46 protein-coding genes and 1 tRNA gene are annotated in these 53839 nt (G+C 57.6%); 31 read left to right on the plus strand and 16 right to left on the minus strand.

Annotation, left to right across the window (positions count from 1 at the left end):
- Nucleotides 1-151 precede the first annotated feature (151 nt).
- A complete protein-coding gene (locus AC2FNU_RS07020) occupies nt 152-580 on the minus strand; it encodes an excinuclease ABC subunit B (RefSeq protein WP_496786510.1) in 429 nt (142 codons plus the stop codon).
- A gap of 221 nt (nt 581-801) precedes the next feature.
- Here AC2FNU_RS07020 and AC2FNU_RS07025 point away from each other — a divergent pair, with 221 nt between their 5' ends.
- Entirely contained in the window at nt 802-1092 is a 291-nt protein-coding gene (locus tag AC2FNU_RS07025) for an antibiotic biosynthesis monooxygenase family protein (RefSeq protein WP_171620929.1), read from the plus strand.
- A 505-nt stretch (nt 1093-1597) separates the two neighbouring features.
- Here the strand turns inward: AC2FNU_RS07025 and AC2FNU_RS07030 are convergent.
- Both AC2FNU_RS07030 and uvrB read right to left on the minus strand, forming a co-directional pair.
- Nucleotides 1598-2128, minus strand: coding sequence for a hypothetical protein (locus AC2FNU_RS07030; protein WP_496786512.1), 531 nt, complete (start codon nt 2126-2128; stop codon nt 1598-1600).
- Complete coding sequence (gene uvrB, locus AC2FNU_RS07035) at nt 2125-4311, minus strand: excinuclease ABC subunit UvrB (protein ID WP_496786514.1); 2187 nt, start codon at nt 4309-4311, stop codon at nt 2125-2127. The genes AC2FNU_RS07030 and uvrB overlap by 4 nt, the downstream gene beginning before the upstream one ends.
- Before the next feature lie 269 nt (nt 4312-4580).
- Here uvrB and AC2FNU_RS07040 point away from each other — a divergent pair, with 269 nt between their 5' ends.
- From AC2FNU_RS07040 to AC2FNU_RS07100, 13 genes are all read left to right on the plus strand, one after another.
- Nucleotides 4581-4892, plus strand: coding sequence for an ETC complex I subunit (locus AC2FNU_RS07040; RefSeq protein WP_496786515.1), 312 nt, complete (start codon nt 4581-4583; stop codon nt 4890-4892).
- 1 nt (nt 4893) lies between these two features.
- Entirely contained in the window at nt 4894-5370 is a 477-nt protein-coding gene (locus AC2FNU_RS07045; protein ID WP_496786517.1) for a GNAT family N-acetyltransferase, read from the plus strand.
- A 21-nt stretch (nt 5371-5391) separates the two neighbouring features.
- A tRNA-Arg gene (locus AC2FNU_RS07050) sits at nt 5392-5468 on the plus strand.
- A gap of 442 nt (nt 5469-5910) precedes the next feature.
- Nucleotides 5911-6924 carry an inositol 2-dehydrogenase gene (gene iolG, locus AC2FNU_RS07055; protein ID WP_496786520.1) on the plus strand — a complete coding sequence of 338 codons (1014 nt, stop codon included), beginning with the start codon at nt 5911-5913 and terminating at the stop codon, nt 6922-6924.
- Between the two features lie 124 nt (nt 6925-7048).
- A complete protein-coding gene (locus AC2FNU_RS07060) occupies nt 7049-7969 on the plus strand; it encodes a sugar ABC transporter substrate-binding protein (RefSeq protein ID WP_496786522.1) in 921 nt (306 codons plus the stop codon).
- A 67-nt stretch (nt 7970-8036) separates the two neighbouring features.
- Entirely contained in the window at nt 8037-9143 is a 1107-nt protein-coding gene (locus tag AC2FNU_RS07065) for an ABC transporter permease (RefSeq protein ID WP_496786524.1), read from the plus strand.
- A 1-nt stretch (nt 9144) separates the two neighbouring features.
- Nucleotides 9145-9966 (plus strand): ATP-binding cassette domain-containing protein, encoded by an 822-nt coding sequence (locus AC2FNU_RS07070; protein WP_496786527.1) that lies wholly within the window; start codon nt 9145-9147, stop codon nt 9964-9966.
- A gap of 153 nt (nt 9967-10119) precedes the next feature.
- Nucleotides 10120-11952, plus strand: a complete 1833-nt coding sequence (iolD, locus tag AC2FNU_RS07075) for a 3D-(3,5/4)-trihydroxycyclohexane-1,2-dione acylhydrolase (decyclizing) (protein WP_496786529.1) — start codon at nt 10120-10122, stop codon at nt 11950-11952.
- A complete protein-coding gene (gene iolE / locus AC2FNU_RS07080) occupies nt 11949-12848 on the plus strand; it encodes a myo-inosose-2 dehydratase (protein ID WP_496786531.1) in 900 nt (299 codons plus the stop codon). The genes iolD and iolE overlap by 4 nt, the downstream gene beginning before the upstream one ends.
- Before the next feature lie 48 nt (nt 12849-12896).
- Nucleotides 12897-14078, plus strand: a complete 1182-nt coding sequence (locus tag AC2FNU_RS07085) for a phytanoyl-CoA dioxygenase family protein (protein ID WP_496786534.1) — start codon at nt 12897-12899, stop codon at nt 14076-14078.
- Nucleotides 14079-14125: 47 nt separating this feature from the next.
- A complete protein-coding gene (iolB, locus tag AC2FNU_RS07090; protein ID WP_496786537.1) occupies nt 14126-14932 on the plus strand; it encodes a 5-deoxy-glucuronate isomerase in 807 nt (268 codons plus the stop codon).
- Nucleotides 14929-15687, plus strand: a complete 759-nt coding sequence (locus tag AC2FNU_RS07095; protein WP_496786540.1) for an SDR family NAD(P)-dependent oxidoreductase — start codon at nt 14929-14931, stop codon at nt 15685-15687. Before iolB ends, AC2FNU_RS07095 begins: the two co-directional genes overlap by 4 nt.
- Before the next feature lie 27 nt (nt 15688-15714).
- Nucleotides 15715-16494, plus strand: a complete 780-nt coding sequence (locus tag AC2FNU_RS07100) for a TIM barrel protein (protein ID WP_496786545.1) — start codon at nt 15715-15717, stop codon at nt 16492-16494.
- A gap of 3 nt (nt 16495-16497) precedes the next feature.
- On the opposite strand, the gene AC2FNU_RS07105 is transcribed toward AC2FNU_RS07100, so the two are convergent.
- The 3 genes from AC2FNU_RS07105 to iolC are packed head-to-tail and all read right to left on the minus strand — an operon-like array spanning nt 16498 to nt 19148.
- Nucleotides 16498-17337, minus strand: a complete 840-nt coding sequence (locus AC2FNU_RS07105) for a class II fructose-bisphosphate aldolase (RefSeq protein WP_496786550.1) — start codon at nt 17335-17337, stop codon at nt 16498-16500.
- Entirely contained in the window at nt 17334-18170 is an 837-nt protein-coding gene (locus tag AC2FNU_RS07110) for a 5-deoxy-glucuronate isomerase (protein WP_496786553.1), read from the minus strand. The genes AC2FNU_RS07105 and AC2FNU_RS07110 overlap by 4 nt, the downstream gene beginning before the upstream one ends.
- Nucleotides 18171-18179: 9 nt before the next feature.
- Nucleotides 18180-19148 carry a 5-dehydro-2-deoxygluconokinase gene (gene iolC / locus AC2FNU_RS07115; RefSeq protein ID WP_496786621.1) on the minus strand — a complete coding sequence of 323 codons (969 nt, stop codon included), beginning with the start codon at nt 19146-19148 and terminating at the stop codon, nt 18180-18182.
- 124 nt (nt 19149-19272) lie between these two features.
- On the opposite strand from iolC, the gene AC2FNU_RS07120 reads away from it, so the two are divergent.
- Together AC2FNU_RS07120 and AC2FNU_RS07125 are read left to right on the plus strand one after the other, a co-directional pair.
- Nucleotides 19273-20376, plus strand: a complete 1104-nt coding sequence (locus tag AC2FNU_RS07120) for a Gfo/Idh/MocA family protein (protein WP_496786558.1) — start codon at nt 19273-19275, stop codon at nt 20374-20376.
- A 38-nt stretch (nt 20377-20414) separates the two neighbouring features.
- Nucleotides 20415-21548 (plus strand): Gfo/Idh/MocA family protein, encoded by a 1134-nt coding sequence (locus AC2FNU_RS07125; protein ID WP_496786562.1) that lies wholly within the window; start codon nt 20415-20417, stop codon nt 21546-21548.
- Here AC2FNU_RS07125 and AC2FNU_RS07130 read toward each other — a convergent pair whose 3' ends face one another.
- Nucleotides 21549-22547 carry a LacI family DNA-binding transcriptional regulator gene (locus tag AC2FNU_RS07130; RefSeq protein ID WP_496786566.1) on the minus strand — a complete coding sequence of 333 codons (999 nt, stop codon included), beginning with the start codon at nt 22545-22547 and terminating at the stop codon, nt 21549-21551.
- A gap of 125 nt (nt 22548-22672) precedes the next feature.
- Here AC2FNU_RS07130 and AC2FNU_RS07135 point away from each other — a divergent pair, with 125 nt between their 5' ends.
- Nucleotides 22673-23023 (plus strand): ABC transporter permease, encoded by a 351-nt coding sequence (locus tag AC2FNU_RS07135; RefSeq protein WP_496786569.1) that lies wholly within the window; start codon nt 22673-22675, stop codon nt 23021-23023.
- A gap of 120 nt (nt 23024-23143) precedes the next feature.
- On the plus strand, nt 23144-24121 hold the full coding sequence (locus tag AC2FNU_RS07140) for an HAD-IIA family hydrolase (protein WP_496786571.1): 978 nt from the start codon (nt 23144-23146) through the stop codon (nt 24119-24121).
- 130 nt (nt 24122-24251) lie between these two features.
- Here the strand turns inward: AC2FNU_RS07140 and AC2FNU_RS07145 are convergent, their stop codons facing one another.
- From AC2FNU_RS07145 to xdhA, 7 genes are all read right to left on the minus strand, one after another.
- Nucleotides 24252-25325, minus strand: coding sequence for a BMP family ABC transporter substrate-binding protein (locus tag AC2FNU_RS07145; protein WP_496786575.1), 1074 nt, complete (start codon nt 25323-25325; stop codon nt 24252-24254).
- 31 nt (nt 25326-25356) lie between these two features.
- The gene (locus AC2FNU_RS07150) at nt 25357-26277 is read right to left on the minus strand and encodes an ABC transporter permease (RefSeq protein WP_171093445.1); all 921 of its coding nucleotides are present in this window, start codon (nt 26275-26277) and stop codon (nt 25357-25359) included.
- Nucleotides 26277-27359: an ABC transporter permease gene (locus AC2FNU_RS07155; RefSeq protein ID WP_496786581.1), complete on the minus strand. Its 1083-nt coding sequence runs from the start codon at nt 27357-27359 to the stop codon at nt 26277-26279. The genes AC2FNU_RS07150 and AC2FNU_RS07155 overlap by 1 nt, the downstream gene beginning before the upstream one ends.
- A 63-nt stretch (nt 27360-27422) precedes the next feature.
- On the minus strand, nt 27423-28940 hold the full coding sequence (locus tag AC2FNU_RS07160; RefSeq protein ID WP_496786585.1) for an ABC transporter ATP-binding protein: 1518 nt from the start codon (nt 28938-28940) through the stop codon (nt 27423-27425).
- Nucleotides 28937-29872: a xanthine dehydrogenase accessory protein XdhC gene (gene xdhC / locus AC2FNU_RS07165; RefSeq protein WP_496786587.1), complete on the minus strand. Its 936-nt coding sequence runs from the start codon at nt 29870-29872 to the stop codon at nt 28937-28939. The genes AC2FNU_RS07160 and xdhC overlap by 4 nt, the downstream gene beginning before the upstream one ends.
- Nucleotides 29872-32274, minus strand: a complete 2403-nt coding sequence (gene xdhB / locus AC2FNU_RS07170) for a xanthine dehydrogenase molybdopterin binding subunit (RefSeq protein ID WP_496786589.1) — start codon at nt 32272-32274, stop codon at nt 29872-29874. The genes xdhC and xdhB overlap by 1 nt, the downstream gene beginning before the upstream one ends.
- Nucleotides 32271-33668: a xanthine dehydrogenase small subunit gene (gene xdhA, locus AC2FNU_RS07175; protein WP_496786591.1), complete on the minus strand. Its 1398-nt coding sequence runs from the start codon at nt 33666-33668 to the stop codon at nt 32271-32273. The genes xdhB and xdhA overlap by 4 nt, the downstream gene beginning before the upstream one ends.
- A 343-nt stretch (nt 33669-34011) precedes the next feature.
- Here xdhA and dnaE point away from each other — a divergent pair, with 343 nt between their 5' ends.
- The 3 genes from dnaE (at nt 34012) to AC2FNU_RS07190 (ending at nt 38226) form a co-directional block, all read left to right on the plus strand.
- Nucleotides 34012-37539 carry a DNA polymerase III subunit alpha gene (gene dnaE, locus AC2FNU_RS07180; RefSeq protein ID WP_496786594.1) on the plus strand — a complete coding sequence of 1176 codons (3528 nt, stop codon included), beginning with the start codon at nt 34012-34014 and terminating at the stop codon, nt 37537-37539.
- 85 nt (nt 37540-37624) lie between these two features.
- Entirely contained in the window at nt 37625-37852 is a 228-nt protein-coding gene (locus AC2FNU_RS07185; RefSeq protein WP_496786596.1) for a YMGG-like glycine zipper-containing protein, read from the plus strand.
- Between the two features lie 5 nt (nt 37853-37857).
- Nucleotides 37858-38226 carry a hypothetical protein gene (locus tag AC2FNU_RS07190; RefSeq protein WP_496786600.1) on the plus strand — a complete coding sequence of 123 codons (369 nt, stop codon included), beginning with the start codon at nt 37858-37860 and terminating at the stop codon, nt 38224-38226.
- 4 nt (nt 38227-38230) lie between these two features.
- Here the strand turns inward: AC2FNU_RS07190 and AC2FNU_RS07195 are convergent, their stop codons facing one another.
- Nucleotides 38231-38425: a SlyX family protein gene (locus AC2FNU_RS07195; RefSeq protein WP_170573549.1), complete on the minus strand. Its 195-nt coding sequence runs from the start codon at nt 38423-38425 to the stop codon at nt 38231-38233.
- Between the two features lie 126 nt (nt 38426-38551).
- Here AC2FNU_RS07195 and hisS point away from each other — a divergent pair, with 126 nt between their 5' ends.
- Genes hisS through hisG form a run of 3 tightly spaced genes read left to right on the plus strand, consistent with a single transcriptional unit; the run spans nt 38552 to nt 41817 of the window.
- Nucleotides 38552-40039, plus strand: coding sequence for a histidine--tRNA ligase (gene hisS, locus AC2FNU_RS07200; RefSeq protein WP_496786603.1), 1488 nt, complete (start codon nt 38552-38554; stop codon nt 40037-40039).
- A gap of 3 nt (nt 40040-40042) precedes the next feature.
- Nucleotides 40043-41131: an ATP phosphoribosyltransferase regulatory subunit gene (locus AC2FNU_RS07205; protein WP_496786604.1), complete on the plus strand. Its 1089-nt coding sequence runs from the start codon at nt 40043-40045 to the stop codon at nt 41129-41131.
- The gene (gene hisG, locus AC2FNU_RS07210; protein WP_480800922.1) at nt 41128-41817 is read left to right on the plus strand and encodes an ATP phosphoribosyltransferase; all 690 of its coding nucleotides are present in this window, start codon (nt 41128-41130) and stop codon (nt 41815-41817) included. Before AC2FNU_RS07205 ends, hisG begins: the two co-directional genes overlap by 4 nt.
- Here the strand turns inward: hisG and AC2FNU_RS07215 are convergent.
- Nucleotides 41814-42245 carry a DUF1489 family protein gene (locus AC2FNU_RS07215; protein ID WP_496786606.1) on the minus strand — a complete coding sequence of 144 codons (432 nt, stop codon included), beginning with the start codon at nt 42243-42245 and terminating at the stop codon, nt 41814-41816. The genes hisG and AC2FNU_RS07215 overlap by 4 nt on opposite strands.
- A gap of 129 nt (nt 42246-42374) precedes the next feature.
- Here AC2FNU_RS07215 and AC2FNU_RS07220 point away from each other — a divergent pair, with 129 nt between their 5' ends.
- The 7 genes from AC2FNU_RS07220 to AC2FNU_RS07250 all read left to right on the plus strand — a co-directional run.
- Nucleotides 42375-44657 (plus strand): adenosylcobalamin-dependent ribonucleoside-diphosphate reductase, encoded by a 2283-nt coding sequence (locus tag AC2FNU_RS07220; RefSeq protein WP_496786609.1) that lies wholly within the window; start codon nt 42375-42377, stop codon nt 44655-44657.
- A 239-nt stretch (nt 44658-44896) separates the two neighbouring features.
- Entirely contained in the window at nt 44897-45325 is a 429-nt protein-coding gene (locus AC2FNU_RS07225) for a helix-turn-helix transcriptional regulator (RefSeq protein WP_496786610.1), read from the plus strand.
- A gap of 251 nt (nt 45326-45576) precedes the next feature.
- Nucleotides 45577-50049: a beta strand repeat-containing protein gene (locus tag AC2FNU_RS07230; RefSeq protein WP_496786612.1), complete on the plus strand. Its 4473-nt coding sequence runs from the start codon at nt 45577-45579 to the stop codon at nt 50047-50049.
- A 339-nt stretch (nt 50050-50388) separates the two neighbouring features.
- Nucleotides 50389-50652, plus strand: coding sequence for a potassium channel family protein (locus AC2FNU_RS07235; protein ID WP_496786613.1), 264 nt, complete (start codon nt 50389-50391; stop codon nt 50650-50652).
- A 181-nt stretch (nt 50653-50833) separates the two neighbouring features.
- Nucleotides 50834-51913, plus strand: a complete 1080-nt coding sequence (locus tag AC2FNU_RS07240) for an AI-2E family transporter (RefSeq protein WP_496786615.1) — start codon at nt 50834-50836, stop codon at nt 51911-51913.
- Nucleotides 51910-52974: an HlyD family secretion protein gene (locus AC2FNU_RS07245; protein ID WP_496786617.1), complete on the plus strand. Its 1065-nt coding sequence runs from the start codon at nt 51910-51912 to the stop codon at nt 52972-52974. Before AC2FNU_RS07240 ends, AC2FNU_RS07245 begins: the two co-directional genes overlap by 4 nt.
- Nucleotides 52964-53839 (plus strand): DUF2955 domain-containing protein (locus tag AC2FNU_RS07250; RefSeq protein ID WP_496786619.1); only part of this gene is annotated, 876 nt, incomplete at its 3' end. The genes AC2FNU_RS07245 and AC2FNU_RS07250, both read left to right, overlap by 11 nt.

A 53839-nucleotide genomic window follows, 5' to 3' on the forward strand; every position in this document is an offset into this window, starting at 1 on the left:
GCGCAATGACCCGGACGGGGACGGCGTTGCCTGTGGGTTTACCGAAGCGCCTGTACCTCAGGCCGCGCAATCAGAAAGCCGCCCAGAGCCGCAACAACGTGCGGTCGGCAATGCCAAATTTGTGCGGCCATAGCAGGTAAAGAGAACGCATTCAGGACAATTGCGCGCCTGCGCAGGTGCGAAAGATACGTACCTGAGGTGCTGCATCGTTCAGAGGAAATTCTGCAATCCCGTCTTGCGTGAACGCATAAGCGACCTGGTTGTACTCCAACCCATCCAGCACGTTCCCAAAGCCGGTATCCGTTACCGTCAACGCGGTCCCTCCGTCGGACAAGACATGGCGTGGGGTGGCGATTTCAATGGGGTTTCGTCCTTCGAACCGCATGGCAAACCACGGGGACTGAGCCCAGACCTGATCTTTCCGAGTAACCGTCAGCGTATAGAGCGGCGCAGACGGGTCATAGGTCAGGAAGATCGTCGCGGCACCTGTGTCATGCGAAAGCGTGCAGATATCGCCCACCGTCGCCTCCCACGCGAAGGCCGGGGTGGCGAGGATCAAAGAGGTCAGGATTGCACGCATGAGAGGGGATGTAGCCGCCGAGCGGGGCAAGACAAGGCCCCGGGGGCGCTAGGTTGCAACCCTGAAGTGTCAGAGGCTTGCGCGCAGTGAGGCGCGTGGTTGAAAATGGCCGAAAATCCTACGTATCAATCTGAGATTCCACGCCCTTGTGCTAGGATGCGTGCGGCGCGGTCGTTCTGATTGCGCCACATGACAGTTCTGTCACGTTAGGGAGGAAAGTAATGTTTGCACGTATTACCCAATTCAAAATGAAGCCCGGAACGCGCGAGGCCGCCACGGCAAAAATGAACGAATTGAAATCCGAGATCATGGGCATGCCCGGCATGCATTGCTTTACCAACGTGATGAACGAGGACGGATCGGGCTATGTGATCTCGGTGGTGGAAAGCGAAGCGACCTCGAACGCAAACGCGCCCAAAGTGGCCGAGCTGTGGGGCCATTTCGCCGAATTCATGGAAGGCCCACCCTCACCGGTTGGATATGATGTGATAGCCCATTGGGATAAGGGGTAACGGTTCGGGCGGGGAGGTACCCGCCCTTTCTTTTGGATGGGGAGAACAGGGCTTTTGACCTCGTGTGCGGAAGGCAGGGTGTTAGGTTTTGTCATGGCCGCCGTTCGTTCATGTAGTTTGGGGCTACAAACGTGGAGCAGGCTTAGGTTTGGATCGTGAGAGTGTCGAATGGGTACAAGCGCCCATCCTACGCCTGCTGACATGCAAGTTAGTAAAGAACTAAGCAGCCTTTGCCCAAAGTTGACTTGTTCAGTCCAAGAATAAGACGGTGTGAAAAAAAAGAACAACGAAAACCTGATCAGTTTTCTGATTGTTTGTGCGTTAGTAGTCGTGGGCGCATTCGTTAGAATACGATCTCAAGTAGTATACGTCTTTTTGGAACTTTTTGGCGCGGGCGCTACCATTTTAATCGCCTATTTCTACCACTTTAAGCTTAAAGGCGAAATTAAAGACTGATTTTCCGAAAATGTGATGAGGATGGGCTAAGGTGATAAGAGTTACCGAGTTATCTTCCGCAATCAGACGCGAAGAAAAAACTAGTTTCGTCCCGAACAACTGCCGGTCCATCGAAGTTAAGGATGATATCCCTGAGAAAAGGTGCGTGGCATGAGAGGTCTCTTGCGTAGAACTGTCGACGATCAATGACATAAACAAGAAACTCTCTTTCAAACTCACGGACTTTTAGATTGGCGTTCATCAGGAAAGGTTTTTCACTACTTTTTGGAGTAAAAGCTGCACTAATCCCAAGCTCTTGGATAATTTCCATTGATGCCGCTTCTTCAAACTCATCGACAAAAACTAATAACATATCGAAATCCGAGAGTTTGTCTGATGGGTAATCGAAATCAACCTCGTCACGTTCACCCACGCTGGCAGTTTGGTTTAACAGCTGGTCGGGCAATCCAGTTGCCAAAACTCTCATTGGCCTACCCAGTTCAGTCGATCGGTTTCCTGTCTCGGAACTTGCAGGTCCGCTTGTCGAAACCGCAACGATGCTCAGGAAAGTGAACGAAATGAAACTTTTAAGCATAGTCACCTCTTCCTTCTCCTCACATTCCCACCCCGCTGCCCCGGCCTCCCAGCCGTTGACCGCCCGCGTGACTTCACTGCGTCTTCCGAGGCTTTCTCGACCGCCCATTGGCGCGCCATGGGATCGTCGGCGACGGCCAGGTCGACCGCTTCCAGACGTTTGATCTCATCTCGGATATTGGCGGCCTCTTCGAATTCCAGGTTCTCGGCGGCTTTGCGCATCTTCTCGCGCAGCCCGTCCAGATGCGCTTCCAAATTCGCGCCGTGCATTGGTTTGTCGATGGTGGCGGTGACGCGGTTCATGTCGACGTCGCCTTCGTAGAGACCGGCCAGAACGTCCTCGACATTCTTCTTCACCGTCTCAGGCGTGATGCCGTGTTCTTCGTTGTAGGCAAGCTGTTTGGCGCGGCGGCGGTTGGTTTCGTTCAGCGCGCGCTCCATCGATCCAGTGATCTTGTCGGCATACATGATCACCCGGCCCTCGGCGTTTCGTGCGGCGCGGCCGATGGTCTGGATCAGCGAGGTTTCAGAACGCAGGAACCCCTCTTTATCCGCGTCCAGAATGGCAACCAGTCCGCATTCGGGGATGTCGAGCCCTTCGCGCAAAAGGTTGATGCCGACCAGCACGTCAAACGCCCCCAACCGCAGGTCGCGCAGGATTTCGATGCGTTCCAGCGTGTCGATATCCGAGTGCATGTAGCGCACCTTGATGCCCTGTTCGTGCAGGTATTCGGTCAGATCCTCGGCCATCCGCTTGGTCAGCGTGGTAACCAGCGTGCGGAAGCCATTGGCGGCGACCTTGCGCACCTCGTCCAGCAGGTCGTCGACCTGCATGGAGACCGGGCGGATCTCGACCTCGGGGTCCAGCAGGCCGGTTGGGCGGATGACCTGTTCGGTGAAAACACCGCCGGTTTGCTCGATCTCCCACTTGGCCGGCGTGGCCGAGACGAAGACGGATTGCGGGCGCATGGCGTCCCATTCCTCGAACTTCAAAGGCCGGTTGTCCATGCACGAGGGCAGGCGGAACCCGTGTTCGGCCAGCGTGAATTTGCGCCGATAGTCTCCCCGGTACATGCCACCGATCTGCGGCACGCTGACGTGGGATTCGTCGGCGAAGACGATGGCATTGTCGGGGATGAATTCGAACAGGGTCGGGGGCGGCTCACCCGGTGCGCGGCCTGTCAGATAGCGCGAATAGTTCTCGATCCCGTTGCAGACACCGGTGGCCTCTAGCATTTCCAGATCGAAGTTGGTGCGTTGTTCAAGGCGTTGCGCTTCCAGCAGTTTGCCCTCACCGACGAGTTGATCCAGCCTGATGCGGAGTTCCTTTTTGATGCCGATGATCGCCTGCTGCATCGTCGGTTTCGGCGTCACGTAGTGCGAGTTCGCATAGACGCGTACCTGCTCCATCGTCGCGGCGCGTTCGCCGGTCAACGGGTCGAATTCGGTGATCTGTTCCAATTCTTCGCCGAAGAACGACAGCTTCCATGCGCGGTCCTCAAGGTGGGCGGGCCAGATTTCCAGTGAATCGCCCCGCACCCGGAAAGACCCACGCTGAAACGCCTGATCATTGCGGCGGTATTGCTGGGCGACCAGATCGGCCATCACCTGCCGCTGGTCGTATTCACTGCCGACCTTCAGATCCTGCGTCATAGCCCCGTAGGTCTCGACCGAGCCGATACCGTAGATGCAAGACACTGACGCCACGATGATCACGTCATCGCGTTCCAGCAGCGCCCGCGTGGCCGAGTGGCGCATCCGGTCGATCTGTTCGTTGATTTGGGATTCTTTCTCAATGTACGTGTCCGAGCGCGGCACATAGGCTTCGGGCTGGTAGTAGTCGTAGTAAGAGACGAAGTATTCCACTGAGTTTTCGGGGAAGAAGCCTTTGAACTCTCCGTAAAGCTGCGCGGCCAGTGTTTTGTTCGGTGCAAGGATGATGGCTGGGCGCTGGGTTTCCTCGATCACCTTGGCCATGGTGAAAGTTTTACCCGTCCCCGTCGCACCCAGCAGAACCTGATCGCGCTCGCCGTCCAATACGCCGCCTGCAAGCTCCTTAATGGCCGTTGGTTGGTCGCCTGCCGGGTTGAATTCGGTGTGCATCACAAACTGTTTGCCGCCTTCCAGTTTCAGTCGTGCACGCACGTCATCGGCGGTCAGTTGGGTCTTGTCGGAATGGGCGTAAGGCATCGGCAGGCTCCGCAATCAGGCCCCTACATTTGTTCTTATTTTGTCCGTCTGCAAGTGCTGATCCGGATTCATTGCGCTCTATGCAGTCTGCGGCCATGCGGTTGGTGAATCATTGTGATGGCCCAGCGTTTGATGTGCCTCTGATTTACCTCGGGCCAATGACAGTTTCTGACATCAGTTTGCCGGCAATAGCCGCGACAATTGCAATCTTGCCCCCGGACGTTCTCTGACGCATAAACAGCTCAGCCAAGTGAGTACGGAGAGGCGACATGCGCGCACGGATTTACCAGCCTTCGCGAAACGCGATGACTTCGGGGATGGCCAAAACCCGCAAATGGGTTCTGGAATACGCCCCGTCTTCGGCGCGTGAAGTTGATCCGCTGATGGGCTGGACGTCGTCCAATGATACGCAGACACAGGTGCGCCTGAAATTCGACACCAAGGAAGAGGCTTTGGACTACGCCAAAGACAACGGTATCGACGTGCAGGTTAGCGAGCCGCACAAGCGAAAGCCAAATCTGCGCGCGCGCGGCTATGGTGAAAATTTCGCTACCGACCGGCGCGGCCCCTGGACTCACTAAAGTGATCGAGATTCGCGCGGCTGACCCTGGGTCAGATGACCTGCGCCCAATCGTTCAGGCCCATCTGGCCCACAGTTGGGAGGCGACGCCGCAAACCTCGAACCATACGCTTGACGTGGAAGCGCTGCGTGAGCCTGGGATTCGCTTCTGGGCACTCTACGAAGGTGATGTGGCATTGGGGTGTGGCGCGCTGAAGACCTTGCCGGATGGAACGGCTGAAGTGAAATCAGTTCACGTTGTAGCCTCGGCCCGTGGCCGTGGTCTGGCGCGTATAATCATGTCTCATTTAGCCAGTTTGGCGCGCAGCGAAGGTATCTCGGCGCTGGTTCTTGAGACCGGCGCGGCCCATCTTTCCGAATATGAAGCCGCGCGCAAACTCTATGAGGCATTGGGGTATTCCTATTGCGGCCCGATCTTTGGCTATCAGGAAGATCCAAACAGCGCCTTCATGCGCTTGGCCCTTGAACCCGGACAATAAAAACCGCAAGAAGGGCGCAGCGGTCCCTTAGCTCAACTGGATAGAGCAGCTGACTTCTAATCAGCAGGTTGAGGGTTCGAGTCCTTCAGGGATCGCCATTTTCACACGAACCACTTGAAGCCTCGGACGCACGACGGCTTATTTTGCGCTGAACGCCAGAACGACTCGTTGCTTTGCTAACTTCGGACGTGTTGCAGACGCCACCGTGCGGCTGGTTGGTCAATACAGGTTTTGGGAAGGTTAAGGGGCTGGACGAGGGGGTCATGCCAGCCCCTTTTAAGGGGTCACAGAGTGGTAGTGTGTGTTCCTTAACTCAAACCTACCCTGATTCATGGCGTTCGGAAATTGGGGGATTCCCGTAGATGCGCAAATGCGCGGAATTCGGCGCGTGGTGTATCTTAGGCGGATCGCCTTGGAACTCTTTTTGAAGATCATCTCAAAGGGGTGTCGCAAAGATTTCTGATCCGTTGAAAAAAGATATTGCAACCGGTTGCAAACAGAATCATTGTTACGGCCAACACCTAGATTCGGGAGAGCTGTATGTTGAAGGTTGGTTTGCTGGGCGCCGGACGCATCGGACGGGTACATGCGCAGGCCATTTCGGCCCACCCAAACAGCAAGCTCTGTGCTGTTTCAGACGCCGTGCCAGAGGCAGCAGAAAGCCTTGCCAGCGCATATGGGGCACAAGCGCGTGGGTCGGACGAGATCATTGCAGACCCCCAGATTGATGCGGTTTTGATCGCAACTCCAACCGATACACATTCCGACTTGATTGAGGCTGCCACAGCTGCAGGAAAAGCTGTGTTGTGTGAAAAGCCAGTTGATTTGAGCCTGGAACGTGCTGCGGAGTGTCTAAATGCTGTGTCCGGTCGGGGCCAGCCTGTGATGATTGGGTTTAACCGCCGGTTCGACCCTAATTTTTCGGCATTGAAAGCAGGTTTAGAGGCGGGCGAAATCGGTAAAGCAGAGCTGCTGTCGATTACCTCATTTGACCCGGCGCCGCCGCCGGTCAGCTATGTCAAAGTGTCAGGTGGGCTGTTTCGGGACATGATGATCCATGACTTTGACATGGCAAACTATCTTATGGGCGCGGTTCCGGATGTCATTACAGCCGTCGGGTCGTCTCTTGTAGATGCCGAGATTGGTGCGGCGGGTGATGTGGATACCGCAGCGGTGACAATGACTTATGCAGATGGTCGTATTGCCGTCATCAAGAACTCGCGCCGCGCGGCCTATGGGTATGACCAGCGGGTCGAGTTGCTGGGTTCAGACGGCTTGCTACAAGCGCAGAACATGCTGGAAAATACGGTGGTCAAATCGACAGCAGACGGCGTTGTCGGCGCCAAGCCAACTTATTTCTTTCTGGAACGCTACATGCCTGCTTACCGAGTGGAGTGGACCGCCTTTGTCGACGCCGTTGTGAACGGTTCAGACGTTCCTGTTTCGTTGAAAGACGGCGTTGCCGCGCTTGCCATGGCCGAGGCCGCGACCCTGTCGATGCAATCCGGGCAACCGGTTCGAATGGAGGAAGTTTTGAAACCGGTTGCAAAATGATCGAAATTCTTCAAACTTACGCCAGCTCGGTTTTGTGCCGCAGCCAATCAGATTCGGCATAGCCGGATGATCGGGGTTGGTCCCCCGACTGAAGATCAGACTGAAATCATGGGAGGAAACTGAAATGAAGAAATTTGTGAAAGGCGCACTTGCTGCGGGGGCTCTGGCCCTGGCGACACCTGCGTTTGCACAGGAAATCGTGGTCGTATCGCACGGACAGGCCAATGACGCATTCTGGAATGTCGTCAAAAACGGCGTCGAGCAGGCCGGTAAGGACGTCGGTGTGAACGTGGAATATCGCGCACCAGAAACCTTTGACATGGTGGCGATGTCGCAGTTGATCGATGCAGCCGTGAACCAGGAGCCCGACGGCTTGATCGTCTCGATCCCGGACGCGGACGCGCTTGGTCCGTCAATTGAGCGCGCCGTCGCAGCCGGTATCCCGGTGATCTCGATCAATTCGGGTTCGGACGTCTCGAAAGATCTGGGTGCGTTGCTGCACGTTGGTCAGGACGAGTTCGACGCAGGCAAAGCTGCAGGTGCAGAACTGGCATCGATGGGTGGCAAAACAGCGATTTGTGTGAACCACGAAGTCGGCAACGTTGCGCTGGACCTGCGCTGCGCAGGTTTTGCGGAAGGTTTCGGCGGTGACGTCGAAGTGCTTCCGACCTCGAACGATCCATCGGAAATCGAGTCGAAGGTTGCCGCTGCTCTGGCGTCAAACGAAGCTGTCGATACCGTGATGGCGCTGGGTGCAAGCTCGGCCGGTGAGCCGACCGTTGCCGCCGTCAAAGCCTCGGGCCGTGACGTGAATGTTGCCTCCTTCGACCTGTCGGCGAACTTCCTGCAGTCGATCGCGGACGGTGACGCAGCCTTTGCCATCGACCAGCAGCAGTATCTGCAAGGGTATCTGGCGGTGAACTTCATGGGCCTGCACGCCAAATACGGCCTGATGCCGGGTGGTAACGTTCCTTCGGGTCCGAACCTGATCACTCAGGACAAGGCAGCACAAGTGATCGAATTGTCTGCACAGGGCATCCGCTGATCCTTCTGTAATCAGAAGCAAACAGAGCGGCGCAGCGGTGCCGCTCTTACCCAAATGGGAGGAAACGATGAGTGACTCTGCGCAGCTTGCCGGAGACGAACGGCTCAAGAAAGAACCTTTCCTAACCAAGCTTATGAAACGGCCCGAACTGGGTGCGATGGCTGGCGTCGTTCTGGTGTTCATTTTCTTTGCGATCACCGCAGACGAGTCGATGTTCACCTTGGCGGGGGTTATGAACTTCATGACACCTGCGGCGCAGCTGGGCATCCTTGCGATCGGGGCCGCGCTGCTGATGATCGGGGGCGAGTTTGACCTGTCCATCGGCTCGATGGTGGCGTTTGCAGGCCTGTTCTTTGGTGTCTGTGTAGTCACCTGGCAGCTGCCGCTGATCGTTGCGATCCCAATGACGTTCGTTTTCGCAGCTTTTGTCGGGGCAATAAACGGAAACATCGTGATCCGGTCAGGACTGCCGTCCTTCATCGTGACGCTGGCGTTCCTGTTCATTCTACGCGGTCTCTCACTGGTTGGTCTCAAGGCAGCAACCGGTGGATCGACCCAGCTGCGCGGTGTGCGCGATGCTGTTGAAAACGACTGGCTGGCCCCGTTTTTCTCGGGCGAGGCATTTGGCGGCCTGTTTACCTGGCTGGCCGAGAAAGGCATGATCGATACCTTCAAAAGTGGTGCGCCAAAAGTGCCCGGAATTCCGGTCGAGATTCTGTGGTTCATTGTACTGGCGCTTGCGGCCACTTACGTGCTGCTGCGAACCCCGGCAGGGAACTGGATTTTCGCGTCGGGCGGCGACAGCACGGCAGCGTCAAACTCTGGTGTGCCGGTGAATCGGGTCAAGGTGTCGCTGTTCATGCTGACGGCCTGTTGTGCGGCACTGGTGGCCATCATCACTGTGATTGATGCCGGTTCAACCGATGCGCGCCGTGGGTTCCAGAAAGAATTTGAGGCGATCATTGCGGCCGTGATCGGTGGCTGTCTGCTGACAGGCGGTTACGGGTCGGCCATCGGGGCGTTCTTTGGTTCGATCATTTTCGGCATGGTTGTCATCGGCCTGACCTATACGGACTTCGATCAGGACTGGTTCCAGGTCTTCCTGGGCGCGATGCTGTTGATTGCGGTTCTGTTCAACAACGCGATCCGTAAACGCGTAACCGGGGAGCGCTGATATGACCGAAGACACCAAGTTCCATCACGGCGATGCGGCGGCTGATGTGGCGCCCATCGTGGAAATGAAAAACATCGAAAAGCACTTCGGCAATATTATTGCTTTGGCGGGCGTCAGCTTTGACGTCAAACCGGGTGAGTGTCATTGCCTGCTGGGCGACAACGGTGCAGGGAAATCAACCTTCATCAAGACCATGTCGGGCGTGCACAAACCCACCAAGGGCGAGATCTTCTTTGAAGGCAAGCCGCTGCATTTCGACACGCCTCGGGATGCGATGGAGGCGGGCATTGCGACCGTGTTCCAGGATCTGGCGATGATCCCGCTGATGAGCGTCACGCGCAACTTCTTCATGGGGCGCGAACCGACCAAGGGTAAAGGTTTGCTCAAGCGGTTCGATGTTGACCAGGCCAACGAAGTCTGCATGGAAGAAATGCGCAAGATGGGCATCAATCTGCGCGGGCCGGATCAGGCCGTTGGCACCTTGTCAGGGGGGGAGCGGCAGACAGTCGCCATTGCCCGTGCCGTATATTTCGGGGCCAAGATCCTGATTCTGGACGAACCGACCTCGGCCCTTGGTGTGCGTCAAACCTCGAATGTTCTGGCGACCATCGACAAGGTGCGCAGTCAGGGGGTTGGCGTAGTCTTTATCAGCCACAACGTGCGCCACGCGCTGGCGGTGGGTGACCGGTTTACCGTGCTGAATCGCGGCAAAACGCTGGGCACGGCGACCCGTGGTGAGATTACCCCAGAACAGTTGCAGGACCTGATGGCAGGCGGTCAGGAAATGGCCGAGTTGGAAGGGTCTTTGGGCGGTACAGTCTAAACTTTGAAGATCCGGATGCCCCTCGGGGGGGCATCCGAACGGGCAGTGACACCTGAGCTCACACTCAATTCAGGCTTGAGGCATTGGCCTGACATCTTCGAACAAAGCAACCTGTGGGCCGCTGGCAGCGGTTTCAAGTTGAAAGGGATCATGATGAGCAAGACAGTCCGACTGACAGCGGCGCAGGCTCTGGTGCGCTATCTTGGGGCGCAGATGAACGAGGCCGGAGAGCCTTTTATCGCAGGTGTCTGGGCCATTTTCGGCCATGGCAATGTCGCCGGTTTGGGTGAGGCGCTGCATGGTGTGAAAGACAGCCTGCCCACCTATCGCGGACACAACGAACAGACCATGGCGCATTGTGCGATTGCCTATGCCAAGCAACTGGGCCGCAAACGGGCGATGGCTGTGACGTCGTCGATCGGGCCGGGGGCGACCAATATGGTTACTGCCGCCGCGTTGGCCCATGTGAACCGCTTGCCTGTTTTGCTGCTGCCAGGCGACGTGTTCGCGACGCGTGGGCCCGATCCGGTGCTTCAGCAACCCGAAGTGTTCTCGGATGGCACCATCAGCGCGAATGACTGTTTCAGACCGGTCAGCCGCTATTTCGACCGTATCACGCGCCCGGAACATCTGCTGACGGCTTTGCCGCGCGCCTTCCGTACCATGACAGACCCGGCCGACTGCGGTCCGGTGACACTGGCCTTTTGTCAGGACGTGCAGGCCGAGGCATACGATTATCCCGAAAGCTTCTTTGAGCCTCGCGTCTGGTATCAGCGTCGCATTCGCCCGGATGAAGGCGAGCTTGCGCGGGCTGTGGCAGCAATCAAGGTGGCCAAACGCCCTGTGATCGTCGCGGGTGGCGGCGTTCATTATTCGGACGCAACCGCCGCACTGCAAAGCTTTGCCGAAGCGCACAACGTCCCGGTGGCCGAGACTCAGGCGGGTAAATCTGCCTTGGCTTGGGATCATCCGCTGAACTTGGGACCCATTGGCGTCACGGGTGGCGAACCCGCCAACGACATCTGCGCTGAGGCTGATCTTGTACTGGGGGTCGGCACCCGTTTTCAGGATTTCACCACCGGGTCCTGGGGTCTGTTTGCCAACCCGGGGCGTGAACTGATCAGCCTGAATACTGCCGCTTATGACGCCGAAAAGCATGGCGCAATGCCGCTGCAATCCGATGCACGCGTTGGTTTGGGTGAACTCACCGAAGCACTGGGCGACCACCGCGCGCCAGATCTGCCTGCCACGCTGAAAGCCGATTGGTTTGGCAAGGTTGATGCGCTGACCGACGCGCCGACAGACAGCAATGCGCTGCCGACGGATATGCAGGTGATCGGTGCTGTGCAGCGGGCCGCCAAAGAAAACACAGTGGCGATGTGTGCCGCAGGAACGATGCCGGGCGAGTTGCACAAGTTGTGGAAAGCACCGCGCCCCGGTGCCTATCACATGGAATACGGATTCAGCTGCATGGGTTATGAGATCGCGGGCGCGATGGGGATCAAGATGGCCCAGCCGGAGCGCGACGTGATCTGCTTTACCGGTGACGGCACTTACATGATGGCGAACTCTGAAATGGCGACGGCGGCGATGATGGGGATTTCCTTCACCGTTGTTGTTACCGACAACCGAGGCTTCGGTTGCATCAATCGCTTGCAGATGGGCACGGGCGGTGCTGAGTTTAACAACCTTCTCGATCACACGGTCCACGAAACCGCGTCTGCCATCGACTTTGCGGCCCATGCGGCAGCGATGGGAGCGACCTCGGTCAAGGTCAGCTCAATTGCCGAGCTTGAGGACGCGCTGGCCAAACGCAGCGACGTCAAAGGCCCATACGTTGTGGTGATCGACACCGATCCGTACCCCTCGACCGAATATGGCGGAACGTGGTGGGAAGTGGCTGTGCCCGAGGTCAGCATCCGTCCGGAAGTGAATGAAAAACGCGCGGCTTATGAGGTCGCCATCAAGGAAAGAAACACGAAATGAGCGTGAAGATCGGTATCTCTCCGATTGCTTGGCAGAATGACGACCTGCCTGATCTGACTGCGGCCTATACGATGGAGCAGGCGTTGAAAGAAGCGCGCGAGATTGGCTATACCGGGGTCGAACGCGGCCAGCGGATGCCCGGCGACACAGAAGGCTTGCGCGCCTATCTGGACGCCAACGATATCGCGCTTTGTGGCGGTTGGTGTTCGGGCGCAACCTTGGTCAACGACTTTGACGCTGAGGTTGCCGCTGTTCGTGAGCAAGTTGAGCAGTTTGTCGCGCTGAACAGCCCGTGCATCGTCTATGCCGAATGCTCAAATACCGTTCAGGGTCAGATCGGCACGCCGGTGAATGCCCGCCCCAAATTGTCCAAAGACGAAGTTCTGGCCTATGCCGCCAAGCTGAGCGAGTTGGCCAAGTGGACGGCAGATCAAGGTATGCCCATGGCGTATCACCATCACATGGGCACAACCATCGAAAGTGAGGATGAGGTGAACTGGTTGATGGAGGGGTCAGGCCCCGAACTGAAGCTGTGCTTTGATACCGGTCATCTTCTGTTTGGCGGTGGCGATGTCATGGCCACGCTGAACCGGTGGGGCGACCGGGTGCATCACGTTCACTTCAAGGACATCCGCCCTGGCGTCGTGCAGGACACGCGTGAGAACAACCGCAGCTTCCTTGATGCAGTGATCGCAGGCGCGTTCACCGTGCCGGGCGATGGCTGCATCGATTTTCAGGCCGTCGCAAATGCATTGAAAGCGATGGATTACAACGGCTGGATCGTGGTCGAGGCAGAACAGGACCCCGCCAAGGCACCGCCCTACGAGTACTCCAAGATGGGCTACAACCACATCGTCGAAGTTTGCGGCAAGGCAGGTTTGGAGATCAGCACTTAAATCACCGCCCCATGGGGCAACACCGAAGCCATGAGAGAGGAGTGTGTCATGGTCCATCAGGAACTTGGGTATGTCGGCTATTTCGACCGGGAATCCTGTGATCTGGATGAATTCAAGGTGTTGACCTCACAAAACCTGACAGCCGATGCGGTTCCTCATGCCGCATCGGTGGAAAAGAACGTGCCAGTCTACGACATGGATGTGTTGCGCCCTGCGTTGACAGATGCCGATCAGCGAAAGTCCCTTATGGCAGAATGGGCATGGGTTCTGGGCAAATCGGCTGGCGTGATCGTTCTGAAGGGTGCCTATGCAGATACTTCGGTGATCGACCGGGCAAGCGACGTCTTCCGCGAGATCATCGAAGAAGAGCGCGAGGGCGCTGGCGGCGAGGGCGATCACTTTGCCGCGTCGGGTGCCAATGACCGGATCTGGAATGCGCTGCAAAAACAGTGCCTTCGCGACCCGGAAGGGTTCGCGCTCTATTTCGGCAATGCTGCAATTGCAGCAGCGAGTGAGGCGTGGCTGGGACCGAATTACCAGATGACCGCGCAGGTCAATCAGGTGCGCCCGGGCGGCAAAGCGCAGCAAGCGCATCGGGATTACCATCTTGGGTTCCAGACAGCGGACAGCGCAGCGCGGTATCCGGCGCATGCCCATCACCTGACAGCTGCACTAACCCTGCAAGGGGCCGTGGCGCATTGCGATATGCCGATCGAAAGCGGGCCAACCAAGCTGTTACCATTTTCGCAGCTTTACGCGCCCGGATACCTCGCCTTCCACGACCCCGCGCACAGGGACCATTTCGAGCAGGGCTATATCCAGTTGCCACTGAACAAGGGCGACGCGGTGTTCTTCAACCCTGCGCTTTTCCACGCAGCGGGGGAAAACAGCAGCAGCGACATTCAAAGGATGGCCAACTTGCTTCAGGTGTCGTCAGCTTTCGGGCGCGCGATGGAAGCCGTCGACCGGGCTACCATGTCTCAAGCCGTGTTTCCTGCGCTTGTGGCTTTGAAACAACGCGGTGATCTGAGTGCCTTGGAAATCGAAGCTGCGATCGGGGCAACAGCCGAGGGCTATCCCTTTCCAACCAACCTCGACACCGACCCGCCGGTTGGCGGCAATGCGCCGGACAGCCAGGCCGATATCCTGCGCCGCGCTGTGTCAGAGGGATGGAGCGAGTCGGAACTGGCTGATGCCTTGTCAGCTTTGCGTACCAGACAGGCCGCATAAGGCCCAAACGGGCGGGTCATTGTGCCCGCCCCAATCGGAGAAGAAGAATGGCAGACCTGCTCAAAAAACCCTTTGGCACCCGTGGCAAGGTGCATGACATCACCCCGGCCAGCGCCGGATGGCGGTATGTAGGGTTTGGGCTCTATCACCTAAAGGCCGGGGATCGGGCGGCCGAGGTCACAGGAGACCGGGAAGTCATTCTGGTGATGGTCGAAGGCAAGGCGAAAATCACCGGGGCCGGGCAGGATTGGGGTGTGTTGGGCGACCGGATGAGCGTGTTCGAAAAGATGCCGCCGCATTGTCTGTACCTGCCCAACGGCACCGAATGGGAAGCTGTTGCCGAGACCGATTGCGTTGTGGCCGTGTGTTCGGCTCCGGGCAAGGGCGGTCACCCGGCGCGGCGGATCGGGCCAGACGGCATCACTCTCACCGAGCGCGGCAAAGGTGTGAACACGCGATACATCAATAACATAGCGATGGAGAATGAGGATTATGCCGATAGCCTTCTGGTGACGGAGGTCTTCACACCAAACGGGCACTGGTCTTCGTACCCCAGTCATCGACATGACGAGGATGACTTCCCCCGTATCACCTATCTGGAAGAGACATACTACCATCGGCTCAACCCTGCCAGTGGGTTCGGCATACAGCGCGTTTATACCGATGACGGTCAGTTGGATGAAACGATGGCCGTATCCGATGGCGATGTTGTGACCGTCCCGCGCGGTCATCACCCTTGCGGCGCACCCTATGGGTTTGAGATGTACTATCTGAACGTCATGGCCGGACCTCTGCGGAAATGGCGATTTGTACCGGCCCCTGAGGTCGAATGGATCATGGAGCGTGACGGATGAGCAATGCGTTTGCCAATTACCCGAGTCTTGCAGGCAAAACGGTCTTCATCACCGGTGGGGCCGGGGGAATTGGTGCGGAAACCGTTCGGGCCTTTGCCAGTCAGGGCGCAAAGGTTGGGTTTCTGGATCTCAATGCTGAGGCCGGTCTTGCGCTACTGTCGGAACTGGAGGGCGAGCACGCGTTTGCCCAATGCGACCTGCGCGACATTGAGGCGATGAACGCCGCAATGGGGCAGTTGGTTGAAGAGTTGGGCGAAGCGGATGTGCTGGTCAACAATGCCGCCCATGATGACCGCCACGACTGGCGCAATGTGACGCCCGAGTATTGGGATGAGCGTATGGCGACCAATATCCGACATATGTTCTTTGCCATTCAGTCGGTCGCCCCCGGCATGATTGCCAAGGGTGCGGGTTCGATCATCAATATCGGGTCGAATTCATGGTGGGAGGCCGGGGCGGGTTTCCCCGCTTATGCTACCGCCAAATCCGCAGTCCACGGCCTGACACGTACCATGGCGCGCGAGTTGGGGGATCACCGCATTCGCGTGAATGCGGTCGTACCCGGCTGGATCATGACTGACCGGCAGAAAGACTTGTGGGTCACGCCCGAAGCGCTGGCCAAGCAAGTGGATCGGCAATGCCTGCCGGACCCGATTGAACCTGTGTATGTCGCGAGAATGGTTCTGTTTTTGGCCTCAGACGACGCAGCCATGTGCAGCGCCGGGAACTTCATGGTCGAAGGCGGCTCGATCTGAGTATTTCAAAACAACTGGAGAACTGACATGCCTCAACCCTTTCAGCTTGCGGCGTGCGCTGAGATGCTTTGGTTGGACAAGCCTATCGACTGGCGTGCCGCGCGGCTGACCGAAATGGGGTTTGGTGTGGGCCTTTGGAACTGGCCAGATTGGGATCTGGGCAAGCTGGAACGCGTTGGCGCGAACTACACGATCATGAACGGGTATCTTCAGGGCGGCCTTGCGGACCAAGAAGGCGCTGACATGCTGCTGCGATCCGCGCGCGAGACAGCGCAGATTGGCAAGCGCTTGGGCGTGGATCGTCTGAACCTGCACGGTACGGGCCTGGGTAATGGTGGAATTCCAATCTGGCAGCACGAGGTCGTGACCGGAGACATGTGGCTGACAGCGCGGGACACGTTGCACCGCATCTGCGATCTGGCAGAACAGGAAGATGTTGTTTTTACGTTGGAAAATTTGAACCCGCTGGACCATCCCGGTTGTCCCTTTGGATCGACCGAAGATGTTCTGGCACTGGTTTCGTCCGTCGACCACCCGCGTCTGCGGATCAATCTGGATCTTTATCACACGCAAATCGGCGAAGGCGACCTGATCCGCTGGTGCAAGAAATGCTTGCCATGGATCGGAGAGGTTCAAGTCGCGGATAACCCCGGCCGGTTTGAGCCCGGAACCGGTGAGATCAATTATGCCGCCGTTGCACGGGCGCTGGATGACATGGGGTATCGCGGACCTGTCGGCCTGGAGGCTTTTGCAGCAGGTGACCCGGAAACAGCGCTCGAGGCTTTCCGGGTTGCCTTTACGATTTGACGGTTACCGCTGCGGTGGGGCACCAAAGGCACGGATCACGGCGCGGGCGGCAGCCTCAACCGGGTCGTGGGTTTCTTTCAGGATAGTAACCCGATCAAACCTTTCAGGATCGCGATTGACGGCGTCTCGCATGGCGTTTCCGAAGGCCATGCGCAGCTCGGTTCCGATGTTGAACTTGCAGATCGAAGTCTCTCGCGCCAGTTTCGTGCGCTGTTCTACCGGCACACCTGACCCGCCGTGAATGACCAACGGCACCTCGGTCATGGCATCAATCTCGGCGATGCGCGCCTCGTCCAGGCCACCTTCTTTGTTCTGCTGTAGGTGAACATTGCCAACCGAAATCGCCATTGCGTCCACCCCGCTTTCACGTGCGAACTGTGCGGCCTCTTCGGGATCGGTGCCGTTTGATCCTTCGCCGCCCGAATATCCGACAAAGCCAATTTCGCCCTCGCAGGAAATCCCGGCTGCGTGGGCCATTTCTGCAATCGCGGCTGTCTCATCAATATTCTGTTGCAACGGTTTGCGGGACCCGTCGAACATCAAAGATGTGAACCCGCTGTCCAGAGCGATCTTGCACTCTTCGAACGTATAACCGTGATCCAGATGAGCCACGACAGGGACCGAGGCGTTTTCGGCCAGATAGCGGAACATTTTACCCAGAATAGGCAGCGGCGTGTGTTCACGACAACTCGGCCCCGCTTGCAGGATCAGTGGTGCGTTCTCGGCTTCGGCAGCGGCCACATAGGCGCGCATGTCTTCCCAACCGAGAGTGACAAGCCCGCCCACGGCATAGCCCTGTTCATAGGCAGGTTGCAGAACGTCCTTTAACGTGACGAGGGTCATTTGAACTTCGCGATCATGTCTTTGATGCCCGGGATCGTTTCGATCTGATAGGCATGTGTGGGTTGGAAATACTGCACCAACGAGCGTTGGCTCAGCCCGCCAAGGATGGTGAAATAATACATCTCGTACCCGGGCAGAACGCAGCACGGATGGTAGCCATTGTCGATGCAGATCGTTGAGCCATCGACGATGTGATAGGCATCACCGGGCGCGTTATCCTCGCGTTGCAACATTTGAAGGCCTGAGCCCCAGTTGGGTTTGAAGCGGAAGTTATAGGTCTCGTCGTGGCGCGTTTCGTCCGGCAGGCGGTTGGTGTCGTGCTTGTGGCTGGGAAAGCCCGACCAGCCGCCCTGACCAACGGTAAACAGCTCGCTCACCAACAGGCGGCCGACTTTGTCGTGTTGCTTCTGTCCGAGGATGTGCTTGATCTTGCGATGCGTTTTGGTGTCGTCGCTGCCGTATTGAACAAGGTCATGCTGCCGCACATCAAACGGGTCCAGCACCTTGTCGTATTTGGCGCCGGCAATGAACACTTCGGTCTCATCCGACACGCAAACCATCTGCACTTTCGCGCCGACAGGCACATAGACGCCTTCGGGCTCGCCATCCCAGACGTCTTCACCCCGGTTGCCGAGCTTTGCAAACGCAACGCCTTCGACGTTGACATCGACGCTGCCAGTCGCAGGCACGATGCAGGTCTCATAGCCCGGAACCTGATATTCGAACGCTTCGTCCTTTTTCAGTTTGACGATGTTGAAATAGTTCAGCGGAACCGTCGGATCGTCGGTGTCGACGATCGGTTTGTTCTGATTGTCATAGGGCGCGATGTGCATGGGAATCTCCTATGTGGTCGGGCCGGGGTGTGAGGCGAGGAACGCGTCCAATTCCGAGGTCGTGGGCATGGCTGGCGCGCATCCCGGCTGGGATACAACGATCGATGCACAGGCCGAGCCGCGCATGACCGCATCCCTCAGGTCATGCCCTGCAGCAATTGAGGCCAAGAGACCGGCCATAAAACTGTCGCCAGCCCCATTGGGTTTGACGGCCGTGACCGGGTAGATGCCGGTTTCGATCTCTTGCCCGTCCGTCAAAGTGACAGCGCCTTTTTCGCCCATCTTGTAGATGACGATCCGACCGGGTTTTTCCGCCAGCTGCTTGGCCTTAGCAAAGCCCTTGTCGATACCGCCAGCCATGAACCCGAACTCTTCGTCATTGCCGACGATCAGGTCGCTGGCTTCACCGGCCCGCGACAAGACTTCGGCGGCTACCTCGGGTGAAGGCCAGCTGTAGGGTCGGTAGTCGATATCGAAGATGATCGGCAGACCCGCAGCGCGCGCGATTTCGAACGCACGGAACGTCGCGCTGCGCGATGGTTCTGACGCAAAGACAGTGCCCGCCGAGATGAGTGCCGAGAAGGATGAATAATCGACCTTGTTCATGTCCTCTTCAGTGACCTGAAAATCGACAGCCCCATTGCGATAGATGACATTCTGAAAGTTCTCGATCCGGCTTTCATAGACGGCCAGCGACATGCGGTATTCGCCGCCCAATACGCGAATATATGAGGTGTCTACGCCATAGTGGTGCAGGCGATTCAGGCAGAACCGGCCAACGGCATCATCAGAGACGGACGTGATCAGGGACGCTTGACTGCCCAGTTTGACCAACCCTGCACAAATGTTGGCGGATGACCCACCCAGATCGGCATGGAACGTATCGGCATCTTCGCTTTTGACACCGATCGGGTCGGCGTACAGGTCCATACCTGCGCGGCCCAAAACGGCGAAGCGGTTTCCTTTGATACCATCCATCAAAGCGCTCAAGTCATGTCCTCCGGCAAAGTGGGGTCGGCAAAGTTTGGACCTTGCGCTGAATCGATTCACACGATACTGATTTTGCAACCGGTTGCAAATGATATGTTCGGAGCCGTTGAAGATGCCTGAAATCGGAATTGGAATTGTGGGTGGCGGCTATATGGGCAAGGCTCATTCCGTTGCCATGTCGGCCGTTGGCGCGGTTTTTAACACTGCACTAAGGCCCCGGCTTGAGGTCATTTGTGCATCCAGCCCCGAAAGCGCTGAACGCTATCGCCTCGCCTATGGCTTTGAACGCGCGACTGACGATTGGCGTGTGCTGGTTGAAGACCCCAGGGTCGAAGCCATTGTGATCGCCTCACCACAATCCACGCATCGTCAGATCGCCGAAGCAGCTTTTGGTCTGGGCAAGCCCGTGTTGTGTGAAAAGCCTTTGGGTGCGTCGCTGGAAGACAGTCAAGCCATGGTTGCGGCGGCCGAAGCCGCAGGCGCTGTAAACATGGTTGGGTTCAACTATATTCGCACGCCCGCCAGCCAGTTTGCCCGCCAACTGATCGCCGATGGAGAGATCGGCGACATCACGTGGTTCCGGGGTGAGCACACCGAGGACTTTTACGCTGATCCGCAGGCCCCCGCCACGTGGCGCACAACGGGCATGGCCAATGGCACAATCGGCGACTTGGCCCCGCATATGGTGAACGGAGCGATGGCTCTGGTTGGTCCGATTGCGCAGGTGATGGCCGATGTGGAAACCGTGCATAAAACTCGGCCCGGAGGTGAAGTCACGAATGACGACCATGCCCAGATGATGTGCCGGTTCGAAAACGGCGTTATGGGCAACCTGTATTTCAGCCGAGTCGCGACGGGTCGTAAAATGGGCTATGCGTATGAAATATCAGGCACAAAGGGCGCGATCCGGTTCGATCAGGAAGACCAGAACGCGCTGTGGCTTTATAAGCGGGAAGGGCCCGAAGCCGCGCGTGGGTTCACCAAGATCCTGACAGGTCCCGCGCACCCGGATTATGAACCCTTCTGTCAGGGCCCGGGTCACGGCACCGGCTATCAGGACCAGATCATCATCGAGGCCAAGGACTTTCTGCAGGCCATACACACCGGAGAAGCGATCTGGCCGACCTTCCGTGTCGGGCACGAGGTCAACCGCGTGCTGGCCGCCGCCTTGGCGTCGTCAGACCAGCGACAGTGGAAAAATATCAGCGATTTCTGATCGCTAGACTAAAGAAATTCAATAGAGAGACGATGACCATGGCTAAGTTGAGATGGGGCATGATCGGGGGCGGTGAAGGCAGTCAGATTGGGCCTGCCCATCGCTTGGGTGCTCAGGCTGACGGGCTGTTTGAGTTTGCCGCCGGTGCGCTGGATCACCGGCCTGAAGCGGGCCGAGAATACGCGCAGCGACTGGGGATAGCTGCAGAGCGCGCCTATGGCGACTGGCAAGAGATGCTGGCGGGTGAAAAAGACCGGGAGGATCGAATTGATCTGGTGACCATCGCCACGCCAAACTCGACCCATTTCGAGATCGCCAAGGCGTATCTTGAGGCGGGCTTCAACGTGTTGTGCGAAAAGCCGATGACCATGACGGTGGAAGAGGGTGAAGAGATCGTCCGCATTGCTGAAGCTTCGGGCAAAATCTGCGCGGTGAACTACTGCTATTCCGCGTACCCAATGGTGCGCCAGGCGCGTGCGATGGTGCGTGCAGGCGACATCGGCAAGGTGCGGTTGGTTGTGACGAACTTCAGCCATGGCCACCATGGCGATGCGACCGACGCAGACAACCCGCGTGTGCGCTGGCGCTATGATCCTGCGATGGCAGGTGTCTCGGGGCAGTTTGCAGATTGCGGTATCCACGCGCTGCATATGGCCAGCTTTATCTGCGATGACGAGGTGAAGACCCTTTCCGCCGATTTGGCATCGACCATCGCAAGCCGCGAACTGGAAGATGATGCAATGATCAACTTCCGGATGGAGGGCGGCACGGTTGGACGCCTCTGGACGTCATCAGTGGCAATCGGGCGCCAGCATGGCTTTGATATTCAGGTCTTTGGCGAAACCGGCGGGCTGCGCTGGGCGTCCGAGCAACCCAACCAGTTGATCTATACCCCGGTGGGTGGGCGTACACAGATCATCGAAAAGGGTGAAGGTGGGCTGCATGACGAGGTTCAGCGCTTGTCTCGGGTCGCAATCGCGCACCCCGAGGGGTTCCCGCTGGCCGTAGCTAATATCTATTGCGATCTGGCTGATGCAATCCGCGGTGAAAGCCGGGATGGTTTGCCCGGAGCCGCAGATGGTGTGAGGTCCATCGCAGCGGTTCATGCGGCTGTTGCTTCAGGCAAAGCGGATGGCGCTTGGCAGGATGCCCGTCCACCGATGTTCCGCTGATCAGGGGCGGGGCCGCAACGTGCCCCGCTCAATCACACGGCAGGGGAAAATACGGGCCTCGGGATAGCGCTGGGGCTCTTTCAACATCTCAACAACCAGATCGACGGATGAGGTGATGATCTGTTTGATCGGCTGGTGAATCGTCGTCAGATCGATGTTTTCCCAGCGCGACATTTCCATGTCGTTCAAGCCAATGATTCCAACATCTTGTCCCGGTCGCAAACCGTGATCTTTCAGCGCGGAAAGTGCGCCAATGGACAGAATGTCGTCACCGCAGAAATAAGCCTGGGCCGGGTTGTTGGCCAAAAGGCCCAGCATCTCGGCCCGCCCTGCCTCGAAAGAGTAAGCCCCTGCAAAACAATGGTTTACTTCAATCTCCGTGTGCTCAGCCATCTCTTCCATGAAGCCGCGATGTCGGTCCAGGGCCGAGGTCGCGTCTTTGGGCCCGCCCAGATAGCCGACGCGTGTGTATCCGCGTGCCAAAAGTTCGCGGGCGGCCATACGCCCGCATTCCACGTTGTCGATGCCGACGACATGCACTTCGGGTGAAGTGGCCGAACGTCCAAATGTATGCACCACGGGCACGCCCGCGTCGTGAAAAGCTTTGGCAAAGCTGGGCGGCAGCGTCGACGACGCCACGATGGCGGCATCAACCGAGTATTGCCGCAACATGCGGACTGAATTGGCGGGCTCGGTCTCATCCGTCAGGTTCACGATCAATGGGCGCAGGCCGCGTTCCTGTAAGGCGCGTGTGAACTGATCGAAGACTTCAAGGAAAATGGGGTTGTGGAAGTTGTTCGAAATCAAGCCGATCAGCTTTGTCCGCCCCGTCGTCAGTGACGAAGCAAGCGCGTTGGGGCTGTAGCCCAATTCGCGCGCCGCTTTTTCGACCTTGCTGCGTGTTTTTGCCGAAACCGAAGCGCCTTCGGTGAAGGTGCGCGAAACAGCGGATCGCGAAACACCAGCAAGGGCAGCGACGTCTTTGAGTGTCACGCTCACGGAAGGTGACTCCCGGCGAAAAAGCGGAGGGATCTTGAGGCGATTTTCATTGTAAGTTCATTATGCATTATCGGCCAATTCCCGCAACCGGTTGCAAAGCTGCACAGGGTAAATCGTACCGCTGATTGCGTGTTCACTCAGACACGTTTGATCCGTCAGGTTTGCCTGAATTTGCAAAATCTCTGACGTTCCTAGGGGACATCCCGCTGCCACTGAGCGGCACCCGTATTGCGGCGCTGTTTGTTATCCCTTTGACATTGGGCCGGAACAACGACCTGTGGCTGCTTTTGGCGCCCACGGCCAAATGGCTTTACACTGTCGACTTGGGTATTTATCGCATGATCAATTCGACAGAAAGTTCACTAGTCTGGCGTTCGAACATGGGCACCGCAGTCCGAGCGATGATGCCGTCAGTTCTGGGTGTGATTGCAATGCAAAAGCTCTGTGTCATAGGGCGGGTGGAAAGCGAGAAGTAATTTGGCCAATCTGAGCATCGGATCACTGGGCGAAACCGGCCCCGGTAACGAGTTGGTACCGGGCACGGTTCGGTCATGTTTGCATCTTGTCAACACGGTCAGCGCGCGGCGTTCGGATTGATGAAGACAGATTCCATCTCTGAGGTGATGAGCTCAAGTCTTGAACCGACGGGCCCCGTTTGGGACGATGTTTCGCGCGCAATCACACCAAATGTAGCTTTCCAATGGTATGAAGACATTCGGGGACGTCTGCCTGACGCGCCAAGCCGTTCTGGCGCGTTGCAGAGCATCCCTAATCTGGGGACGATCACGGATCAGGCCGACGTTTTTGTCTTTGACGCTTATGGCGTTCTGAATACCGGAAAGCTTCCGATCCCCGGTGCGGCGGAACGGATCACGGAACTTCGTGCGATCGGTAAAACGGTATTTGTTCTGACCAATGCAGCCAGTTACTCCGCCGCCCAAGCCCAAAACGTGTTTCGAGATCTGGGTTTTGATTTTTCGCCAGATGAGATCGTATCCAGTCGGATGGTGTGCGAGCAACATTTGCCGCAACTGGCCAAAGGGCAACAATGGGGGGTAGCGGGCCCTGCCAGCTGGACAGGTGATGAAATCGATGTGCCCACGTTGCACCTGCTGGACGATATCGAAGGGTATGATCACGCGGGTGGCATCCTGTTTCTCAGCACATTGGGTTGGAACAAAGGGCGGCAGGCGCTTTTGCTGGACAGTCTGGCCCGAAACCCTAGACCCGTTGTTGTGGCTAACCCTGATTTGGTTGCGCCGCGCGAAACCGGCCTGACGCGAGAGCCGGGGTTTTACGCGCATGATTTGCAGTCTCGTCTGGGTATAACGCCAACATTTCACGGCAAGCCTTTTGCTTCGGTCTATGAAGAGATCGAACGGCGCACAGGAGCGGTTGAACCACGTCGCATTGTCATGGTCGGGGATACGTTACACACTGATATTCTGGGGGCGCAGTCGCGCGGATGGGGCTCGGTTCTGATCACAAGTCATGGCCTGTTTGCCGGGCAGTCTGTGCAAAAGTACATTAGTGGCAGCGGATTGTACCCCGATTGGATCGCACCAACCATCTGAATGGACAGGCTCTTGGACTTACAAAACACGTACGGGGCGATCAGGGATCTGGTCTGCCAAGCGCGGCTCTTCGAGGCAAAAAAAGGCCCGCAGACATGTGCGGGCCTTTGCTTTGAACTGTGCTAGCAGTTTACTGCGGAATTTCGCCTTCCAGGCCTTCGACGTAGAAGTTCATGCCGGCCAGCGTACCGTCATCTGCCACTTCGCCTTCAGCCAACCAGTCGCTGCCGTCCTGCTTTTTCAGCGGACCGGTAAAGGGGTGGTACTCACCCGCAGCCATGGCGGCTTTCAGTGCCAGGGCCTCTTCCTTGACATCTGCCGGTACGGCATCGGAAATCTCACCGATTGCAACCATGCCTTCGCGGATGCCATCCCATGTGTTTGCGCTTTCCCATGTGCCATCCATGACGGCCTGGGTCCGTGCAATGTAGTAGGGGGCCCAGTCATCGATGATCGACGAGACGCGCGGGAACGGAGCGTATTCGCTCATGTCCGAGGCCTGACCAAAGGTGACAACATTGCCCGCTTCCTGAGCCGCAGCCTGAGGCGCGGTCGAGTCGGTGTGCTGCAGGATCACGTCGGCGCCTTGTTCGATCAGAACGGTGGCAGCGTCAGCTTCTTTCGCAGGATCGAACCAGGTGTAGGCCCAGACGATCTTGAACTCGACATCCGGGTTCACCTTCTTGGCGTGGATATAGGCCGAGTTGATGCCACGGATGACTTCGGGGATCGGGTAGGATCCGATATAGCCGATGATGTTCGACTTGGTCATGTTACCCGCGATGTGGCCCTGAACAGCGCGGCCTTCATAAAAGCGTGCTGAATAGACCGAGACGTTGTCAGCGGTCTTATAGCCGGTTGCGTGCTCGAATTTCACATCCGGGAATTTTTTGGCCACGTTGATCGTGGGGTCCATGTAGCCGAACGAGGTGGTGAAGATCAGGTCAGCGCCTTCCAGCGCCATCTGGGTCATCACACGCTCAGCATCGGGACCTTCTGGAACCGACTCAACAAAGACGGTTTCAACCTTGTCCCCAAAGTGCTCCTCGACAGCCAGACGGCCCTTGTTGTGTTCATAGGTCCAACCGCCGTCACCGACGGGGCCGACATATACGAAGCCGACCTTGGTTTTGTCTTCGGCCATGGCCCCTGTGGCCAGGCCCAGTGCCATGGCAGCACTTGCCAGAAGTGTAGTGAATTTCATGTGTTACTCCCCAAGTTGGTTCAGTTGGCCCCTAGTGCGAGGCATGGAAGGTCCGGCCCAGTGAGGCAGGTGCGCTGCTCTTGTCGGCCGAAAGGATCACAAGCACAAGGATCGTGATGATATATGGCGACATTGCCAGATACTCGACGGGAATGGCAACGCCCGCTGCCTGCAAATTAAGCTGCAACACGGTGATGCCGCCAAACAAGTAGGCACCCAGCAAGGCACGCCACGGTTTCCAGCTGGCAAACACCACAAGCGCCAGAGCGATCCAGCCGACACCCGCGGTCATTCCTTCGGTCCACTGAGGCACGCGGATCAGGCTGATATAAGCGCCACCCAGACCCGCGCAGGCCCCACCGAACAGGATTGCCATGATACGGATCTTGATGACCTTGTAGCCCAGCGCGTGCGCCGCATCGTGGTTTTCGCCAACCGCGCGCAAGATCAGCCCGACGCGGGTATACTTGAGCGTGGCCCAAACCGCAGCGGTCAAAGCGATACCCACGTAAAGTATTGGGTCATGCTGAAACAGGATCGGGCCGATGACCGGGATATCACTGATCACCGGAATGTGGATATCGCCCATGCTGGGCGGTTTGACGCCCACATAGCTTTGCCCCATCAAGGCACTGAATCCCAGTCCAAACAGAGTTAGCGCCAGACCACTTGCGACCTGATTGGCCAAGGCCACCTGTGTCAGCAAAACAAACAGCAAAGACAACACCGCACCACCTATAGCGGCGGCAACAAAACCTAACCAGGGCGAGCCGGTCTCGACCGAGATCGCAAAACCGCTGATCGCACCCACGATCATCATGCCTTCGACGCCAAGGTTCAGAACGCCTGCTTTCTCAACGACCAGCTCTCCGATCGCGGCCAGCAGCAGGGGGGTTGCGGCCACCATCAGCGAGGCGACCAGAAGGACAGGATTGATTTCACCAAGGTCCATTATGCTACCTCGCTACGCGCCGCACGGATGCGGTAGTTGGTCAGAAGATCGAAAGCCAGAAGGAAGAACAGAAGCATCCCCTGGAACACCTGAATGGCAGCGGCGGGCAGACCCAGCTGAGACTGCGCGATTTCGCCGCCGATATAAGTCAGCGCCATCAGGCCACCGGCCAGCAGGATGCCCACCGGATGCAGGCGTCCCAGAAAGGCCACGATGATCGCGGTGAAGCCATAGCCAACGTTAAAGTCGATGCTGACAACGCCCGAAGGGCCAGAAACTTCGAACATCCCGGCCAGTCCGGCCAGTGCCCCGGACAGACCCAAACAGAACAAGATCAGCCGCGCCGGGTTCACGCCTGCAAATTTAGCCGCACGTGGCGCTTCACCTGTCAAACGGATGTGAAAACCCAGCATGTGCCGGTTCAGCAGCACATAGGCAAAGATCACGGCAATCAGTGCAGTGACCACACCCCAATGCATCCCAGATCCGGCGATCAGCTCGGCGTTATGCGCACTTTCATATTGCTGCAGGTTGCGCGAACCGGGAAAACCGAACCCTTCGGGGTTCTTCAGCAGACCCAGCGAGACTGAGGCCAGCATCTGCTCGGCCACATAGACCAGCATCAACGACACCAGAATTTCATTGGTGCCAAAGCGCACTTTCAGAAAGGCCGGGATCATCGCCCAGAGCCAGCCGCCGAACGCGCCCGCAATCACCATGATCGGGAAGATGTAAAACGCGTCCAAAGGATAAAAGGCCAGACCAGCACCAGCGCCAAAGATGGCACCCATGATGTATTGCCCTTCGGCGCCGATATTCCAGATACCAGCCCGAAAGCCCAGCGACAGACCGATGGCAATCAGAACCAAGGGTGCACCTTTGATCAACAATTGTGGGCGATAGTAGAAGGCAAACTCTCCAAACAGCGGTTCCCAGAAAATAGTGCCAATGGCTTCGATCGGGTTCTTGCCCAGAATGGCAAACAGCACCCCTCCAAACACCATTGTCGCCAGCACCGCCACCAGAGGGGTCGCATAGGACCACGCCTTGGACGGCTGAGGCCGTTTCTCCAAAACAATCATCTGCTCACTCCCCCACAGTCTTCATCTTTTTTTAAATACTCTCGCCGAAGGCGACGCCACGGTTCACACATGCGCGACCTCCATGCCATGGGCACCGCCCATCATCAGGCCGATCTCGTCCACGGTTAGTCCTGTGGTCGGGCGCGGTGCGCTTAGCCGTCCTTCATTCAACGCTGCAAAGCTGTCCGAGATTTCCATCAGCTCATCCAGATCCTGGCTGATGCAGACCACGGCAGTCCCTTTGGCGGCAAGATCCAGAATGGCCTGCCGGATCGCCGCCGCCGCCGCCGCATCCACGCCCCAGGTGGGCTGGTTCACAACCAGAACATCGGGGTTTTGCAACACTTCGCGACCGATCACGAATTTCTGCAGGTTCCCGCCAGACAAAGACCGGGCGGCATTCTCAGGACCCGGTGTGCGCACATCAAATGCGCTGATGATCTTTTCGGCAAAACCTTTGGTCTCGGTCCATTTCAGGAAACCGTTGCTTTCCAGCCCTTCCCTCACCGATCCGGTCAGCAAGGCGTTTTCCGTCAGGCTCATATCCGGGGCTGCCGCGTGACCCAGCCGCTCTTCAGGGGCCGTGAGTACACCCAACTTGCGCCGCGCGGTGGGGCCGAGTTTGCCAATTCTTTGACCGTTGAACTTGATCGCATCCGCGGCGGTCAGGATTTCACCGGACAACACGCCCAGCAATTCATCCTGCCCATTCCCGGCAACGCCACCGATACCCAGAACCTCTCCCTTGCGGACGGTCATATGAATGTTCTTCAACGCCGTGCCGAATTCCGAGGGCGACGGGACAGACAGTCCACTGACATCCAGCGCAACTTCACCGAACTCACGCCCAGAACGTTCTGGCGTTTGCAGGGTTGAGCCCACCATCATCTCGGCCATGTCCCGCGCGGATGTCTCGGCGGGCACGCATTCGCCCACATTCTTGCCCAGCCGCAGGATCGTCGCGTGATCGCATAGCGTTCGGATTTCCTCCAGCTTGTGTGAGATATAGAGGATCGACGTCCCTTCAGAGCGCAGTTTGTTCAGAGTTTCAAACAGAATGTCGACTTCTTGCGGGGTCAGCACGCTCGTTGGTTCGTCCATGATCAGCAGCTTGGGGTCCTGCAACAGGCAACGGATGATCTCGACCCTCTGACGTTCGCCCGCAGACAGATCGCCAACCGTGCGATACGGGTCCAGTGGCAGCCCATATGTTTCGGACACTTCGCGGATACGTGACGCCAGATCGCCCATCGGTGGCGGGTTCTCCATCCCCAAAGCGATATTTTCAGCAACGTTCAAAGCGTCGAACAACGAGAAATGCTGGAACACCATCGCGATACCGTCTGCCCGCGCGGCGCGCGGCTCGGGCGGCGCAAAAGGCTGACCTCGCAGCAGCATCGTGCCGCTGTCGGGCTTCACCAGCCCATAGATCATCTTGACCAGCGTGGATTTTCCGGCGCCGTTTTCGCCCAGCAGGGCGTGAACTTCACCTTCACCGATGTCAAAGGACACCTGATCATTGGCCACGACGCCGGGATAGGCTTTGGTCAGCCCTTGTAAGCTCAACAGTGGAGTGGTCACGCGCTCAGGTCCTTCTTCAACTCGTTCTGCCGGGCCGGACGCAACAGCTGCGCGGCGACGCCGACGGCGATCATCTGCGGGTGTTTGCCCAGGTTCGGATCACCAATTGGACAGGTGATCCGGCTGATCCGCTCGGGCGGGTGCCCAAGGGCCGCCAGCCGCGACCGGAATCGCGCCCATTTCGTAGCCGAGCCAATCAGTCCCGCAAAGCGGAAATCATGTAAAAGCAGCCTGTTGCACAGCTCCAGGTCCAAATTGTGTGAATAGGTCAGCACAAGATGCTCGGCATCGGTCGGTGCGTGTCGAACCAGTTCGGCCGGTTTGGTAGCTGGAACCGAGGTAACTCCGGCGGCAATCGTGTCGGGAAACCGATCCAAGCCGGTGTCGATCCAGGTGATCGCAAGGTCGGGCAGCGGTGAGAAAACATCCACCAAAGCCCGTCCGACATGACCGGCACCCCAAATCCAAAGGTTCCGGTTTGGTTTGTGCACTGGCTCAATCATCCAGCCGTCAACCATCTGGGGTTCAGGCGGAATGCCCTGACCACGCGCGGTTGCCAGCACTCGTTTGACCGACAGCGGCATTTCTTCGCCAGATGTGGCGCGCGCGATGAGAGTTTCATCCAGCGTTTCCAGCGCCGCGCGGTCATAGACCTCGCTGAGCAGCGAAACCGCGCCACCACAACATTGACCCATCTCGGGTCCAAGCGCGTGATGTGTCAGGCGCGAAGCCTGGGTCTGTGCCCGCGCCGCCTTGGCTGCTTGATATTCCAGCGTCCCTCCGCCGATGGTGCCGCTTTGACTGTCCTTCCAGACAAGCATGGCCGCGCCAACCTCGCGCGGAGACGATCCTTTGATCCCGGCAATAACCACCCGGACCACTCGTCCATGGGTTTCGACCGCCTCCCTCAAAGCCTCCAGGTCAAATCCCATCAGATGCCTCCCTTCATCCTTTGGACACCGCGCCAGACTTCTTCGGCCGTGGCAGGTGCGTCGAGCGCGGGGTAGGTATCGCCACAGGCCGCGACGGCGTTCGACAAGGCCAGCCATGCCGAGATGCCCAACATGAAGGGCGGTTCGCCAACCGCTTTCGAGCGATAAATCGTGTCCTCGCGGTTCGCGCCATTCCAAAGCGCGACATTGAAAATATCCGGTCGATCGGAACAGGCCGGAATCTTGTAGGTCGATGGTGCGTGCGTGCGCAGATTGCCCTTGCCATCCCAGACCAGCTCTTCGGTCGTCAGCCACCCCGCACCTTGTACGTAACCGCCTTCGACCTGCCCGATATCCAGCGCGGGGTTCAGCGATGCGCCCGCGTCATGCAGTATATCCGTGCGTAAAATGCGGTTTTCACCGGTCAGGGTGTCGACGGCAACCTCGGTGATCGCCGCGCCGTAGGCGAAGTAGAAGAACGGACGGCCGCGTCCAGCGATCCGGTCCCATTCGATCTTGGGTGTTTTATAAAACCCGGTTGCCGACAAACTGATCCGGCCCTGATAGGCCAGCGCTGCCGCTTCGGCGAAGGTGTACTTTTCTTCCCCGACCAAAACGTGGCCATCCGAGAATGTGACGGCAGACGGATCAGCCTGATGCCGTTCCGCCAGATAATCGGCCATCCGGTCGCGGATCGTATCACAAGCGGCTTTCACTGCCATGCCGTTCAGGTCACTGCCCGAGGACGCCGCCGTGGCCGAGGTGTTGGGCACCTTGGCGGTGTCGGTGGCGGTGATCTTCACCATCTCAAGCGGAACGCCAAAGCGCGAGGCAGCGACTTGCGCGACTTTCTGGAACAGGCCCTGTCCCATTTCGGTGCCACCGTGGTTCAGATGGACCGAGCCGTCTTGGTATACATGCACAAGCGCACCCGCCTGATTGAGGTGGGTCAGGGTGAAGGAGATCCCGAACTTGACCGGAGAGAAGGCGATGCCCTTCTTGATCACACTATTCTCGGCATTCCATTTCTGGATCGCGGCCTTGCGCGCAGCGTAGTCGCTTGATTTCAGAAGCGCTTCGGTCATGCCGTGCAACTCGAAATCACTGACCTCCATGCCATAGGGCGTCGTGTTACCTCCGGCGGGAAGGGGACGCACCGGCGCGTTCCCGGTTTCAACCGCGCCCCGGCTGGTCAGGTCTTCGTGTGGGTCGGGGTGGCCTTGCGGTTTTTCAGCTGGTTGCGTCTCGGTCACCGCATGCGCCGGTTCATAGTAATTCCGGCGGCGCAGCTCGACCGGGTCCAGCCCCAGTTCAAACGCGGCGTGATCCATCACACGTTCGATCCCGACCATGCCCTGCGGGCCTCCGAACCCGCGATAGGCGGTGGCGGATTGGGTGTTGGTTTTCAACCGGTGGCTTTCGATCCGCGCATTGGGCAGCAGATAAGCATTGTCCGAATGCAGCATCGCCCGGTCGGCCACGGGCAGGGACAAGTCCTGCGCCCAACCGCAGATGGCGTAGTGAAGGAACGAGACGCCCTGAATATGGCCATGTTTATCGAACCCGGCTTTATATGAAATGCGGAACGCGTGGCGTTTGCCCGTAATGATCATGTCATCGTCGCGGTCATAGCGCATCTTGCAGGCTTTGCCGGTTGCACGCGCGGCAACGGCGCAAGCGACGGCCAGCGCATTCCCCTGGCTTTCCTTGCCGCCAAAGCCGCCGCCCATACGGCGGGTTTCGACACGGACAGCGTGCATCGGAACGCCCAAGGCATCTGCCACCTTGTGCTGAATTTCAGTCGGGTGCTGGGTCGAACTGTGCACCAGCATATCCGCGCCCTCATTCGGCACAGCCAACGCGGCCTGACCTTCCAGATAAAAGTGTTCCTGTCCGCCAAGCTCGAACGTACCTTCGATCACATGTTCCGCGCCTGCGATGGCTGCGTCCGCGTCACCTTTGGCGTATATGCGCGGCCCGTCCTCGAACCGACTGTCCGCAGCAAGCGCATCCTCAACTGTCAGGATCGGAGTGTCCTCGGCATAGTCGATCTTGCCCAGACGGGCTGCCTTGCGGGCGGCAAGGTGGCTGGTGGCGACAACCAGAAATACGGGCTGGCCGATATAGTGAACGGTGCCGTCCGACAGCAGTGGTTCATCATGGATCGAGGGCGAGACGTCGTTGGCGAACGGCAGGTCATCCGCCGTCATCACCATCACAACACCTTCGGCGGCCTTCACACCCGACAGATCCATCGCGGTGATCTTACCCTTGGCAATCGGGCTGAGACCAAATGCCAGATGCAGTGTGCCTTTGGGCGTCGGGATGTCATCCACATACCGCGCCGAGCCGGACACGTGCAGCGGTGCCGCGTCGTGGGGGAGGGGTTTGGTCACGCTCATGCTGAAACCTCCAACACGTTGGTGATTTCACCTTGGTCTTCGAGGAAATAGCGCTCCAGCATCGCTTTGGCCGTTTCCAGACGATAAGTTGCCGAGGCGCGCATGTCCGTGAGTGGTGAGAAATCGTCGGCAAAGGCGGGCAGCGCGGCCTGAACGGTCTCGCGTGTCCAGGGTTTGCCGATCAGTGCGGCCTCGACATGGGTGGCGCGTTTCGGAATACCTGCCATTCCGCCAAACGCTATCCGTGCTTGGGCGACCGTGCCGTCCGAGACAGTGATATTGAAACACCCGCACACGGCCGAAATGTCCTGATCGAACCGTTTGCTGAGCTTGTAGACCTTCAACCTGTCGGGCTGACGCGGGAAGCTGACGGCCTCGACGAACTCGCCGGGGGCGCGATCCTGCGTGCCATAGTCAATAAAGAACTCTTCCAACGGGATCGACCGTTTCTCATCGCCTTTGCGCAGATGCAATGTAGCACCCAGCGCGATCAGTGCGGGTGGGTTGTCGCCGATGGGTGAGCCATTGGCGATGTTACCGCCCACGGTCGCTGCGTGGCGAACCTGCACGCTTGCGTAGCGGCGGATCATCTCGGCATAGGACGGATGCGGATCGGCCAGCGCGGCCCCCATGCGGTTCATGTCGACCATTGCTCCGAAACGGATTTCGGTGTCTGAGATTGTGATTTCCTTCAGATCTTCGCAGCGGTTGAGGAATATGACCGGGTCCAGTTCGCGCAACTGCTTTGTGACCCATAAGCCCACATCAGTTGCACCGGCAACCAGGGTGGCGCTGGGGTGTTCGGCAAACAGAGACGCCAGTTCGTCAGCGCTGTTGGGGAGGAAGGGGGGCTCTGCCCCCCGGCCTGCGGCCTCCCCCCGAGGTATTTGTAAACAAGAGAAGGACCGGTCGTCGGTGATCCATTTTGGGGTTGGGTCGGCCTCGACGGCTTCGGCGGCGCGGATGATTGGGGCGTAACCGGTGCAGCGGCACAGATTCCCCGCAAGCTGCGTGTCATGATCTGTCGCACCATTCGCATGACTGGCAACCATCGACATGACAAACCCGGGCGTGCAGAACCCGCATTGAGATCCATGCAGGTCCACCATCGCTTGCTGTACCGGATGGGCTTCACCATTCGGGCCGCTGGCGCCTTCCACAGTACGCACAGCCTTGCCGTGCAATTGGGGCAGAAACAGGATGCAGGAGTTCAGAGCCTTGTGACCACCCTCATCCGTCACCATGACGGTGCAGGCCCCGCAATCGCCTTCGTTGCAGCCTTCTTTGGTGCCGGTCAGGCCGCGATCTTCGCGCAGCCAATCCAGAAGGGTCGCCGTTGGATTGACATCCGCCAGCTCCACTGTCTCTCCGTTCAGAAGAAACGTGATATTCATTCGAGAAACCCGTCGCGTTACCCTGTTGCGCCCTCTGGGCCCTCCTTCGATGCGACGTAGAAAGAGCGGCGGGCGAAGTGCTTGCCGTGAGATGTTAGAAACAGCGCGGCTTATCTGGCAAGAAAAACTGCCTATATGATGTACCATTCGGAACGCGCGGCATGTAATTCTTGCTTTCGTGTAGAAGGCAGGGGTTTGTAAATAAAGCGCTTTTTGAATGCGATGCCCGTTCAATCCCGAAGCACCTTCTGAAAAAGCCGAATAATCAGCGCCGATTTTTTGTGCATCCCAAAGCTAAGGTTCCCGCTTTTGCAGCGCGACAGGCTGGGATAGCTTAACCCGTATGAGCAGCAATCCTCGATTCATTCACCTCCGCGTTCACACCGAATATTCACTGTTGGAAGGCGCTGTGCGGCTGAAAAAGCTGCCCGCTTTGTGCGAGAAGATGGAGATGCCCGCCGTCGCCGTGACGGACACCAATTCGATGTTCTCGGCACTGGAGTTCTCGGTCTCGGCCAGCGGGGCCGGCATACAACCAATCATGGGTTGCCAGGTTGATCTGACCTTCGTGCAGGCACAGCCCGGCGAAAAGCCCAAAGCGCCTGCGCCGCTGGTTTTGCTGGCGCAATCCGAGGTGGGTTATGAAAACCTGATGAAGCTGAGCTCCTGCCTTTATGTGGACAAGGGCGGGCAGTTGCCGCAGGTCACGCTGGATGAGTTGGCCGAGCGTTCAGATGGCCTTATCTGTCTGACCGGTGGGCCGGATGGACCGGTGGGGATCCTGTTGCAACAGGGGCAGCGCCCGGCGGCTGAGGCGCTTGTGGATCGGTTGGCCGGGATGTTCCCGGATCGCCTTTATATCGAACTTCAGCGCCATCCGGGGGAGGACGGCCAGCCCGAGGCTGAGCGCCTGACAGAACGTGGTCATGTGGAGATGGCTTATGCCAAAAACCTGCCGCTGGTCGCCACCAATGATGTCTACTTCCCGACCTCGGATATGTATGAGGCGCATGATGCCCTGATCTGCATCGCCGAAGGGGCTTATGTCGACCAGCAAGACGGCCGCCGCCGTCTTACCGCACAGCATTACTTCAAGTCGCAGCAGGAGATGGTGACGCTTTTTGCCGACTTGCCAGAGGCCATCGAGAACACGGTCGAGATTGCCAAACGCTGCGCCTTTATGGCCTATCGCCGCGATCCGATCCTGCCGAAGTTTGCCGATGACGAGGTGGCCGAACTGCGCCGTATCGCCAATGAAGGACTACAGAAGCGACTGGCAGTGATCCCCCACGCGGTAACGCCAGAAGAATATCAGGAACGGTTGGATTTCGAACTGGGCATCATCGAAGGCATGGGGTTCCCCGGTTACTTCCTGATCGTTGCTGATTTCATTCAATGGGCCAAAGATCACGACATTCCGGTGGGGCCGGGGCGGGGTTCGGGCGCGGGGTCGCTGGTGGCTTATGCGCTGACGATCACCGACCTTGATCCGCTGCGGTATTCACTGCTGTTCGAACGCTTCCTGAACCCCGAGCGGGTTTCGATGCCCGACTTCGATATCGACTTTTGCATGGATCGCCGGGAAGAGGTGATCCGTTACGTGCAGCAGAAATACGGGCGCGACAAGGTGGGGCAGATCATCACCTTCGGCGCGTTGCTGTCCAAAGCTGCCGTGCGGGATATCGGGCGCGTTTTGCAAATGCCTTATGGGCAGGTGGATCGCCTGTCCAAGATGATACCGGTCGAAGGCGTCAAGCCGGTTTCCATTGAGAAAGCCCTGAAGGACGAACCCCGTCTGCGTGAAGAGGCGCGCAATGAAGAGGTGGTGGATCGCCTTCTGACCTACGGCCAACAGGTCGAAGGCTTGTTGCGAAATGCCTCGACCCACGCGGCAGGCGTGGTGATCGGGGACCGGCCTTTGGACGCGCTTGTGCCCCTGTATCAGGATCCGCGCTCGGATATGCCCGCGACCCAGTTTAATATGAAATGGGTCGAACAGGCAGGATTGGTTAAGTTCGACTTTTTGGGCCTGAAAACCCTGACCGTCATCCAGAACGCCATGGATCTGATCTTCAAGTCCGGTCGACCTTTGCACATCGCGGCGGATGGAACGGAACTGTATGAACCCGCCGAAGGGGCTGAGAACCAGATCAACGCCATCCCGCTGGACGATGAAGCGACGTATAAGCTCTACTCGGCAGCCAAGACCGTGGCGGTGTTCCAGGTGGAATCTTCGGGTATGATGGATGCGCTCAAGCGTATGAAACCCACCTGCATCGAGGATATCGTGGCCCTTGTGGCGCTGTACCGTCCCGGCCCGATGGAAAACATCCCGACTTATTGTGAGGTCAAGAACGGGCTGCGGAAGATCGAGTCTGTGCACCCGTTGATCGACCATATTCTTGAGGAAACGCAGGGCATCATCGTGTACCAGGAGCAGGTGATGCAAATCGCGCAGGTGATGGCGGGATACAGCCTTGGCGGTGCCGACCTGCTGCGCCGCGCGATGGGTAAGAAGATCAAAGAGGCGATGGATGCCGAACGCCCCAAGTTTGAAAAAGGCGCGGGCGAGAATGGCGTGGACGCCAAGAAGGCATCCGAGGTTTTCGACCTGCTGGAGAAATTCGCCAACTACGGCTTCAACAAGTCCCACGCGGCCGCCTATGCGGTGGTCAGCTATCAGACTGGGTGGCTGAAAGCGAACCATCCCGTCGAGTTCATGGCAGGCGTCATGAACTGCGATATCCACCTGACCGACAAGTTGGCCGTTTACTTCGAAGAGGTCCGCAAGGGCCTGGAATTGCCCTATGTGCCGCCTTGTGTGAACCGCTCTTTGGCGACGTTCGATGTTGTAAATGGCGAACTGGTCTATGCGCTGGGCGCGCTGAAAAACGTGGGCGTCGAGGCGATGAACGTTGTGGTCGAGGGGCGTCGCGCCGGAGGTGCGCAGGATGAAAAGAGCGAAAAACCCTTCGTCAACCTGTTCGACTTTGCCCGCCGAGTGGATCTGAAGAAAGTCGGCAAACGCCCGTTGGAAATGCTGGCGCGCGCAGGGGCGTTTGACGAGCTCGACAAGAACCGTCGTCGTGTGTTCGAAAGCCTTGACCGTTTGGTGCAGTATTCGGCGGCGATCCATGAGCAGAAGAACTCGAACCAGGTGTCTCTGTTTGGTGAGGCAGGCGACGACCTGCCCGAACCCCGCCTCTCACCAACGCCGGACTGGTTGCCTGCCGAACGGCTGAGCGAGGAATTCAAGGCCATTGGCTTTTACCTCTCAGGGCACCCGTTGGACGATTACATGCCTGCGCTGAAACGCAAACAGGTGCTGACGCTGGATGAGGTGACGGAAAAGGCCCGTTCAGGCCCACTGATCGCCAAGATGGCCGGTGTTGTTGCCGGACGGCAGGAGCGAAAATCGGCCAAGGGCAACCGCTTTGCTTTTGCGCAGCTCTCGGATCCAACAGGCGCTTACGAGGTCACGCTGTTTTCGGACACATTGGAGAAATGCCGCGAGTTTTTGGAAACCGGGGCGCAGGTCGTGCTGACCGCCGAGGCAACGATGGAATCCGATCAGCTCAAGCTGCTGGGTCGGTCGGTTGGACCGGCGGAGTCGCTGGTGGCCGATGCCGGGGCAACCGGGCTGCGTATTTTCGTTGACGAAGCGCAGGCGGTACCAACCGTCGCCAAAGTGCTGGAAGACGCCGCGTCTGCTGCCAAAGGCGCGGCGCGGGGTCCGATCCAATTGCTGCTGTTGGACCCAAGCCTGCCGGGCGACGTTGAGATGGATCTTGGGCGCGAGTTCCCGATCAACCCGCAGATCAAGGGTGCAATCAAATCGCTGGAAGGTGTGCTGAGCGTCGAAGAGATCTGACACCGCTTTGTTGCCAGGCAGTTAGTGCCTCGTTAGGCTGATCTGACAGAGATGTCTTTAGGTCATGCCATGGGAGGGCATTGATATGACGTTTGCAGGTCTCACGTTCAGAACGATAGTATTTGGTGCGGCAGCATCGCTGGCTTTGGTGGCCGCCTCAGCGGGTCTGGCGGATGACAAGGATGACAAAAAGAAAAAGCAGACGATCGAGGGTGCCCTGATCGGTGCTGGCGTGGGCGCTTTGATCGGTGACGGCAAAGGGGCGGCCATCGGCGGTGTGGCCGGTGCAATTATCGGACATAACTGGAAGTGATCGCCATGCGTATGACCCTAACCAAGACCTTTGTTGTAGGGATTTGCGTGTCTCTCTCCGGCGCTGCGCTGGCTGATGATGCGGCGGAGCAGATGGTGCAGGACGCACTGCCTGTCATGCACTACACCTGCGCCTCGATTGCGGAAGAAGCAGATGGCGACGAAGCTTTTGTTGTGTCCGTTGTTGAGAAGATGACGGCCCTTTCACTCTACAATCGGCAAATCAACATCGAAGATCACGCGACGACCGATGAGGAAAAAGCCCAGCTGCGCGAAACCTTCATTGCTGCTTTGTCCGAGGGGTGCGCGGCAGACAAGAACGCCCTTTTGGGCGGTGTCGTCGACAATGCGGTGAAATCAACGCTGGGGCTGTAGCGCCTCAGTAATGCGGTGGGCGTTCGTCACCAAAGACAACGCCGCCTGATCCTTCCTGCGCGCGTTCTGCCTCGCGTTGCAACAGCATCTCGACCCGACGCGTCAGGCGGTCGATCTCACCTTGTTGACGGGTGACAACCGTGTTCAGTTCTTCGACCGTACGGGTCAGATGGGCGATCTGTTCTTCCAGATGCTGCATGGGGCTCTCCTTGATGGGCCGGTCATAGCGACCCTGTGCCGCCATGGCCAGCGAAAGCGCGCCTTGCCCCGATGCGGGCCATGGGATAGACCGCGCGCGGAACATGACCCGTGAAGGACGCCCCCGATGGCCAAGCCCAAGAAACAGCCCCGCCCCAAGGCCGTAACGCCAAAAGGGTTCCGTGACTATTTCGGCGAGGAAGTCACGCAGCGCACCGAGATGCTGCGGACGATTGCGGGGGTCTATCATCGTTACGGGTTTGACGCCTTGGAAAGCAGCGCGGTTGAAACTGTCGAAGCGTTGGGCAAGTTCCTGCCCGATGTGGATCGCCCAAACGAAGGTGTGTTTGCGTGGCAGGAATTTGACGAAGGCGGCAATGGCGATTGGATGGCCTTGCGCTATGACCTGACTGCGCCCTTGGCGCGGGTATATGCGCAGCACCGCAACGACCTGCCGACGCCTTATCGCCGCTATGCGATGGGCCCGGTCTGGCGGAATGAAAAGCCGGGGCCGGGGCGGTATCGTCAGTTTTATCAGTGCGATGCGGATACGGTGGGCACGGCCTCGATGGCTGCAGACGCCGAGATTTGCGCGATGTTGTCGGATACGCTTGAGACCGTCGGCATTCCGCGTGGCGACTATCTGGTGCGGGTCAACAACCGCAAGGTTCTGAACGGTGTGCTCGAGGCGATGGGTCTAGGCGAGGACGCCGCTGCCCGCGACAACGTTCTGCGCACCATCGACAAGTTCGACAAGGTGGGTGAGGCCGGTGTGCGTGAGCTACTGACCAAGGGTCGTCTGGACGCCTCGGGTGCGTTTATCGACGGCGTGGGCCTGAGCGATGATCAGGCCGAGCCCGTGATTGCGTTTTTGACCTCAAAGGCTGCGGATACTGCCGGAACGCTGGCCAACTTGCGCACCGCTGTGGGCGACAGCAAGATCGGCGCGGATGGCATCGCCGAGTTGGAACAGATTGGCGCGCTGCTGGATGCGGGCGGTTATGGTTCGGACCGGATCGAGATTGATCCCTCGGTCGTGCGTGGTCTCGGTTACTACACCGGGCCGGTCTACGAGGCTGAACTGACGTTTGAGATTTTTGACGAGAAGGGCCGCAAGCGGCAGTTCGGGTCGGTCTCGGGCGGTGGTCGCTATGACGATTTGGTCAAGCGGTTCACCGGGCAGGAAGTGCCTGCAACTGGCATCTCCATCGGTGTTGACCGCCTGCTGGCCGCGCTTCGCGAAAAAGGCCGGATCGCGGCCCAAGCAACAGGTCCGGTGGTTGTTACCGTAATGGACCGCGACCGGATGGCTGACTATCAGGCCATGGTCGCCGAGCTGCGTAACGCTGGTATCCGGGCTGAAGTCTACTTGGGCAATCCCAAGAACTTCGGCAATCAGCTGAAATACGCAGACAAGCGGAACTCTCCGATCGCGGTGATCGAAGGCGGTGACGAAAAGGCCAACGGGATCGTGCAGATCAAGGACCTGATCCTTGGTGCCAAGATCGCCGAAAGCGCGACGCTGGAGGAGTGGAAAGAACGCCCCAGCCAGTTCGAAGTGCCACGTGGCGATCTGGTCGCCAAGGTGCGCGAAATTCTGGACAGTCAGGACTGAGCCATGCCCAACCGCTCCCAGATACAGGCCCGCGCCGCGATGATGCGTGTCCGGTTTGAGGCGGCTGGCGCTCAGGTCGTGGATACGCCCCTGTTGCAGCCGGCGGAGACTTTGCTGGATCTTTACGGCGAAGACATCCGCGCCCGCGCCTATGTGACCTCGGACGCCCTGCGCGGCGAACAGATGCTGCGCCCGGACTTCACGTTGCCAGTGGTGCAGATGCACATGAGCGACGGGGCCGAGCCCGCGCGCTATACCTATTCGGGTGAGGTTTTTAGGCGGCAGGAACACGACCCGGATCGGGCCAATGAATACATTCAGGTCGGCTATGAGGTGTTTGACCGGAACGATCCCGCCGGGGCCGATGCCGAGGTGTTTTCGCTTTTTGCCTTGCAACTGCGCGGGTTGCCGTTGCGTGCGGCCACCGGGGATATCGGTATCCTGACAGCCGCAGTAGCCGGGTTGCGCACGACCGAGCGTCGCAAAGCTGCGCTGATGCGCCATCTGTGGCGGCCACGCCGGTTCCGTGTTCTGCTGGATCGTTACGCGGGCCGGACGCCAGAGCCCGATTTGCGGTCTGATCTGCTGAATGCCCCTGATCCGATGGTGTTTGACGTGCCGATGATCGGTAAACGTCGGGCCTCGGAAATCGAGGCGCGGATCCAAGCCTTGCGCGAAGATCGTGAGACCCCACCAATTTCTGACAATGAACTTGTCGGCCTGGAAACGCTGCTGAATGTGCGCGAGACCATGCCCTTCGCGATGGAGCAACTGCGCGACGTCGCGGTGGATTTGCCACAGATCACCCCGGCGCTGGACCGGCTGGAGGCGCGCGTAGCTGCGTTGCAGGCGCGTGGTGTCGATGTCGCGCGCTTGGATTTCGAGGCTGCCTATGGCCGGACCTCGATGGAGTATTACGATGGGTTCGTTTTTGGCTTTTATGCCGAAGGCCGACCCGATCTGCCTCCGATCGCGACCGGCGGACGCTATGATGCGCTGACCCGGCAATTGGGCAACGGGGCCGAAATCCCGGCCGTTGGGGGCGTGCTGCGCCCTGACCTGATGCTCGAGATCGAGGAGGGCGCGCAATGAGCCTGAAACTGGGCGTGCCCTCGAAGGGCCGGTTGATGGAAAAGACCTTCTCGTGGTTCGAGAAGCGTGGCATTGCTTTGTCCCGCAGCGGATCAGATCGGGAATATGCGGGCAAGGTCGAAGGGATCGATGGGGTCTCATTGGTTCTGCTGTCTGCCGGGGAAATCCCGCGTGAATTGGCGGCGGGGCGGATTCATCTGGGTGTCACCGGGATTGATCTGGTGCACGAGAAACTGCCGCGTTGGGAACAACAGTTGGAAGAGATTTCTCAGCTTGGTTTCGGCAAGGCGGATCTGATCATTGCAACGCCAGCCTGTTGGGTCGATGTGGATACGCTTGACGATCTGGATGCCGCTGCTGCGGCGTTTCGAAAGACCCATGGCCACCGCCTTCGGATTGCGACCAAGTATCACCGGCTGGTGCGCGAGTTCCTGACCGATGCAGGTGTGGCCGATTACACTCTGGTCGACAGCCAGGGCGCGACCGAAGGCACGGTGATGAACGAAACCGCCGAAGCGATTGCCGATATCACCTCGACCGGCGAAACGCTGCGAGCCAACCACCTGAAGATCCTGTCAGATGGTCTGATCCTGCAATCGCAGGCGACGCTGTGGCGCAGTCGGGTGGCGAAGTACGACGCGGCGGAGAAAGCGGTTCTGTCTGACCTTTTGGATCGGCTGCGCTAAAGCACACCGATTTCCGCAAGCGCGCGGTTCAAATCATCGGGCAGGGCGTCGTCCTGTTCGCGGTTTTTGGGCAAATCAGCTGGTGTGTCCTCAGGCTTGAGATAACGCCATCCCTGAAACGGGCGCTTCAGGGCGTTCTGAGTCCGATGGACCTCGGGGTCTAGCACAATGGCACAACGGCGGATGCCGTCCTGACCGATCACCTCATCCAATCGCAGGATGCGTTGGCGACACTGGATCACGCCCTTGATGACCCAATAGATCGAGCCGCCATTCAGAATCTCGGCCTCGCGCTTGGGCCACATGCGGGTCACGTGGCGCGGACAGCCATCTTGATACAGCGGCTTGCGGCTATCCTGCCAGGCTATCAGCGTATCGACGCTTTCTGACCCGACAGACAGTTTTATGAGGTTTACGTACTTATCCACAGCTTTCCCACAGAGTCGTCCCAAGGTCGATCTTTATATTGTAGCTCACAGCACGCAGTCATCAAGGTGTTGTGGTGCAGGGGTGAATTAGGGTACTCTGAATACCTCTTTCAGAACAGGGAATCACCAATGAGCCGCTTTGCCGCCCCCATCGCCGAGCAGATCTGGGACATGAAATACCGCTTTAAACAAGCGGACGGCACACCCATCGATCAAACGGTGGAAGACAGTTGGCGGCGCATTGCCCGCGATCTGGCGCGGGTCGAAAAAGACCCGGCGCATTGGGAAGAGGAGTTCTATCAGGCGCTGGAGGATTTCAAATACCTGCCTGCGGGGCGGATCACGGCGGGTGCGGGCACAGCGCGGCAGGTGACACTGTTCAACTGCTTTGTCATGGGCACCGTGCCCGACAGCATGGGCGGCATTTTCGATATGCTGAAAGAGGCCGCGCTGACCATGCAGCAGGGCGGGGGGATAGGGTATGATTTCTCGACCATCCGACCGCGCGGTGCAGATGTGAAGGGCGTTGCAGCGGATGCCTCGGGCCCGCTGAGTTTCATGGATGTGTGGGATGCCATGTGCCGCACGATCATGTCCGCAGGATCACGTCGTGGGGCGATGATGGCGACCATGCGCTGCGACCATCCCGATATCGAACAGTTCATCACCGCCAAATCCGATCCGGCCCGTCTGCGCATGTTCAACATGTCGGTGCTTGTAACTGATCCGTTCATGGAGGCCGTCAAAGCCGATGGCCCGTGGGAGCTGGTGTTTGACAACAAGGTTTATCACATCGTTCAGGCGCGTGATCTGTGGAACAAGATCATGCAGGCGACTTATGACTATGCCGAGCCGGGCGTGATCTTCATCGACCGCATCAATCAGGCCAACAACCTCAGCTACGTTGAAACCATTGCCGCCACCAACCCGTGTGGTGAGCAGCCTCTGCCACCTTATGGCGCGTGTCTGCTGGGTTCGATCAATCTGGCGCGTCTGGTCGCGGACCCGTTTGAGGACGCAGCCCATCTGGACGAGGAGGCTTTGCAAAAGCTTGTCGCCACCGCTGTTCGGATGATGGACAACGTGGTGGACGCCTCGAAATTCCCGCTGGCCGAGCAAGAGGCTGAGGCGCAAGACAAGCGCCGCATCGGTCTTGGCGTAACCGGTCTGGCGGATGCGCTGTTGATGCTGGGCCTGCGCTATGGCTCGGACGAGGCGGCGCGTCAGACCGAGCGCTGGTTGCACGCCATCGCCCGCGCCGCGTATCTGGCGTCGGTCGACTTGGCGAAGGAAAAAGGGGCGTTCCCCCTCTTCAACGCCGAGAAATATCTGGCCAGCGGTACGATGCTTCAGATGGATGAGGATGTGCGCGACGCGATCCGAGACCATGGTATCCGCAATGCGCTTTTGACCTCGATTGCGCCGACCGGGACGATCTCTTTGTACGCGGGGAATGTGTCGTCGGGTATCGAGCCGGTTTTTGCCTACGCTTACACGCGCAAGGTTTTGCAGAAAGACGGTTCGCGGACCGAAGAAGAGGTCGTGGACTATGCAGTGCAGATGTGGCGCGATAAGTTCGGTGACACAGAACTGCCAGACTATTTCGTCAACGCGCAAACCCTGTCCCCGTCTGATCACGTCAAAATGCAGGCGGCGGCGCAGAAATGGATCGACAGTTCGATTTCCAAGACGATCAACTGCCCCGAGGATATCAGCTTTGACGCCTTTAAAGACGTCTACATGCAGGCCTGGGATCAGGGTTGCAAAGGCTGCACGACCTATCGCCCGAATGATGTGACCGGTTCGGTCCTGACCGTTTCGGAAAGCGACGACAAAGTGCCCGGAGAAAGCGCGGACGCGCCCCATGAGGTCGATGGCGGAGACGTGATTTACATGTCCGAACCGCTGGACCGTCCGCAGGCGTTGGAAGGGTCCACTTACAAATTGAAGTGGCCCGACAGCGAGCACGCGATTTACCTGACCATCAACGATATCGTCATTGGAGGCCGCCGTCGCCCGTTTGAAGTGTTCATCAACTCGAAGAACATGGAGCATTATGCCTGGACGCTGGCTCTGACCCGCATGATCTCGGCCGTATTCCGGCGCGGTGGTGATGTGTCCTTTGTGGTTGAAGAACTGAAGGCCGTGTTCGATCCGCGCGGTGGGGCCTGGGTGCAGGGGAAATACATCCCGTCCATTCTGGCCGCGATTGGCGGAGTGATCGAACAGCACATGATCAATATCGGTTTTCTGGAAGGCGAGGGGATGGGGCTGAAATCCGACCCGCAGGCACAAGTCGTCAACATGGACGCCCCACGCGGCAAAGCCTGCCCGTCCTGCGGTCAGTACGACATGGTGATGATCGAGGGCTGCATGACCTGCCGCAGTTGCGGGCATTCTAAGTGCGGATAAACCGTTCGGTGCGACCTCAACGTCTCTGAATCCCTGCGTCAGTTAGCGATTTGCGCAGCGCGAACCCGATCCGGGTGGGACAAACGGATGTTTTGGTCGTGTCCCCTCTCTTGGGCTTGTGTGATCCTGAGGATTTACATAGGCAGTCTCGAAAATTCTCAATTACCATGGTTCCGTCGATGCCTTCGAAAAAACGCCTGACTTTCTCTTTCTTCGCCTCATTGTTTTGCGCTTGTGTGATGCTGTTTGAAGACATCGGCGAAGCTATGGGCGTGGCCTGGATCGACGAATGGGATGAAATACACGTCTGGGAAGTGCTGATCATGCTGTCTTTGTTCGGCGCGATCATGGTGTTGGGGAACGAGGTGCTGAAAATGCGCCGGTACCAGGAAACGCTCGAGGATAAGGTCGCTCGGGCGTCCGGGGCCTTCGAGGATCTGTTGAACGCCTATTTCGAAGAATGGTCGTTCTCTGATGCCGAACGAGAAGTCACCCGGCTTTTGATCAAGGGTTGCTCGACGGCCGAGATGGCGGAAATCCGAAATGCCAAGGAAGGCACGATCAAGGCTCAGACCAATTCGATTTACAAGAAATCTGGATATGCCGGGAAAACGCAATTGCTGAGTGCGCTTCTGGAAGACCTGACCGACGGCGGGTCTGTTGCATGAGTTTTTGATTCAGACCCCGACAATCTGATCGAATCTGGGGCGCATTCCCTCGGGAAGTCTCAGGTTGGAATAAACACATAAAAATAAGGCATAAACCAAAGGTCTAAAGAGCAAATTCAGACATAATCCTGCCTCTATTGACCCTTTAACCATGTCCTGACGCGTGTCTAAACAGGTGCGCAATGCAAGTGCACTTCGGAACGAACCGAGGGCACGGGGAATGGAAACATAGCCAGGTGAGGCGGGGTTTTATGCTGACTGAGCAGAAGAAACGCGCGGTTGCGCGCGGTGGTCGTTTGACGAAATTCAAAGGTAAGGTGGCAAGCATCGCGCCATCGCTTTTTTTAAGCACAGCGTCGCTTGTAGCACTTTCAGTCGGAAGCGCAGGTGCGGATGTCATCTCGACCGCTCAAACCACGCCTTTGGTAAGTGCTTCGGATGAAGATCACACGATCACCAGTTCAGGGTCGATTGTCGTAAACCCGCTCTCGGGCCCGGGCCTCGTTGTTGTCAATGTGCCGGACTACACAAGTACCCTGACCAATGACGGGTTGCTGTCGTCACCGGAAGGTGTGAACAGGACCCGCGCTGCGATTGACATAAATGGAACCTTGACCGGGTCTGTTCTGAACTCGGGCACGATCACGATGGGCGCGGCAGCAGGCGATTCCGCGAACCTGAAAGGTATCGACGTTCTGGGGGACGTAAACGGCTCTGTTCAGAATACCGGGACAATCAGCATAGCCAATTCTGCTTTAACACTTGGAACGGCTGCGGGCATTCAGACAGGGGCCGTTGCCGGAACACTCACGAATTCAGGCACGATCGATGTGGATGTAGACACGAGCAGCAGAGCGGTCGCCGACGGTATCCGATCGACCAGTGTCGCAGGGGTGCTGACGAACACGGGTCGCATCGATGTCACGGCATCCACGGATGGCTTTTCCGCTAATGTGGATGGCATTCAGGTCGATCTGGCAACGGGTCAGGTCGTCAATTCGGGTCCAATAAGCGTTGCTGCTACAAGTCTGACCGGAAACGCAGGTGGAGACGGAATCGAGATTAACGATCTTGCAGGGAACCTGACCAACACTGGCACAGTCCGGATTCAAGTGGACGGCAACACAAATGCAAGTGCTGATGTCATCGAAATTCTGAGGATGTCAGGCCATTTGGAGAACAACGGCGCCCTGACAGTCGATGTCACCACGACGAATGGTGGTGCTTTTTTTGACATCATAGAAGTCAGCGACGGCGGCACTGGAATCACCGGTTCGGTGAACAACACTGGTTCTTTGAACGGGGTGGCGAACGGCTTGAGTGTCAATGTCGACGGGTTTGACGTTGGTAACATGGCCAGTACCGGCACGTTAACCAATAGCGGTTCGGTCAATGTTCAGGCAATCGCCAATGCAAGCAGCGCCTTTGCTGACGGGCTGAACTTTGTGGACGTTCTGGGATCCGTCACGAACTCCGGCACGCTGGACGTCAGGGCAGATGGTGTCACAAGTGCGGGTGCCCGCGGGATCAGAGCCGCCAATATTGGTGGATCTGTTGCGAACAGTGGCAGTATCTTCGCCCGGGCAGAAGCCACAAGCGGAAGTGCTACCGCAATCGGTATTCTGGTCAATGACGTAAGCGGCAGCGTCACAAACACAGGAACGTTGACGGTTTCAGCCATCTCATCATCTGACGCCAACGCAATAGGTATCGAAGCAGGCGACCTGACGGGGACACTGCAAAACAGTGGCACCATGACAGTCACAGCAACCGGTGACAGCCCCTCTGCACAGGGCATTATGGTGCAGGACATTGGTAGTTCGGGTGTCTTGAACAACGTCGGAAACGTTGTGGTCAGCGCTCAGAACGCCTCAAGCGGCGAGGCGTATGGCATTGTCGCCCAAAGCGTGGCGGGGACACTGAACAACTCGGGTACACTGGACCTTTCACTATCCGCGGCAAGTCACGCGACCGCCTACGGGATCGACACGAGGGATGTCTCGGGACGTCTGACAAACTCGGGAACGATCCAAATGAATGTCCAGGGATCCAGCATCGAGGTCAGCGGCTTTCGCTTGTCCAATATCTCTGGGTCTGTGGCCAATAGCGGTACAATCGCAATCACTACGGACGGTTCCGACGCGCGTGTAGAAGGCATTTCGGCGAACACGGTTTCCGGAACCCTGCAAAACAGCGGCGCGATAAGCATCGCAGCAAGCAATGCGTCACAGGCAAGTGTCGAAGCCATCGGCGTCGGAAACATTTCCGGTCAGTTGCAAAATAGCGGGAACCTGACGGTTTCAGCTGCGGTGACGTCCTCTGCATTCGCAGTTGGGATCAATGGGCGAACACTCTCTGGGACATTGGCGAATTCAGGTACGATTTCGGCGATGGCAGACGGAACCAGCGCCTTCGCGGAAGGTATTAACCTGCGTGACGTCTCAGGCACCTTCGAAAACAGCGGCAGCATTTTGGTAAGCGCGGTCGCCGGATCATCTGCGCAGGCCAACGGGATCGATATCCGTGGCATCACAGGCCAAGCCACCAACTCCGGGTCGATTCAGGTGTCTTCCGAAGGGTTTTTCGCTTTTGCCGATGGTATCGAAACGGGGGATGTTTCGGGGCAGTTCCAGAACTCGGCATCAATCACAGTCGCAGCTGTTGGAAGCTCTTCTGCCAACGCGGCCGGTCTTGAAATCGGCGATATCAGCGGTGCAGTCAGCAACTCGGGCAGCATCCAGGTCAGCGCCAGAAACAGCGGTTCTTCGTCTGCATTTGCCGCAGGCGTAGAGATGGGTGTGCTTGGGGTCGGTGGAACGTTTGCAAACTCCGGAACCGTTTCCGTGGCGACCCAGGCGGACGGTTCGTTCGGAAGCGTGGCATTTGGCATATTCGGAGATGACGTTGACGGCGCGTTTTCGAACACGGGCGACTTTTCGGTCTCGCTGCAAAGTCAAAACGGGTTTTTCGCCCGTGCCTATGCCATGGACCTTGGCGATGTCACCACGACGGGCGCGTTTTCAAATTCCGGTGCGGTGCGTGTCAATGCAATGACAACAAACGTAATTGATGCGGCAGCCTACGGGATTGATGTATCAGACATTGAAGGCAGCTTTGAGAACACGGGCGACATCATGGTGTCGTTGGATGCCAATGGCGGCGCGCGGGCTGAGGTATTTGGGATTGAACCAAACGATATCCTGACCGGTGCTTCGTTCATGAACAGCGGATCGGTTACCGTGAATGCCACCACGCAGGGTGTGTCGGACGTTTCTGCCTGGGGTATTTCTGCAAACGCCATCGACGGGTCATTGGAAAACAGCGGCGGCATAAGCGTCACTGCATCCGGGGATGGCACAGCCAGCGCATATGGCCTGCACGCAGAACAGCTTTCGACAGGAGGAGTTCTGTCACATAGCGGCGTGATCAGCGCGTCAGCTGATGGCCCAAATGCCATAGCTTACGGTCTTTTCGTTGAGACGACGGAAGGTACGGTCAATATCACCGGCGACATCTCAGCCACTTCGCCCGGCGAAAGCTATGCCGTGTTTCTGGGTGACGGAGGTGGCACGCTGAACGTCGACACGACTTCTGGCATTGATGGAGTGATCAGAGTCAGCGATCACGACGTCAATCTGAGGAACGTGGGTGGCAGAGAAGTCTATCGCTTTCAGGACGATGATACCTCGCAAGGCGACTTCACAACCAGCGTCACCGCACCATCCCAGGGTTGGTTTGTGGAAGGCGAAGGTGGTTCAGCGCCGGTTTTTGCCTCGTTTGAAGCTGACGACATACAACCGAACCTGAACCAATCCTTCGAGATAGCAGGCTTGTCTTATGATCTCGCCCGTCAGGTGCAAGGGTCCCCTGATTTGAACACCAACGGGGAACGGACTGTAATCAGCACTAAGGGCAGCGGTCCGATCGAAGGGTTCCGCCCATACTTTCTGATCAGTGGCAGCCAAAGCGAGGCTGACGCGGGATCGAACACACAGGCGCTGTCGTCGAACATGTGGAGCGTCAGCGCGGGTGTGACACGCGACTTGGGGACGGGCCTGCGGTATGGTATCGGGGCCAGCTATCTTGAAAACGACGGAACCTTCGGCGCTGCATCCTTCGATACCACGGGTGTGTATCTTAGCGGGATCGTGGCTCAGAATTTTGGATTTGCAGATCTGAGTTTTGGTCTGGGTTATGGGCATCTTGACCACACCGAAACGCGCACCGTGAGCGGTTCGGAGGCGACGGCAGACTATTCCAGTGACATGATCACTGCGTTGATTGCAGCCCAGCGAGACTTCGCCTTGCAAAGCGGCGCAGTTATTACACCTCAGGCGAGTTTCCTTTACGGCCAGCAAGATCTGGACGGGTACACCGAAACCGGTGCAACCGCCAATGCAACAGTTGGAGATCGGGATGTCACCTTCAATGAAACGCGGCTGGGCGGAAGGTACTCGACGGCTTTGGCCGGGGGGACACTATCAGCCTCGATCGCCGCTGTTCACCGCGACTCGGATGGCCCATCCACGGTTGATGTGACAATCTTCGGCAATACACTGCTGCTGGCGTCGGGTGGCAGCGGCAGCGATACTTTTGGCGAGATTGGCCTGAGTTACCAAAAGGACTTTGGTCACGGTGGTAGCCTGAACCTTGAGGCCCGGTCGACAGTCGGAGCCGATGTATCGACACAGGCGGTCTGGGCCTCTTACGAGTGGCGTTTCTAGGGGCGGTCTGATCGACACATCTCCTGCCATTTAAGGCCGGTCCTTTGACCGGCCTTTTTTTGTTTAAGACCAGTGTTTGCGAACCGGACGGCATTGCCACCAATAGTATCGATCCGGGTTATCGACAAAGCGCGCGGACAGCAGTGCATTGGTCCTTCTGAGTTTAATTTCGACCCTCGCCGACATGCGATCTTGGAATGGAACGGTGAACTTAGAATGAGCGTTCAGAATTTAAATTCAAAAAACACTATGTAGAAATGCATTAGTTGGTATGGTGGTGTTATGAATTCGTTAACCAGAATAACACGAGGGATAGGCGTCGCTTTTAAGGATGGCAGAGTGAAGGGCTTGCTTGCCTTCACAACTGGTATGATCCTGTGGGCTTCGGTTTTTTACCATTATGTCGAAGGGTGGAGCTGGCTGGATTCCATCTACTTTTCTGTTGTGACAATTTCCACGGTTGGGTTCGGTGACTTTTCTCCTGAAACCGCGGCAGGGAAGATTTTTACAATGGTGTATATCATTGTCGGCCTTGGAATCTTTGTGACCGCAGCGACCACTGTGGCGGACACGATCCTGTCGCAGGAAGATGACAAGAAGTAAAACTAAGCCGCGCCAAATGAGCCAACGCTGCGCCTGCATAGACCGCAATGCGCTTTATTGAATTAGATCGCAGCCCGGCTTCTTTCATTTTCTAACATGCTAAAGTCCTCTGCGGCTTAAAAAATATACATATTACGTTTTTTGAGTATAATGTTCACAAAACAAATATTGGAGGGATGGTATGGAAAAGACTCAAGACGCGAAGATTGTCGACCTCGCGATACGGTTGCTCTTTCTCGGATTATTCCTCTACAGCGCTCTGGTCATGGTCGCCCCGCTTGCAAGTGTGGTCATCTGGGCCACGATCCTGTGCGTCGCGCTCTATCCTGTTTTCGATTGGCTGCAATCCAAGATGGGAGGTCGGAAAAAGCTTGCTGCGACAATCCTGGTTTTACTGGGCCTCGTGTTGACCCTGGGGCCGGTCGCAACGGCTGTATCCGGTGCCGCAGAACTTGGGTCAGATTTTGCAGAACAGGCCGACAGGGGAGAGCTGAAAATCCCACCGGCACCAGAGGGCCTTAAGGAACTGCCGCTGGTCGGAAACAAAATTGCCGAAGTTTGGGGAATGTTTGAGCGCAATCTGGACGGCGCGCTGGCAAAATACGGTGCGCAAATCCTTGAGATCACCAAGTCGCTTTTTGGTAAGGTTCTGGGGATCGGTATCGGGCTTCTTGGTCTTGCTTTGTCCGTTTTGATCATGGGGGCCTTGTTCAGCCCTGGGCCAACTCTGGTTCAAGGTTTGCAGCGTTTTGCGAACCGTGTGTTCGCACCACGCGGCGGGGAATTCATTACACTGGCCGGTGCAACAATCCGAAACGTGACCAAAGGCGTGATCGGTGTAGCGGCCATTCAGGCCGTCGTTGTTTGGGTCTTGCTGGTTCTCTTTGGGATTTCGTCGGCCGCAACGCTGGCATTTATCTGCCTGATACTCTCGATCATTCAGATTGGTCCCGGTTTGGTTCTTTTGCCGGTTATCATCTACGCATGGAGTTCGATGTCTGGCGGTGCTGCTTTGATCTTCACAATATTGGCCATTCCCGTTGCCATAATGGACAGCTTCCTGAGGCCAGTGTTCATCTCAAAAGGTCTTGAGACCCCCATGCTGGTTATCCTGATCGGTGTTTTGGGAGGGATGATGGCTTACGGCTTGATCGGCATTTTCATGGGGCCTGTTCTGTTCGCCGTCTTTTACGAGTTGTTCAAAGTCTGGATCGACTCCCCACCCGCAACTGAAGGTGTTGCGGACGGAGAAGCAAAATGAGGAAGACGATTTGGACAACGCTGGCCGTCATTCTGATCTTCCTGGTTTGGTACCTCGTCGCTGACCGAAAAACACCGTTCACCGGGAACGCAAGGGTAAAGGCCATCGCGACCCAGATCGTGCCGCAGGTCACTGGGACAGTGACCGAGGTTCTTGTTAAAAACGGTCAGGTCGTCTCGGCAGGAGATGTTCTGGTTCGGATTGACCCCAGACCTTACGAAATCGACCGGGACAAGGCCGAAGCTGATCTGGAAGCTGCCACACAGGAAGTGGGGGCATCCTCGGCCGAGGTTAGCGCTGCGCAAGCCAAACTGGCCAGGGCGCAAAGTGATCTTGATACGATGCGTATTCAAACCGAGCGTGTGTTTGCCCTTGAAAAGAAGGGTTTGATCGCTGTTTCAAAGGCCGATGACGCGCGCGGGCAACTAGCAGAATCTGAAGCGAATTTCGAAAATGCCAAGGCGGATTTGGAAAAAGCCAAGCAAAGGCTGGGTGATGACGGTATCGAAAACCCGAAAATCCAGCGGGCTTTGGCGGCTTTGGCAGATGCCGAGTTGAACCTTGAATGGACGGAATTGCGTGCCCCGGCGACGGGCGTCATTTCCAATCTGTTGATCGCCCCCGGTACATATGCAAGATCTGGTCAGGACCTGTTGACGTTTTTGGATGCAACGGATGTCTGGGTCGAGGCGTACTTTACCGAGAACAACCTTGGCCGCGCGTCGGTGGGATCGCCGGTTGACGTCGTGCTGGACATGCACCCGGGCAAAATTGTTCCGGGCGTGATTGAGAGCTTTAGCGCAGCCGTATCCCTGAGTGGTGGGGATGAACCGGGACAATTGGCAAGCCCGCCCAGCACCAAAGGCTTTCTGCGCGAACCGGAGCGATTTCCGGTGCGGATCGTTCTGCCAGGATATGAGGCCGGAAACGCCGAAGATGATCTTCGCTTCCAACTTAATGGCCAGGCTGATGTGATCATGTATCTGAGCGACAACTCGCTGCTGAATATGGTCGGTCGGACCTACATTCGTTTGGTTTCGATCCTGTCCTATGCATACTGAGGACCGGAAGTCCGTTATCCGGCTTGCACTGGGTGTGACCGGTGTCTTCGCCTTGGGCCTGTTTTTAGGGTGGCCGCTTGCCGTGGTTGGGGCTGTGTTCACCGCCCTGTTCCTTCAGGCACCTGCTGCGTTGCCGTTGGCGGCCTTCGCGAAACTGTTCGTCTTTTCGATCGGATTGATGTTCATTTCCTTCCTGCTGTCGTCGGTCTTTGCGCCATACCCCGTTGTGTTCCTCATTATGGTGGCCATCGGGATTATCCTGTCCTTCATGTGGTCGGTTTCTGGGGCAGGTGTTCTGCCCGGTGTCATCGCCCTTATGGGCGCATTGATGATTCCAAACCTTGTTTTGCAATCACAGGATTTGGCGTTGGTGCTTGTGTTCTGGATACCGCTGAACCTGCTATTTGCAGGTTTCGTGTCGACCCTGATGTTTGTGTTGTTACCCGCCGAACCTCAGGCTGGTGCTCAGAAGAAAGCCGCAGCGTCTTCGGATTTTGATCCCAATCGGCGGATTGTAAGAATGTCGCTTGTTACGGTGCCGTTTGCCATGGCGTTTTTTATCTCTGGCGCGTCTGCTTTGTTGGTCTTGTTCTTTGTTGCGCTTCTGAGCCAGCAACTTGCTGCAATGCCATCGATGGGCAAAACGGTTGCCAAAGCCATGCTGACGGCAAACCTTCTCGGAGCGGCAATATCCATCATCTGCTACGAGCTAAACGTCATCGCGCCAGTCATTCTGACACCGATCCTTGTGTGCCTGTTTTTCTGCCTCTCACTCGGGGCCCTTGGAAAAACTCAGATCCCGCTGGCTGCAGCGGCAGGTTCGGCGTTAACGACGGTTCTTATCGTTTATGGCGGGTCGATTTCT

The sequence above is a fragment of the Ruegeria sp. BHSB064 genome, assembly GCF_059613205.1.

Bases quoted from the DNA above. Each gene is read 5' to 3' on its own strand.
- AC2FNU_RS07020 (WP_496786510.1), bottom strand. From the start codon at position 580: ATGCGTGCAATCCTGACCTCTTTGATCCTCGCCACCCCGGCCTTCGCG.
- AC2FNU_RS07025 (WP_171620929.1), top strand. From the start codon at position 802: ATGTTTGCACGTATTACCCAATTCAAAATGAAGCCCGGAACGCGCGAG.
- uvrB (WP_496786514.1), bottom strand. From the start codon at position 4,311: ATGCCTTACGCCCATTCCGACAAGACCCAACTGACCGCCGATGACGTG.
- AC2FNU_RS07040 (WP_496786515.1), top strand. From the start codon at position 4,581: ATGCGCGCACGGATTTACCAGCCTTCGCGAAACGCGATGACTTCGGGG.
- iolG (WP_496786520.1), top strand. From the start codon at position 5,911: ATGTTGAAGGTTGGTTTGCTGGGCGCCGGACGCATCGGACGGGTACAT.
- AC2FNU_RS07060 (WP_496786522.1), top strand. From the start codon at position 7,049: ATGAAGAAATTTGTGAAAGGCGCACTTGCTGCGGGGGCTCTGGCCCTG.
- AC2FNU_RS07065 (WP_496786524.1), top strand. From the start codon at position 8,037: ATGAGTGACTCTGCGCAGCTTGCCGGAGACGAACGGCTCAAGAAAGAA.
- AC2FNU_RS07070 (WP_496786527.1), top strand. From the start codon at position 9,145: ATGACCGAAGACACCAAGTTCCATCACGGCGATGCGGCGGCTGATGTG.
- iolD (WP_496786529.1), top strand. From the start codon at position 10,120: ATGAGCAAGACAGTCCGACTGACAGCGGCGCAGGCTCTGGTGCGCTAT.
- iolE (WP_496786531.1), top strand. From the start codon at position 11,949: ATGAGCGTGAAGATCGGTATCTCTCCGATTGCTTGGCAGAATGACGAC.
- AC2FNU_RS07085 (WP_496786534.1), top strand. From the start codon at position 12,897: ATGGTCCATCAGGAACTTGGGTATGTCGGCTATTTCGACCGGGAATCC.
- iolB (WP_496786537.1), top strand. From the start codon at position 14,126: ATGGCAGACCTGCTCAAAAAACCCTTTGGCACCCGTGGCAAGGTGCAT.
- AC2FNU_RS07095 (WP_496786540.1), top strand. From the start codon at position 14,929: ATGAGCAATGCGTTTGCCAATTACCCGAGTCTTGCAGGCAAAACGGTC.
- AC2FNU_RS07100 (WP_496786545.1), top strand. From the start codon at position 15,715: ATGCCTCAACCCTTTCAGCTTGCGGCGTGCGCTGAGATGCTTTGGTTG.
- AC2FNU_RS07105 (WP_496786550.1), bottom strand. From the start codon at position 17,337: ATGACCCTCGTCACGTTAAAGGACGTTCTGCAACCTGCCTATGAACAG.
- AC2FNU_RS07110 (WP_496786553.1), bottom strand. From the start codon at position 18,170: ATGCACATCGCGCCCTATGACAATCAGAACAAACCGATCGTCGACACC.
- iolC (WP_496786621.1), bottom strand. From the start codon at position 19,148: ATGGATGGTATCAAAGGAAACCGCTTCGCCGTTTTGGGCCGCGCAGGT.
- AC2FNU_RS07120 (WP_496786558.1), top strand. From the start codon at position 19,273: ATGCCTGAAATCGGAATTGGAATTGTGGGTGGCGGCTATATGGGCAAG.
- AC2FNU_RS07125 (WP_496786562.1), top strand. From the start codon at position 20,415: ATGGCTAAGTTGAGATGGGGCATGATCGGGGGCGGTGAAGGCAGTCAG.
- AC2FNU_RS07140 (WP_496786571.1), top strand. From the start codon at position 23,144: ATGAAGACAGATTCCATCTCTGAGGTGATGAGCTCAAGTCTTGAACCG.
- AC2FNU_RS07145 (WP_496786575.1), bottom strand. From the start codon at position 25,325: ATGAAATTCACTACACTTCTGGCAAGTGCTGCCATGGCACTGGGCCTG.
- AC2FNU_RS07150 (WP_171093445.1), bottom strand. From the start codon at position 26,277: ATGGACCTTGGTGAAATCAATCCTGTCCTTCTGGTCGCCTCGCTGATG.
- AC2FNU_RS07155 (WP_496786581.1), bottom strand. From the start codon at position 27,359: ATGATTGTTTTGGAGAAACGGCCTCAGCCGTCCAAGGCGTGGTCCTAT.
- xdhC (WP_496786587.1), bottom strand. From the start codon at position 29,872: ATGGGATTTGACCTGGAGGCTTTGAGGGAGGCGGTCGAAACCCATGGA.
- xdhB (WP_496786589.1), bottom strand. From the start codon at position 32,274: ATGAGCGTGACCAAACCCCTCCCCCACGACGCGGCACCGCTGCACGTG.
- xdhA (WP_496786591.1), bottom strand. From the start codon at position 33,668: ATGAATATCACGTTTCTTCTGAACGGAGAGACAGTGGAGCTGGCGGAT.
- dnaE (WP_496786594.1), top strand. From the start codon at position 34,012: ATGAGCAGCAATCCTCGATTCATTCACCTCCGCGTTCACACCGAATAT.
- AC2FNU_RS07185 (WP_496786596.1), top strand. From the start codon at position 37,625: ATGACGTTTGCAGGTCTCACGTTCAGAACGATAGTATTTGGTGCGGCA.
- AC2FNU_RS07190 (WP_496786600.1), top strand. From the start codon at position 37,858: ATGCGTATGACCCTAACCAAGACCTTTGTTGTAGGGATTTGCGTGTCT.
- AC2FNU_RS07195 (WP_170573549.1), bottom strand. From the start codon at position 38,425: ATGCAGCATCTGGAAGAACAGATCGCCCATCTGACCCGTACGGTCGAA.
- hisS (WP_496786603.1), top strand. From the start codon at position 38,552: ATGGCCAAGCCCAAGAAACAGCCCCGCCCCAAGGCCGTAACGCCAAAA.
- AC2FNU_RS07205 (WP_496786604.1), top strand. From the start codon at position 40,043: ATGCCCAACCGCTCCCAGATACAGGCCCGCGCCGCGATGATGCGTGTC.
- hisG (WP_480800922.1), top strand. From the start codon at position 41,128: ATGAGCCTGAAACTGGGCGTGCCCTCGAAGGGCCGGTTGATGGAAAAG.
- AC2FNU_RS07220 (WP_496786609.1), top strand. From the start codon at position 42,375: ATGAGCCGCTTTGCCGCCCCCATCGCCGAGCAGATCTGGGACATGAAA.
- AC2FNU_RS07225 (WP_496786610.1), top strand. From the start codon at position 44,897: ATGCTGTTTGAAGACATCGGCGAAGCTATGGGCGTGGCCTGGATCGAC.
- AC2FNU_RS07230 (WP_496786612.1), top strand. From the start codon at position 45,577: ATGCTGACTGAGCAGAAGAAACGCGCGGTTGCGCGCGGTGGTCGTTTG.
- AC2FNU_RS07240 (WP_496786615.1), top strand. From the start codon at position 50,834: ATGGAAAAGACTCAAGACGCGAAGATTGTCGACCTCGCGATACGGTTG.
- AC2FNU_RS07245 (WP_496786617.1), top strand. From the start codon at position 51,910: ATGAGGAAGACGATTTGGACAACGCTGGCCGTCATTCTGATCTTCCTG.